Origin of the sequence: Xanthomonas indica, from assembly GCF_040529045.1 — a bacterium.
Classification (GTDB): domain Bacteria; phylum Pseudomonadota; class Gammaproteobacteria; order Xanthomonadales; family Xanthomonadaceae; genus Xanthomonas_A; species Xanthomonas_A indica.
Genome location: NZ_CP131914.1, coordinates 4,705,118 through 4,762,788, shown reverse-complemented (window position 1 = coordinate 4,762,788; position 57,671 = coordinate 4,705,118). Strand labels below are relative to the sequence as shown.

The following is a 57,671-nucleotide window of genomic DNA, read 5'->3' as shown; positions in this document are numbered from 1 at the left end:
GTCAAGGTCGTTCAGCACCAGTGGATCCAGTTCGCTGCGCTGCCGCGCCGGCGGCTCGCCACCGCGGTTGGCGCTGGTCGACACCAGGGCGCCGCCCCAGGCCCGGCACAGGGCGGCGACCAGGGGATGGGCGCTGATCCGCACGGCGATGCCCTGGTGCGCGCCGGTCACCCAGGGCGGCGCATGCGCGGAGGCGGGCAGGATCCAGGTGTGCGGTCCCGGCCAACTGGCCAGCACCGCGGCCAGCCGGTCCGCCGGCAGCGCCGACAGGTCGAGCAGCGGGCGCAACGGATCCAGTTCGGCGGCGACCACGATCAGGCCCTTGTCCACCGGCCGCTGCTTGATCCGCAGCAGGCGGGTCACGGCGGTCTCGTCGTGCGGATCGCAGCCCAGGCCCCACACGGCTTCGGTGGGATAGGCGATCACACCGCCCTGGCGCAGGACGGCGACGGCATGGCTCAGCGACAGGTCGGTCATGCGCGCATCATGCGGCACGTCCTCGTCTAAGGACAATGAGGGTCGGTGCGGGTAGGGCCGGTCGGCGCAGGGCGTGTCGGGCCGGGCGATGCGTCGCGGCCGGTCCTGCAACCAGGGCAGGCACGCGCCGCTGTGCAGCGGCGGGGCGGACGTGGGCGCGCTGTCGCGCCCGATGTGCGCCAGCAAGATCGCGGGCTGGCGATGGCGCAGGTGCAATGCGGCGAGCGGCGGCGGTTCGCGGGTTACTGGCGCGCGCCCGGCGCTGCTGCGCCGCCGCGGCACCCCAGTGAGCGCTGCCGCGACTGCGGCAGCCCAACAAGGGCGGCTCAGCCGCCCTTGGCCACGGTCTTCTTCGCCGCCTTCTTCACCGCTTTCTTGGCGGTCTTCTTCGCGGCCTTCTTGACCGCCTTCTTCGCCGCCGGCTTGGCCGGGGCGTCGGCCGCGGCCTTCTTCGCCGCGCTCTTCTTCGGCGCAGCTTCCTTCTTGGCCGCGGCCTTCTTGGCGCCGAAGCCCTTGCGCACCGGCTTGCCGGTTTCCTCCAGCAGCTTCTGCACTTCGTCCAGGCTCAGCGTGGCCGGCTCGCGATCCTTGGGGATCTTGCCGTTGAGCTTGCCGTCGCTGATGTACGGGCCGAAGCGGCCATTGAGCACCTGGATGTCGCTGCCGGGGAATTCCTTGATGATGCGGTTGCGCGCGATCTCTTCCTTCTCCTCGATCAGGAACACCGCACGGGCCAGATCGATGGTGTAGGGATCGTCTTCCTTCTTCAGCGAGGCGTAGACGCTGCCGCGCTTGGCGAACGGGCCGAAGCGGCCGATGCCGACGCTGACTTCCTCGCCCTTGTCCTGGCCGAGGCTGCGTGGCATCAAGAACAGCTCCAGCGCCTCCTCCAGGGTGATGGTGTGCATGCTCTGGCCGGGACGCAGCGAGGCGAACTTGGGCTTGTCCTCGGCATCCTCGGCGGTGCTGCCGATCGCCGCATACGGCCCGAAGCGGCCCAGGCGCACGCTCACCGGCTTGCCGGTCTTGGGATCGGTGCCGAGCTCGCGCGCACCGCTGGCTTCGGCACGGTCGACCGATTCCTTCTTGTCCTCGACCAGCTCCTTGAACGGTTCCCAGAAGCGCGACATCAGCGGGATCCAGTCCTCCTCGCCGCGCGAGACCGCGTCCAGTTCGTCCTCGAGCTTGGCGGTGAAGTCGTAGTCCACGTACTGGGTGAAATGGCTGGACAGGAACTTGGACACCGCACGACCGACATCGGACGGGCGGAAGCTGCGGCCTTCCATCTCCACGTACTTGCGGAACAGCAGGGTCTGGATGATCGAGGCGTAGGTCGAGGGACGGCCGATGCCGTACTCTTCCAGCGCCTTCACCAGCGCCGCTTCGGTGTAGCGCGGCGGCGGCTGGGTGAAGTGCTGCTCGGCCAGGATGCGCTCCAGCGGCACGCGGTCGCCGGGCTTCATCGCCGGCAGCTTGCGGCCTTCGTCCTCGTCCTCGGCGCTCTTGTTGTCCTTGCCTTCCTCGTACACGGCCAGGAAGCCGGGCACCACCACGGTGGTGCCGCTGGCGCGGAACACGTGCTCGCTGCCGGCCGACAGGTCCACGCTGACGGTGTTGAGCGTGGCCGGGATCATCTGGCAGGCCACCGCGCGCTTCCAGATCAGCTCGTACAGCTTGCGCTCGTCGTCGGTGAGGAAGCGGGCGACCTGGGCCGGGGTGCGCAGCGCCGAGGTCGGACGCACGGCTTCGTGCGCTTCCTGGGCGTTCTTGGACTTGGTTTGGTAGGTGTTGGGCTGGTCCGGCAGCGAGGCGATGCCGTAGTCGCGCGCGATCACGTCGCGGATCTCGGCCAGCGCGTCCTGCGACAGGTTGACCGAGTCGGTACGCATGTACGAGATCAGGCCGACCGTGCCCTCGTCGCCGATCGCCACGCCTTCGTACAGCTTCTGCGCCACCTGCATGGTCTTGCGGGTGGTGAAGCCGAGCTTGCGCGAGGCTTCCTGCTGCAGGGTGGAGGTGGTGAACGGCGGCGCCGGGCGGCGCTTGCGCTCCTTGCTGGCGACGTCGGTGACGTGCAGCGCGCCCTGCGCGGCCTGCTGGATGCGCAGGCGCGCGGCCTCGGCGGTATCGCCGTCGGTGATGGTGAACTGCTCGAACTTCTGCCCGTCGAGCTTGATCAGCTTGGCGTTGAAGTGCTGCGAGGGATGCGCGCAGTCGGCGGCGATGGACCAGTACTCGCGGGCGACGAAGGCTTCGATCTCCTCCTCGCGCTCGACGATCATGCGCAGCGCCGGCGACTGCACGCGGCCGGCGGACAGGCCGCGCTGCACCTTGCGCCACAGCACCGGCGACAGGTTGAAGCCGACCAGGTAGTCCAGCGCGCGGCGCGCCTGCTGCGCATCGACCAGGTCGCCGGCGATCTGCCGCGGCTGCGCCATCGCTTCCTTGATCGCGCGCGGGGTGATTTCGGTGAACACCACCCGGTGCAGCGGCTTGCCCTTGAGCAGCCCGCGCTCCTGCAGGATCTCGGCGATGTGCCAGCTGATCGCCTCGCCCTCGCGGTCCGGGTCGGTCGCCAGGTAGATGTCTTCGGCCGCCTTGGCCGCCTTGGCGATGGCCTCCACGTGCTTCTCGTTCTTGTCGATCAGCGCGTAGCGCATCGCGAAGCCGTCGTCCGGATCCACCGCGCCTTCCTTCGGGATCAGGTCGCGCACGTGCCCATACGAGGCCAGGACATGGAAATCCTTGCCGAGGTATTTGTTGATCGTCTTGGCCTTGGCGGGCGATTCGACGATGAGCAGGTGCTTGGACATGGCGGGTCGGGCTTCGATGGGCGTGGGCGGACGCCCTGGGGGCGGTAGGGTGGCGCAATTGCTCCGGTTAGTGAAGCGTTGCGGTCTCGCAGAGAAGCCGACGCCCGGGACGGAACCCCCGGGCGTTCAGCTACGGCGCTTATTTATTAGTGGGCATGTCCGGCGCCCGCTGTCAAGCCGGCGCCGGCCGGGCGGGCCGCCGCGCAGGTGGCAACACGGCTCCGGAGCCTACCGGACTCAGTGCCAGCCGCCCTTGGCGGCCATGCCGATCGCCAGGGCGACCACCAGCATCGCGCCGGCCATCAACAGGCCGAACAGCGACAGGATCACCACGGTGACGGTGCCCAGCTTGCGCTGCTGCCATTCCGGATGGTCGGTGTAGGCCCACTTGTCCACCACCAGGGTGTCGCAGAGCATGTCGTGCAGGGCCTGCTTGCGCTCGGTGAAGGCCGCCATCAGCAGGCCGATGCCCAGGGTCAGGCTGCTCAGCATGAAGCCGAAGTAGCGGCCCACGCCGCGGGCCACGGTGATGCGGCTGCCGTCGGTGCGCACCACCTTGATGCCGACCGCCATCTTGCCCAGCGTGGCCTGCTTGGTGGAGGCGTGGAACAGGCCGTAGTACAGGGCCGAGATCGCCAGCGGCACCAGGTACACCATCAGCAGCATGACGATGCCGGCGGCGGAGGTGAAGTTGGGCTGGTTGCCGACGCCACTGACCCCCATGAAACCGAGCAGCACCACGAACTGGATCACGTTGGCGACCATGCCGACCAGGAACGCGTCGATCAGGTAGGCGGCCACGCGCTTCCAGAAACCGGCCTGCACCACCTCGCCGCCGCCGACCACCCGCGCACCGCCGTCGAGCACGGCGCTGGGGGCCGCGTAGGGCGATGCGACTGCGGGGGGCGCGGGCGCGGCCCAGGCGTCGGGCACGGCCGGCGTCGGAGCGGGGGGCGGCACTTCGCCGCCGACCTCCATCGGTGCCAGCGCGGGAGCCGCGGGGGGCGATTGGGCCAGGCCGAGCTCGTCGACGAACTCGGCCAGGGTGCGCCATTCGCTCAGGCCCTCGCGCCAGACCAGGGTGGACAGCCCGATCTCGCTGCGCTGGAAGCGCTGTTGCAGGTCGGCGGCCGCCAGCGGGCCATGGCGCTGCTGCGCCGCATCGGCGTAGTACCACTCAGTCATTCTGTTCCCCGGGAGTTGCAGTCGAAAACGGTGCGCCGGTCAGCCGCCGCGGCAGTGGACCGGCAGGACGCGATCGTCCAGGTCGGAACTGCAGTTCCAGGCGGACGTGCGCTCATCGTAGTCCAGCCACAGCGCTTTGCCATCCAGACGCTTTTGGTTGGGCACGCGCAGCGTGGCCTCCAGGCCGCAGTGGCCATTGTCGAAGCGGCCGACCCGCACCTGCGCGATGGTGTCGCCGGCATAGCTTTGCGGGGTACCGAAGCCGGTGTCGCCGTTGACCGCGCAACGGTGCTCCTGCGCGGCGAAGGCGGCGACCTGGTCTTTCAGCGGCGCCAGCGTGCCGAGCGCCTGCGCGACCTTCGCACGTGCCAGATAGTCCTGGTAGGCGGGCAGGGCGATCGCGGCGGCGATGCCCAGGAACGCCAGCAGCAGCACGCCGACGATGGTGCCGACGATGGCCGTGATCGCGCAGCCGGACAGGCCGCTGCGTGGCGCGGCAGCGGCAGCGGGGCCCGCAGGGGCGGTGGCATGCAGCGGTGGCGGCAACGGCGGCGGGGTGGGCGCGTCGGGCAGGCCCAGCTCGGCGGCGAGCGCGTGCAGCGGCCGCCACTCCGGCAGGCCCTCGCGCCAGACCAGGGTCTCGCGCTGCAGGCGGCCGTCGTGCAGGCGTTCCAGCAGGGCCGACGCCGGCAACGGGCCGTGCCGCTGGCGTGCGGCATCGACGTAGTACCAGAGCGCGGGGGAGGAAGTGTCTTCGTGCATCCGTGCGCGACCGTCAGCGGCTCAGTGGACCGGCTCCGGCTCGTCGACGAACATCTGCGTTTCCATCCACGCGTACGCCGCCTCGGCACCGGGCTGGTTGAACAGCACCATCAGCACCACCCACTTCAGGTCGTCCAGGTCCAGCTCGTCCTGGTCCAGGGCCATGGCCCGGTCCAGCACCAGCTCGCGCTGGTCGCTGTCGAGAATGCCGTGCTGTTCCAGGAACAGCAGGAAGCCGCGGCATTCCACGTCGAGCTTGTCCAGTTCCGGACCGTGGTAGATGCGGATCGGGCCATCGATGCGCGGCTGCGCCACGGCCGGGCGCTGGTCGGCCAGGGCGTCGAGCCAGTCGAACGCCTTGCTGATCTCGGTGGGGCTGAAGCCGGCCTGGATCAGGCCATTCTGGAGGGAGTCGCGATCGCGGACCGGGTCCGCGTCTTCGCTGAAATAGTGTTCGAACAGGTACAGCAGTACATCCAGAATGCTCTCTTTCATTGCCCCTCGGCCTGCGTCGCGAGACGCTGTGGAGGTGAAGAAACTAGGGTTTGCGGGTGTAACGACCGCGTTCGACCGCCACGTAGCCATCCAGTTCCATGGCCAGCAGCATGGAGGACGCCGCTGCGGCCGTCAATCCGCTGCGTGCGATGACTGAATCCATACAGATGGGGTCGTGGCCCAGCGCCTGCCACAAGCGCTGGTAGTCGGGATGGGGGAAGACCGGCGTGGCGCCGCGCGCGGTGCTGGTTCCCTGTGTGGGGGCGTTCAGGCGTCCGCGCAAGGCGTCGGCGAGTTCGGCGGCCAGCGGCGCGACGCCGGCCAACACTTCCTCTGCGCTTTCCACCAGCCCGGCGCCGTCGCGGATCAGCCGATGGCAGCCGCGCGCCAGCGGGTTGTGGATCGAGCCGGGCAGGGCGAACACCTCGCGCCCGGCCTCGGCGGCCAGCCGCGCGGTGATCAGCGCGCCGGAGCGGGTGGCCGCCTCGATCACCAGGGTCGCCAGGCTCAGCCCGGCGATGATCCGGTTGCGCGCCGGGAAGTGGCCCGCCCGCGCCGGCGTGCCGGGCGGATGCTCGCTGACCACCGCGCCGCGTGCGGCGATCTGGCTGCGCAGGGCGGCGTGCTGGCGCGGATAGGCCAGGTCCGGGCCGGTGCCGACCACCGCCACGGTCAGCCCGTCCGCGCGCGACAGTGCGGCCCGGTGCGCGGCGGCATCGACGCCGCTGGCCATGCCGCTGGTCACCGCGAAGCCGGCGGCGGCCAGGGCCAGGGCGAAACCGTAGGCGTTGTCGCGGCCGCCGGCGCTGGGCGCGCGACTGCCGACCACCGCCACGGCCGGGTGCCACAGCGCCGTCGGGTCGCCGTCCACATACAGCGCCAGGGGCGGGTTGGGCGTGCGTCGCAGCAGGGCGGGGTAGTCGGCATCGTGGCAGCCGAGCAGGTGCCGGCCTGGCTGCGCCAGCCAGCGTTCGGCGGTGTCCAGCGCGGCGCGGTCGGGCCGCTGCAGCGCGGCGATCTGCGCCGCGTCCAGGCCGGCGGCATGCCAGCCGGCGGGACCGGCAGCCAGCGCCGCGGTCGGGCTGCCCTGCTGCTCCAGCAGCTGCCGGCGCGGGGCGCTGGCGCCGCCGGCCAGTGACAGGACCAGCAGGGCCGGGTCGGCGGGGGCGTCGATGGGAGCGGTGACAGGCGGGGACATGCGCCCAGGCTAGGCCGCAAACGCAGACGGCGCCCTCGGGCGCCGTCTGCAATCGCTGTAGGGGGATGCCCCGGCGGCGGGTCAGCGTGCGTCCGGATGCTTGACGTCGTAGCCGATCCGGGTCGGCTTGATGCCGTCCATCACCAGCGCGTAGCTGACCTTGTCGAAGGTGCGGAACACCATCGCGTGCGCGGCGTACTCGTCCGGCAGCGCCACGGTGGTGCCGCTGCCGCCGGTGAAGCCGTCGTCGGCGCGCGAGGTGTTGGGGTGGCGCACGCGATCGTTGACCCGGGTGCCATGCCGCCACAGCGACACCACGGTGCCGTTGTCGATGCCTTCGCGGCGGCCACCGGAGATGGCGATCACGTCACGCGGGCCGGCCGCGCTGAACGCATCGGCCACCGCCAGCACCCGCAGGCCGGCGGCCAGCGCCTGCTCGGACGGCGGATGCGGCACGAACTGCAGGTCGTAGGGCTGCGCCTCGACCGGGATCAGGCGGTCCCCGGCGCGCACTTCGCGGGCGTTGTCCTGCAGCAGCAGGGCGGTCGCCTGGCGGCCATCGGCGGACACCCGCGCGACGGTGCCGATGTTGACCTGGGCCAGTTCGTAGCCGAGGGTTTCGCGGCGCTTGTCCGGCGGCACGAAGGTCTGCCACAGGTTGCCGCTGCCGGGAATGCTGCGGCCTTCGGCGTTGAGGTCGTCGCTGAGCTTGGGCAGCAGGTAGCGCACGGTCGGACGGACCACGGCGTAGCGCTGCCCGGCCTGGGCCTGGCCGAGGCCGACCGCGTAGACCAGTTGCCCGTCGGTGGCGCGCAGCCGGTTGTCTTCGATGCCGACCACGTAGGGCAGGTTGTCGATGCGGTCGACCACGCGCAGGTTCTTCAGGAACGGCTCCACCTGCGCCAGCGGGATCGCGTCGATCGGCGCGTCCTGGCGCGGACCCGGCTTGACCTCGGCATGCGCCACCCGGTCCAGGTAGGCCAGGCTGAGCACGTCGCCGGGGTAGATCAGGTGCGGGTTGTGCACCTGCGGATTGGCCTGCCAGATCTCCGGCCACAGCCAGGGCTTGCCGAGGAAACGCCCGGCGATGTCCCACAGGGTGTCGCCCTTGCGCACCACGTAGGTGTCGGGGTGTTCGGCGGCCATGCTGGCGGAAGCAGCATAGGTCGCCACGGTGAGCATCGCCACGGCGACGACCGTGCGGAGTCGATTGAACATGAGCGCGGAGCCTGATTCCCCAACAGGTTGGCGCACTATAGTGCAGAACCCTGGTGCGGGCGCAAGCGCCGGGCGCAGAAACGGGTAGAATCCGCAGGTCTTGCCGAATCGTCCGGCGCCCCCATCTTGGGTACCGCTATGGCCCTGCTCCCCATTCTCGAATTCCCCGATCCGCGCCTGCGCACCAAGGCGGTGCCGGTCGACGCCGCCGAGGTCACCTCCGCGGCCTTCCAGCGCCTGCTCGACGACATGTTCGAGACCATGTACGACGCGCCCGGCATCGGCCTGGCGGCCAGCCAGGTGGACGTGCACAAGCGCTTCATGGTCATCGACGTCAGCGAGGAGAAGAACGCCCCGCAGGTGTTCATCAACCCGCAGATCGTGCAGCGCGACGGCGAACAGGTGTACCAGGAGGGCTGCCTCTCGGTCCCCGGCATCTACGCCGACGTGACCCGCGCCGATGCCATCACCGTGCGCTACCTGGACCGCCAGGGCCAGCCGCAGGAACTGAGCACCGACGGCCTGCTGGCGGTGTGCGTGCAGCACGAGATGGACCACCTCGACGGCAAGCTGTTCGTCGACTACCTGTCCCCGCTCAAGCGCGAAATGGTGCGCAAGAAGCTGGCCAAGGCGCGCAAGCACGTGGCTTGACGGCCGGGATTCGGGAATCGGGATTGGGGATTCGCCAGAGCGAATCGCACCCTTCCGGTTGCCGATCCTGCCGTTGCGAATCCCCAATCCCCAATCCCGAATCCCCGCCCAATGAAACTCGTCTTCGCCGGTACGCCGGACTTCGCCGTGCCGTCGTTGCGCGCGGCTGCGCAGCGCCATGAAGTGGTCGCGGTTTACACCCAGCCGGACCGCCCGGCCGGCCGTGGCCGCGGGCTGACCCCGTCGCCGGTCAAGCTGGAGGCGGTGGCGCGCGGCATTCCGGTGCTGCAGCCGCAGACGCTGCGCTCGCCGGAGACGCTGCAGGCGCTGCGCGCGCTGCAGCCGGACCTGATCGTGGTGGTGGCCTACGGGCTGATCCTGCCCAAGGCGGTGCTGGCGATCCCGACCCATGGCTGCTGGAACGTGCACGCCTCGCTGCTGCCGCGCTGGCGCGGCGCCGCGCCGATCCAGCGCGCGATCGAGGCCGGCGACAGCGAGACCGGGGTGTGCCTGATGCAGATGGAAGCGGGGCTGGACACCGGCCCGGTGCTGCTGTCGCAGCGCACGCCGATCGGCGCCGACGAGACCGGCGGGCAGTTGCACGACCGCCTGGCCGCGCTCGGCGCGCAGGTGCTTGCCGACGGCCTGGGCCTGCTGCGTGCCGGTCTGCGTCCGGTGGCGCAGCCGCAGCCAGAGGCCGGCGTCACCTATGCGCAAAAGCTGGACAAGGCGCAGGCGCGGCTGGACTGGCAGCAGCCGGCGGCGCAGCTGGCGCGGCAGGTGCGTGCCTTCGATCCGTGGCCGGTCGCCGAGGCGATGCTGGCCGGCGAGCGGGTGCGGGTGCGCGGTGCGATCGCGCTGGATCTGGCCCACGGGCAGCCGCCGGGCACGGTGCTGACCGCGTCCAAGCAGGGCATCGACATCGCCTGCGGCCAGGGCGCGTTGCGCCTGCGCGTGCTGCAGCGCGAGGGCGGCAAGGCGATCACCGCCGCCGACTACCTCAATGCGCGGCGCGACCTGCCGGTCATGGCGTAAGGCGCCGGGCATGCCTGTGTACCCCGCGTTGGGCCTGGCAGGCGCGGCCGTGCGCGCGTCCTCGCTGAGAGGTTGGCGGGCGTCCACGGCCTTGCGCGGTGCCGCTGCGCACATGCATCACCACAGCACTGCATGCGCGCGGAGGCATGCGACGTCCTGGAGCGCGCGCCGATGACCACGACGCCTGCCGCTGCGTGGCCGCCGGGCGTGGCCCCGCGGGTGGTCGCCGCCCGCGTGCTGACGGCGGTGATCGACCGCGGCCGCTCGCTCAAGGCCGAACTGGCCACCGCGCTGCCGACACTGCCGGATCCGCGCGACCGCGCGCTGGTGGAGGCGATCTGCTTCGCCGTGCTGCGCCACCGCCCGGCCTACGAGGCGGCGCTGCGGATGTGGTTGCAGAAGCAGTTGCCGCAGCGCGACGCCGAACTGCGCGGCCTGCTGCTGGCCGGCTTCGCCCAGCTCGATGCGCTGGGCCTGGCGCCGCACGCGGCGCTGTCGGCAACGGTCGACGCGGCGCGCGCGCTGGATCGGCCGCGCCAGGCCGGGTTGGTCAACGCATTGTTGCGGCGCGCGCTGCGCGACGGGCTGCCGGCGGTGGCTGCCGACGCGGGCTGGCCGCTGTGGCTGCGCGATGCGCTGCGCGCCGACTGGCCACAACAGGCCGAGACGATCTTCGCCGCCAGCCAGCAGCCGGCGCCGCTGTGGCTGCGGGTCAACCGCCAACGCGGCACCCGCGACGCCTACCTGCAGGAACTGGCCGCGGCCGGCATCGCCGCGCAGGGGTCGCCGCTGCTGGCCGATGCGATCCGCCTGGAGACGCCGATGGCGGTGGGGGGCTTGCCCGGCTTCGCCGACGGGCGCGTGTCGGTGCAGGACGGTGCGGCGCAGCAGGTCGCCGACGTGCTGGCGCCGGCGCCGGGCGCGCGTGTGCTCGATGCCTGCGCGGCACCGGGCGGCAAGTCCGCGCATCTGCTTGAACGCGATCCCAGTCTGCGCCTGACCGCACTGGACGTGGATGCGCGGCGGCTGGCGCGGGTCGGCGAGACCTTTGCGCGCACCGGTGCCGGTGCGCAGGCGCAATTGCAGGTCGCCGACGCGGCGCAGCCGCAGGACTGGTGGGGCGGCGAGCCGTTCGACGCGGTGCTGCTCGACGCGCCGTGTTCGGCCACCGGCATCGTGCGCCGCCAGCCGGACGTGCTGCTGCATCGCCGGCGCGAGGACGTGATCGCGTTGCAGGCGGTGCAGGCGCGCCTGCTCGACGCCGCCTGGCAGGTGCTGCGGCCGGGCGGGGTGCTGGTCTACGCCACCTGCTCATTGCTGCAGGACGAGAACGCGCGGCAGGTGCAGGCCTTGCTGGCGCGGCAGCCCGGCGCGGCGCTGGAGGATCCGGGCGCGGCCTGCGGGCATGCCTCCGGCGGCGGGCGCCAGCGCTTTCCCGGCGAACAGGACTGCGACGGCTTCTACTACGCACGGTTCCGCAAGACGGCGTGAACCGGCCCCGGTATCATCGCGTCCCATGCTGAAGACCCGCGCGTCCCGAGAGTTCTGGTTGTTGGCCGTCCTGGCGGTGCTGGTGCTCGGCGCCGGCCTGGGCCTGCGCGATCCGCATCCGGCCGACGAGCCGCGCTTCGCGCTGGTCGCCAAGCAGATGGTGGAGAGCGGCAACTGGCTGTTCCCGCACCGCGGCACCGAGCTGTACTCGGACAAGCCGCCGATGCTGATGTGGCTGCAGGCCAGCGTCTACACGCTGTTCGGCAACTGGCGGGTGGCGTTCCTGCTGCCGTCGCTGCTGGCCGGGCTGGGCACGCTGGCCTGCGTCTACGATCTCGGCCGGCGCCTGTGGACGCGCCGCGTCGGCATGTACGCGGCCTACGCGCTGCTGTTCGCCTTCCACTTCACCTACCAGGCGAAGAAGGCACAGATCGATCCGCTGGTGGTGTTCTTCATCACCCTGGCCAACTACGCGCTGCTGCGCCACCTGTTGCGCGGGCCGGACTGGCGGTTGTGGGCACTGGGCTGGTTCGCCGCGGGCCTGGGTACCATCACCAAGGGCGTGGGCGTGCTGGCGCTGCTGATGCTGCTGCCGGCCGCGGCGGCGTCGCTGGCGCACTGGCGCGGGGTCCGGGTCGGCCTGCGCGATCCGCGCTTCTGGTTGGGGCCGCTGGCGTTCCTGGCGGCGGTGTCGATCTGGCTGGTGCCGATGGTCGTCACCGCGCTGTCGAGCAACGCGCCCGAGTACCGCGCCTACCTCAACGACATCCTGTTCCGGCAGACCGCCGGGCGCTACGCCAAGTCCTGGGACCACGCGCACGGGCCGCTGTACTTCTTCGGGGTGATGCCGAGCATGTGGCTGCCGGTGCTGCTGGCGCTGCCGTGGGCGATCCCCGCCTGGGCGCGGCGCCTGCGCCGGCGCGACGCGCGCTACCTGCTGCCGCTGGCCTGGTGGGCGCTGGTGGTGCTGTTCTTCTCGATCCCGACCGGCAAGCGCGATGTCTACATCCTGCCGGCGCTGCCGATGCTGTGCCTGGCGATGGGGCCGCTGATCCCCGGGCTGTTGCGCAAGCCCGGGGTCAAGCGCCTGCTGCTGGCGTTCACCGCGTTGCTGACGCTGGCGCTGGGCGGCGTGGGTGTGGCGATCCTGCTGGGGCACGGCTTCCGCGCGAAGATGATGGAAGACCGCGGCATCGACCTGGCCACGGTGCAGGTGCTGGCCTGGATCCTGCTGGCGATCGGCCTGTGGGGCGTGGCCAGTCTGGCCGCCTTCGCACGGCGCCGCCCGGAACTGGCGACGGTCTCGACCCTGACCATGGTCTGGGCGATGGCCGGCTTGCTGGTGTACCCGCTGATCAACCTGTCCAGCTCCGCGCGCGGGGTGATGGAGTCGGTGGGGCGCCGCATCGGCCCGGATGCCGAACTCGGCCTGGTCGCCTGGAAGGAACAGAACCTGCTGATGGCCGACCGCCCGGCGACGACCTTCGGCTTCGTGGTGCCCTGGGACGAGCAACTGCGCCGCGGCATCGCCTGGCAGGCGCAGGCGCCGCAGCGGCGCTGGCTGCTGGTGCAGGAGGCGGCGATGCTGGGCTGCGTCGACCGCAGCGCCAGCATCCTGGCCGGCGTGTCCAACCGGCGCGACTGGTGGCTGGTCCCGGCCAGCGCCGTGCACGGCCACTGCGTAGTCACCCAGGACGACCGCGACCGCCTGCGCGAGCAGGACAAGGACCGCTTCGAATGAGCCGCAGCCGCGCGTTGCGGCAGCGTACCGCGGGTGCCGCTGGCGACCCGCGTGCCGCGCGGGCCGGGAGGCGCGCGTGCCGCCGCGCCTGATCCGGGTCATCAGCCGCGACAACGGCGGCGGCCTCAGCCGCGACCTGCAGGTGGTCGCCGACCTGCTGCGCGAGACCGGCCGCTACCGCGTCGAGGTGCTGGGCTTCGGCACCGTGCGCATGGCCAACCGCCTGCGCGAACTGCGCCTGTTCCTGCGCAGCCTGCTGTTCGGGCGCGCCGACCTGCAGATCTTCCTGGAGCGGGTGTATCCGCGCTGCCTCTGCGGCGGCCTGCGCAATGCGCTGATCCCCAACCCGGAGTGGTTCCGGCACAAGTGGCTGCGCTGCCTGCCGCGCTTCGCGCAGGTGCTGTGCAAGACCCGCCAGGCCGAACAGCGGTTTTCCACGATGGCGCCCACCGCCTTCATCGGCTTTTGCAGCGACGATTGCTACCGTCCTGAGGTGCCGCGCGAGCGGGCCTGCCTGCACGTGGCCGGGCGCAGTTCGGCCAAGGGCACGGCGTTGCTGCTGCAGACCTGGGCACGGCACCCCGAGTGGCCACGGCTGACCGTGGTGCAGAGCGCGAAGAAGTCCCACCCGATCGAGGCCGAGAACATCGACTACCTGACCGGCTACCTGGACCAGCAGGAACTGCGGCGGCTGCAGAACGCGCACCGCTTCCACCTGTGCCCGTCCGAGGTGGAGGGCTTCGGCCACTACATCATGGAAGCGCTGAGCGTCGGCGCGGTGGTGATCACCACCAACGGTGCGCCGATGAACGAGCTGGTGAGCCCCGAGCGCGGCGTGCTGATCGACCCGGTCGGCGAGGGCCCGGACAACTTCGGCGTGCGCTACCGGATCGAGGCCGCTGGCCTCGAGCGGGCGATGGCGCAGGCGCTGGCGCTGTCGCCGATGCAGTGCGATGCGCTGGGCACCGCCGCGCGCGGCTTCTTCGAGGCGCGCCGGCGCGAGTTCGGCGAGCGTCTGCGTGCGGCCGTGGCCGACCTGCTCGGGGACGCGCCGCCGCCCGCCGTGCCGGCCAGCCGCGGCGCCGATCGCGAACAGGTCAGGCCGGGTTAGGGAAGCGCCCCGGATCATCGCCGACCACCCACCCCCACGGCCTTCCCTCCTTGATGTCCCAGCCCATCGCGCCACGCCATGCCGTTTCCGCGTCCTCCCGCCAGGCCCTGGCCGAGCGCGGTGCGGCGCTCGCGCTGCTGTGCCTGCCGGCGCTGGTGATCAGCATGCCCAGCGGCCTGCTGCCGTTCGGCCTGCTGCTGCTGGTGACCAGCCTGCTGGCACTGCCGCAGTTGCGCCAGGCGGTGGCGCCGATGCAACCGTCGCTGCGCTGGCTGTGGATCCTGGCGCTGCTGGTGATCGGGTTGTCGCTGTGTTCGGTGCTGTACTTCGGCCAGCCGCTGAAGGACATCGACAACCGGACCCGCTTCCTGGTGCTGCCGTGGGCGGCACTGTGGACCTATGCGCTGCGGCCGCCGCAGCGCCTGCTGTGGTGGGGCGCGCTGCTCGGCATCCTCGCCGCGCTGGTGCTGGCCAGCGTGCAGGTGCTGCAGGGCCAGCCGCGCGCCGAAGGCTGGACCAATGCCATCGTCCTGGCCGATGTGGTGCTGATGCTGATGGTGCTGGCGGTGTTCTGCCGGCCGCGCGGACAGTGGCCGTGGGCCGTGGCCGCGGTGGTGGCCGGCGGCATCGTCATCCTGCTCAGCGGCAGTCGCGGCGTGTGGCTGGGCGTGTTGCTGCTGCTGGTGGTCAGCGCCCTGTGCCTGCGCTGGCGCGACAGCGCGACGCGGCTGATGATCCTGGGCGCTTGCACCGCGCTGGCGGCGGTGCTGGTGCTGAGCGTGCCGGCATTGACCAAGCAGACCCGCCTGGCCGAGTTGCATCACGACGTGCAGCGCTACGAGCGCGGCGACAGCGATTCGTCGGCCGGCGCGCGCATCGAGCGCCTGCAGGTGGCGGCGGCGACCTTCGTCGAACACCCCGTGGTCGGGGTCGGCGTGGGTCGCTTCGACAACGCCATGCTGCGCCTGCCGGATTGCCGCAAGGGCTTCGTCGAGCGCTGCCACCTGGGCCACGCGCACAACGACCTGGCCGAGTGGAGTGCGACCCAGGGCCTGCCCGGCACCGTGTTGATCCTGCTGGTGTACGGCGTGCCGCTGTGGCTGCTGCTGCGCCTGTACCGGCGCCGGCCGCAACCGCATTTCCATGGCGCGGCGGCGGCCGGGATCATGGTAGTGGCCGCCTACATCCTGTGCGGCATGACCCAGTCGATGTTCGCGCACCAGGTCAGCACCGGTTTCTATGTCTCGTTGGTGGGCGTGTTGATCGGCCTGGCCGCGCGCGAGGTGGAGCCGGCACCGGGCGCTGAAGGCGCCGCGCGAAGCCGGTAGACTGCCGGTCCCGCATCGCCGGGCGGCGCGGCGCCTGGCGCCGGCCGCCGGCACCGCGCCTGACTTCCGGATACCGCGCGCCATGGCCGACGCTGCCGCCGCCACCCTGCCGCTGAGCCTGGTGGTGATGACCTACAACGAGGCCGCCAACATCGCGCGCTGCCTGGACAGCGTGCCGTTCGCCGCCGACAAGCTGGTGGTGGACTGCGGCAGCACCGACGACACCGTGGCGATCGCCCGCGCCCACGGCGCGCGCGTGGTCGAGCAGGCCTGGCTGGGCTTCGGCCCGCAGCGCAACTTCGCCTCCACCCAGGCCGCGCACGACTGGATCCTGGTGCTGGACGCGGACGAGTTCCTGTCCGACGCGCTGCGCGCCGAGTGCCTGGCGCGGCTGCCGCAGCTGATCGCCGAGGATCGCGTGGCTGCGGTATGGCTGCGCCGCAGCACCTGGTACATGGGCGCGCCGATGCGCTGGTACAAACCCATGGTCGGCGAGCGCCTGGCGCGGCTGTACCACCGCGGCCGCGCGCGCTGGAGCGATGCGCGGGTGCACGAATCGCTGCGCTTCGACGGCCCCAGCGACGCGTTCGCGCCGCCGTTCAATCATCTGCACAACCCGACCCTGGTGCACAAGCAGCTCAAGGTGCTGCGCTACGCCGAACTCAAGGCGCTCGGCTGGCGCGACAAGCGCAAGCCGGTGAGAATGTGGCAGAGCCCGTTCGTGTTCGCCGGCGCCTTCCTCAAGGACTATCTGCTGCGGCTGGCGTTCCTCGACGGCTGGCGCGGCTTCGTTGTGGCGCAGACCGCGGCCAGCTATGCGCTGTACAAGCGCATGCGCTACTACGAGATGCAGGTCAACCCCGCCTCGGTGGAGCAGGCGCGGGCGCAACTGCAACGGCACGATCTGGAGCACTGATGAGCAAGCACTATCTGCTGTACGGATCCGAGCGCTATGCGCTGGCAATCCTGCGCCCGCTGCAGGCGGCGATCCGCGCGCGCGGCGACGAGGCGGCATGGTTCTTCGACGGCCCCGGCGCCGAGGACCTGACCGCCGACGAGCGCCACCTGGCGACGGTGGAAGAGGTGCTGGCGTGGAATCCGTACGCGGTGATCACCTCCAGCAACGCGGTGCCGCATTTCTTCCCCGGGGTGAAGGTCGAGACCTTCCACGGCTTCGACGCCGGCAAGCCGCGGCACATCTACGTGCGCGGTTTCTTCGACCTGTACTGCACCACCGGTCCGCGCGACACCGCGGCGTTCGGTGCGCTGGCGCGCAAGCTCGGCCACTTCGCGGTCAAGGAGACCGGCTTCCCCAAGATCGATCCGTTCATGCGCGAGATCGGCGCGGAGCTGGCGCCGGTGCGGCAGCCGCCGGTGATCCTGTACCACTCCACGTTCTCGCCGTCGTGGAGCGCGGCCGGCATCCTCTACGACGAGGTGGCGCGGCTCTCGCGCAGCGGCGAATGGCGCTGGATCGTCACCTTCCATCCGAAGATGGATCCGGCGATGGTCGCGCGCTACCGCGCGCTGGAGAGCGAGTACCTGCACTTCGCCGACAACGACAACATCCTGGAGCTGTTCCCGCAGGTGGACATGATGTGCTCGGACACCTCGTCCGCGCTCAACGAGTTCCTGCTCACCTACAAGCCGGTGGTGACGTTCAAGAACCGGCGTCCGGGGCCGCAGCTGATCGATATCGACGATCCGGCGCAGTTCGAGCCGGCGATCCGCCGCGCGCTGCAGCGGCCGCCGGAACTGATGGCGGCGATCCGCGAATTCGCCGATGGCCTGCATCCCTACCGCGACGGCCAGTCCAGCGAGCGCGTGCTGCGCGCGATCGACGAGTTCGTCGCCGAGGGCGCGCGCAATCCGCGGTGCAAACCGCTGAACCTGTGGCGCAAGCTGAAGATCCGCCGCCGCATCGGCTACTGGGGCCGCGGCGCGCGCCGCTGACGCGCCGCACCGCGGCACGTGCTCACCAGCGCAGCCGTCGCTGCGCCAGCGCGTCGCCCAGTTGTCGGTACAGCGCCCGCGCCTGAGCGTCCGGCAGCAGCCGCATGCGCAGCGGCGGTTCGCCGTGGCGGGCGCCGGCGGTGTCCAGCGACAGCGTCGCAGTGCCGCACCAGCGGTCCAGCGGCGAACGGCTCAGGTGCAGCGCCTGCAGCTTGTCCAGTTCGGCCAGCCGCCACCAGCGCCGCCACCAGCCGCCGCGGACCGCCACGTAGCGCGCATCCAGCGCGTAGCCCATGCGCTGCGCCTGCCGCCAGGACTTGAACGCCGACCACGGCAGCCATAACAGGCCCAGCGCGGCCCAGGCACCGAGCGTGGGCCACAGCGCCGCGCACAGCAGCGGCACCAGCAGCAGCGCCGGCAGCGACAGCCGCCACCAGCAGCGCGTGGCGATGCCGTGCCAGCGCGCCGGCGGCCAGGCGATCTGCGGCAGCAGCCGCTGCAGCAGCGCGTCGCAGGCGGCCGGCGTGGCCAGCGGCGCCAGTTCGGTCAGTGCGTGGTCGTGCCCGTGGTGCGACTGGATCACCGCGGTGTCGATGTGCAGGCTGCGCCGCCGCAGCAACCGTTGCAGCACGCTTTCGTGCAGGGTCCACGCCTGGATCCGGCGCCGTGCCACGCTGCTGCGCAGCCGCGTCAGCAGCCCGCGCTCCACGGTCAGCCGACGCTCGCTCTCGCTGAGCCGGAAGCCGTGGTACTGCACCAGCGCCAGCCCCATCGACAAGGCCCGCATCAGCAGCAACAGCGTCGCCAGCATCAGCGCGAAGGTGACCGTGCCGGCCATCCAGCCCAGCTGCAGGTGCGTGGCGTAGCCGAACAGTTGCCGCCCGTAGTGCTCGATCGCGTTGGAGATCATGCGCTCGGGAAACAGGTGGTAGGTGGCGCCGAACGCGGTGAGCAGCACCACCATGCCGCGGTTGGAGATCAGCCCCTGGCGCAGCACCTCGGCGGTAGGCAGGGCCAGCAGCAGTTCGCTGTCCGGCGCGGCAGCGGGCACGGCGCTGGCTTCGGTGGCGGCGGCACTGTCGGCGGCGGGCGCGCGGTGGCGGATCTGCTGTTCCAGCGCCAGCGCCTGGTCCAGCCGCAGCACGCGCATCTGCGCCTCGGGCTTGGTGCCGCCGGCCGACTCCAGGCGCACCTCGGCCACGCCGAACAGCCGGTGCAGCAGCGACTGGTGCACCACCACGTTGTGGATGCGCGCGAACGGGATCTCGCGCAGGCTGCGTTCCAGCCAGCCGCTGCGGATGCTCAGGCTGTCGCGACCGATGCGGTACTGGTAGGTGAGATAGCGCAGCAGCGACACCGCCACCAGCCCGCTGCACACCGCCAGCATCACCAGGTGATCGGCGTGATCGCGGTGGCCGTCGCGGCTGCCGAACACCAGCAGCGCCAGCAACGGCAGCAGGAAATGCCTCAGATGCTGCAGCAGCACGAACAGCCATGACCACGGGTGCAGGCGCCGCACAGGCGTGGTGTGCTCGGCGTCGGCGAGGTCGCTCACAGCGCGTCGTCGTCGTGGTCGAGTTGGTGCGCCAGGCGCTCGCGCAGGTGCTGCGCGTCGGCCTGGTCCAGGCCGGGCACGGCGACCGCGGTATGCCGGGTGCCGGCGGTGTGCACGACCAGGGTGGCCAGGCGAAGGGCGCGTTCCAGCGGGCCGCGGCGCAGGTCCAGGTGCTGCACGCGCGAGATCGGCACATGCGTCTCGCTCTGCCACAGGCGTCCGCGGAACACGTCCAGGCCCTGCGCGGTCAGCCGCCAGCGGATGCGCCGGTGACGGACGAAGCCGATCCAGGCGCCGCACAGGCCGCCCACCGCCGCCGCCACGGCGCCCAGGGCCAGTGCATGCAGGCTGTGCAGGCTGAGGCCGATGATGGCAGCGCCCACCACCAGGCTGAGCCCGAGCATGCAGCCGCCGCCGAGCGCCGCCAGCCAGGCGCCGCGCAATGGCAACGGTTGCCAGTCCGCCGGCGGCCAGTCGGCGGGCGCCTGCGTTGCCGCGGCAGCGCTGGGCGCCGGCGCGGCGGGGGAGTCGTCCATGGGCGGCGGTGCGATCACGTCGGGGTCTCGGGGCGAAACGGCGCGGGGCGCGGCGTGGCCTGCGATCCTAACGCGGCAACGGCGGGCGTGCGCAGCCCGCCTCGCCGCTCCCGGCGTGATCCTTGGGGCGGGCCGTCTCGCGCGGCGGAGTCAGCGCGCCGCGCGCAGCAAGGCGTCCACGTCCAGCGCGTGGCCGGCGCGGGCGGCCTTGGTGCGCAGGTAGCCTTCGTTCTCGGCGGTGATGGTGCCGGTGACCGGGATGCGCTCGGTCACCTCGATGCCGGCCGCACGCAGGCGCTCGGCCTTGTTCGGGTTGTTGGTGAGCAGGCGCACGCGGCGGATGCCGAGCCCGCGCAGCATCGCCACCGCGCTGCCGTAGCGGCGTTCGTCGGCGCCGAACCCCAGTTGCGCGTCGGCGTCGATGGTGTCCAGGCCGTCGTGCTGGTAGCCGTAGGCGCGCATCTTGGTGGCGATGCCGGTGCCGCGGCCTTCCTGGTCCAGGTACAGCAGCACGCCGCCGCCCAGCGCCTTGAGCTTGGCCAGGCCGTGCCGCAGCTGGTCGCCGCAGTCGCACTTGAGCGAGCCGAACAGGTCGCCGGTCAGGCAGGAGGAATGCACGCGCACCGGGACCGGCGCGCTCAGGTCGGGCTGGCCGATCACGATCGCGACCTGATCGCGCTGCGCCACGCCGCCGCGGAACACCACGAATTCGCCCGGCCCCAGGTCGCGCAGCGGTACCTGGGTGCGGGTGACCAGGGTGTAGCTGTCGGAGGCGGCGAGGGCGCAGCCGTGCTCCAGGTCGTCCAATTGCAGCGCCTGGCAGCCCTGGAAGGCGCTGCTGTCGGCGCCCAGTTCCGCGGCGACCATCGCCGGCAGCAGCAGGCCCAGGCGCGCGATCTCGGCGGCGCCGGCATCGAGCGCGTCGCCTGGCTGCCAGTGCGCCGGCACCGGCCCGTCGCGCAGGTAGGCCAGCGCCGCCAGCGCGTCGTAGGACTGCCCGGCCAGGGCGATGCGCGCGCCGTGCGGCGCGTCCAGGCCCAGCACCTGCGCGCGTGCCGGGGTCACGAACAGATAGTGCCGCTGCCCGGTGGCCTGGGCGAAGCTGCGATAGGAGGGCTCGGTGCTGCTGTCCAGCGCCATGACCGCGCGGACGTGGCCGGCACGGTCCTCGAGCAGCACCGGGCGCCCGGCGCGCAACTCCGATGCCGCGCGTTCGCTGCGGATCGCGGCAGGATCGCCGAAGGCGTGCGCGGAAGGGGCGGTGGGGCTGATCATGCACGACTCCAGATGGGGGATCGGCGGCGCCGCTTCAAGGCTGCCGCGTCCGGTCGCGGCGGCCCCGGCGCGGCGCCGGCAGGCGCGTGGCGCCCGGGCGCCATTGTCGCGCGCTTTGCCTGTCCCGCCAGCCTGCAGGCGATGGAACGCACTGTGCCCGGTCGCATTGCGGCGCCGATGCAACCGGATGCGCCGCTCGCGGCACTGCCGCCGGCGCTGGACGGGTGTGCACGCGCCGCCGGTTGCTTGCTACTGTGCGGCATCGCGTCCCCTCCGGCCCCCGCATGCAGCTCGTCGATTGCACCGAACCGCGCCACGCGATGGCGATCCTGGAGATCTTCAACGACGCCATCGTCCATTCCACTGCCCTGTACGACTACCGGCCGCGCCCGCCGGAGAGCATGGCGGCCTGGTTCGCGACCAAGCGCGCCGGCAACTTCCCGGTGCTGGGCCTGGAGGACGCGGACGGTACCCTGATCGGCTTCGCCAGCTACGGTACGTTCCGCGCCTGGCCGGCGTTCAAGTACAGCGTCGAGCACTCGGTCTACGTGCACCGCGACCATCGCGGCCGCGGCGCCGGCCGGCGCCTGCTGCAGGCGCTGATCGACACCGCGCAGGCGCGCGGCGTGCACGTGCTGGTCGGCGGCATCGACGCCAGCAATGCCGGCAGCATCGCCCTGCACGAGCAACTGGGCTTCGTGCACGCCGGCACCGTGCGCGAGGCCGGCTTCAAGTTCGGGCGCTGGCTGGACCTGGCGTTCTACCAGCGCATCCTCGCCGGTCCGGCGCAGCCGCACGACGATTAGCGCCGGCACGGCCCAGGTCGAGCGCCCTAGTGCGGATGGCGCTCGGTGGCGTAGGGATTGGGCTCGGCCGGGTCCGGGCGCAGGGTGTAGCGCTTGTAGGTCCACTGGTACTGCGCCGGGTCGCGCCGCGCCACCCGCTCCACGCCCGCGTTGAGCGCGGTGGCCGCGCGCAGCGGGTCGGCATCGGCGATGTCCGGCGGCGCCGGCTGCACGTGCAGGGCGAACTCCAGGTCGTTGCCGACGCGCTCGCACCAGGCGAACAGCACGGTGGCGCCGGTGCGCTCGGCCAGGCGGTTGACCAGGGTCATGGTCAGTGCCGGCACGCCGAAGAACGGTGCGAACACGCCGTCGCCGGCCTTGGGCTGCTGGTCGGGCAGGATGCCGACCGCGCCGCCGTCCTTGAGCGTCTTGAACAACTGCCGCACCGCCGGGCCCTCGGCGCGCACCTGGCGCACCCGTTCGCCGTCGCGCACCAACTGCAGGAAGGCATCGCCGATCGCCGACTCCGGCGCCTTGTAGACGATGGCGATGTCGCCGCGCGAGGCCAGCCACTGGTTGAGCAGTTCCCAGTTGCCGAAATGCGGTGCGGCCACGATCACCCCGCGGCCGGCGGCCAGCGCCGCGTCGTACAGCTCCTGGCCGTGGCGCAGGCGCAGCCGCGCCAGGTTCTGTTCCGGCGGCCGGGTCCACAGCGCCAGCGTCTCGAACGCCTGCCGTGCGGTGGAACGCAGCACGTCGCGCTGCAGGGCGACGCGCTCGCTGGGCAGCAGCTCCGGATAGGCCAGTTCCAGATTGCGCCGGACCACCCGGCTCTCGCGTGCGTCCAGGCGCAGCCACAGCCCGGCCAGGCCGTCGGCCAGGTGGCGCAGCCACGGCCACGGCAGGCGCGCCACGGCGGCGGCGCAGCGGTACAGCAGGGAAGCGAGCGTGGCGGGTTTCATCGGCCCAGTTTATCCGCTCGGCGTGCCGGGCCCGCCCGATGGACATCGCGGATCCCGTCAGCGGCATGCGATCCGGCTTCCCCAATCCAGGCGGTTCGGCGATGATCCTGCGTGATCGCAGCCGATCGCTTAGCGCGCGGGGCGAACCCGAATCCCGAATCCCCAATCCCGGCCCTATGCTCTCGTTGATCCAACGCGTCACCCAGGCCTCGGTCAGCGTCGACGGCGAGGTCGTGGGCCAGATCGGGCCCGGCCTGCTGGCGCTGGTGGCGGTGGAGCCGGGCGACGACGAGGCCAAGCTGCGGCGCATGGCCGAGCGCCTGCTCGGCTACCGGGTGTTTTCGGACGACAGCGGGCGCATGAACCGCTCGTTGCGCGACACCGGCGGCGGCCTGCTGCTGGTCAGCCAGTTCACCCTGGCTGCCGACACCGGCTCGGGGATGCGGCCCAGTTTCACCACCGCGGCACCGCCGGCCGAGGCTGAACGCGGCTTCAACCGATTGCTGGAGCTGTGCCGCGCGCAGCACCCGCCAGGGGTGGAAAGCGGCCGTTTCGGTGCCCATATGATCGTCAGCCTGGTCAACGACGGCCCGGTCACTTTCCTGCTCCGGCCGTAGACGCCGGCGCGTTCCTGGCGGAGCCGTTCAGGCTCCTCGTCCGGCAAGCGGCGGTCCGGGCTGTTATAATGCTAGGTTCACTCATTCACCTACCTGCCGGTGGCGCGAGCACTCATGGCCAACGAACGTCCTGCCCAGCAATCCGACATCAAGCAACTGATCAGCAAGGGCCTGGAACAGGGCTATCTGACCTACGCGGAAGTCAACGACCACCTTCCCGACGATCTGGTAGATCCCGAACAGATCGAAGACATCATCGGCATGATCAACGGCATGGGCATCGATGTCCATGAAGTTGCGCCCGATGCCGAAACCCTGTTGCTCAACGACGGCAACACCGGCAACCGCGAAGTCGACGACACCGCGGCCGAAGAAGCCGCCGCGGCGCTGACCGCGCTCGACACCGAGGGCGGCCGCACCACCGATCCGGTGCGCATGTACATGCGCGAGATGGGCACAGTAGAACTGCTGACCCGTGAAGGCGAGATCGCCATCGCCAAGCGCATCGAGGAAGGCCTCGGCCAGGTGCAGGCCGCGCTGGGCGCGTTCCCGCTGGCGGTGGAGACCCTGCTCGAGGACTACGAACAGCACAAGGAAGGCAAGAAGCGCCTGGCCGAGATCGTGGTCGGCTTCAACGACCTGATCGAGGAAGAGCCGGCGCCGCCGGTCGCGGTGTCCGACGACGACAGCGCCGCCGATGCCGATGCCGACGAGGATGACGACGACGACGTCGACACCGCCGAAGAGGACGCCGGCCCGACCGGTCCGGACCCGGCCGAGGTCGCGCGGCGCATGGACGTGCTGGCCACCGAGTACGCCAAGTTCAAGAAGGCCCACGCCAAGAATGGCGCCGAGCACAAGCTGGTCACCAAGCTGCGCAACGACATCGCCGAGGTGTTCGTCACCCTGAAGCTGCCGCTGCCGCTGACCGACGTGCTGGTGCGCAAGCTGCGCGACACCATGGCCCAGGTCAAGGACCACGAGCGTCGCGTGCTGCATCTGGCCACCCACGTGGCGCGCATGCCGCGCAAGGACTTCATCCGTTCCTGGGAAGGCAACCAGACCAACGTGGCCTGGGTCGACGACGCGCTCAAGCGCAAGCAGAAATGGTCCTCGGCGCTGCGCGACGTCAAGGACCAGATCATCGCCGAGCAGGAAGCCACCGTCGCGGTGGAGCAGGCCACCTACCTGAGCCTGGCCGAGCTGAAGGAAATCAGCCGCGCCATGGCCTACGGCGAAGCCAAGGCGCGCAAGGCCAAGAAGGAAATGGTCGAGGCCAACCTGCGCCTGGTGATCTCTATCGCCAAGAAGTACACCAACCGCGGCCTGCAGTTCCTCGACCTGATCCAGGAAGGCAACATCGGCCTGATGAAGGCGGTGGACAAGTTCGAGTACCGCCGCGGCTACAAGTTCTCGACCTACGCCACCTGGTGGATCCGCCAGGCGATCACCCGCTCGATCGCCGACCAGGCGCGCACCATCCGCATCCCGGTGCACATGATCGAAACGATCAACAAGTTGAACCGCATTTCCCGGCAGATGCTCCAGCAGTACGGCCGCGAGGCCACGCCGGAGGAGCTGGCCAAGGAAATGGACATGCCGGAGGACAAGATCCGCAAGGTGATGAAGATCGCCAAGGAGCCGATCTCGATGGAAACCCCGATCGGCGACGACGAGGATTCGCATCTGGGCGACTTCATCGAGGACACCAACGTGGAGTCCCCGATCGAGAACACCACCAACATCAACCTGTCCGAGACCGTGCGCGACGTGCTCGCCGGCCTCACCCCGCGGGAAGCCAAGGTGCTGCGCATGCGCTTCGGCATCGACATGAACACCGACCATACCCTCGAGGAAGTCGGCAAGCAGTTCGACGTGACCCGCGAGCGCATCCGCCAGATAGAGGCCAAGGCGCTGCGCAAGCTGCGTCACCCGAGCCGCTCGGAACAGCTGCGCAGCTTCCTCGACATCGACTGATCGAGCGCGGTTCGCGGCAACGAAAAAGCCCCGCCAGATGCGGGGCTTTTTTGTGGGTGGAGGAGTGAGCCGCTACCTTGCGTGTGGATGTTGCCATGTGACGCGGCGCCGCCGCCCGGCCGTTGTAGGAGCGGCTTCAGCCGCGACCGGGCTTTACCGGGAACGCCTGGTCGCGGCTGAAGCCGCTCCTACAACGGGCAACAGGGGCGCAGGATCGCTGCACCTCTGTGCGGGTGGCATTCGCCTACGCGAACGCCTGGCTACCCCGCATCACCGCCAGCACATCATGGCAGGCACCCATGGTGTGGTAGTCGGTCTTGCCGGCCGGGCTCTTCTCGTCGCTGTAGCTGCGGTTGTCGCGGCTGAGGATGCGGAACCAGGCGCCGTAGCGGTGGTCGACCAGGTGCTCCCAGGAGTAGGCCCAGAGTTTGTCGTAGGCGGCGCGATACGTGGCATCGCCAGTGGCGGCCAGCAGCCGCGCCGCGGCGGCGATCGCTTCGGCCTGTACCCAGAAGTACTTGTCGTCGTCGCAGAAGTAGGTCGGCGCCGCGGCCACGTCGGGCACGCCGACCACCGGCGCCTCTTCGGTGCCGGAGGCGAAGCCGTAGACGATGCCGCCATGCTGCGCGTCCCAGCCGTGCGCCAAGGCGGTGTCGAACAGGTGCCGCGCGGTCGGCAGCAGCCAGTCCGCCGCAGTGCCGGTGGCGGCCTGCAGGTGCCCGTGCAGCAACACCAGCAACTTGGACCACTCGACCTGGTGGCCGGGCTGGAAGCCCCACGGCCGGAACAGGTGCTTGGGGTTGTCGCGGTTGTAGTCCCAGTCCACCTGCCAGTTCGCGTCGTAGTGCTCCCACACCAGGCCGCCGGCCAACGCCGCCTGGCGGCGGGTGATGTGGTCGGCCAGCAGCAGCGCGCGCTGCAGGTAGCGCGGCTCGGCGCTGGCCTCGTAGGCGGCGATCAACGCTTCGCACAGGTGCATGTTGGCGTTCTGGCCGCGGTAGCTGGAGAACGTCCACTCCGGCGTCGCCTCGTCGCGGTACAGGCCGGCGGCGGCATCCCAGTAGCGGGTTTCCAGCAGCTGCCAGGTCTCGTCCATCCACGCGTCGGTATCCAGGCCGGCCTTCTTCGCGGTGGCGTAGGCCAGCAGCACGAAGGCGGCGCCGTAGGCGTGCTGGGTGCGGTCCTCGGCCACGCCGTCGCGCAGGGTCCACACGTAGCCGCCGCTGGCGCTATCGCGGTGCACCTCGCGCAGGTAGCGCAGGCCGTGGCGCGCGGCGTCCAGGTACTCGGCGGCCAGCGCCGAGTCGGCGAATTCGATCGCGGCCATCGCGTAGTTGAAGACGAAGCGGGTGCTGCTGACCAGGTGGCGATGGCCGGCGTCGTACACGCTGCCGTCGTCGCGGAAGTAGTGGAAGAAGCCGCCCGCCGGGTCGATCGCGCGCGGGTGGTAGAAGGCCATGGTGTCGGCGATGTGTGCGCGCAGGACGGCGGCGTCGGCGAAGTCGGGCAGGGGCGTGGCGGGCAGGTTCATGCGGTTGGCTGGCGAGCTGGGTGAGAGAGGGGAGGACAGCGGCGCACGGCGGCGGCGTGTGGGCCGCAGCCGTGCCGGGAAAGGATCAGTGCATCACGCGCGCGGTCGGCGCGGTGGCGGGCGCGGCCGCCGCCAGGTCCGGCGACAGGCGCGAGCCGCGCAGGCCGTACCAGACGATGTAGGCGTAGCACAGCAGCGGGATCACGAAGGCGTGCTGGATGCCGATGGCGTCGGCCAGCGCGCCCTGCGCCAGCGGCACGATGGCGCCGCCGACGATGCCCATGATCAGCAGGCTGGAGGCCTTGCTGGTGAGCACGCCCAGGCGCTCGATGGCCACGGTGAAGATGGTCGGGAACATGATCGAGTTGAACAGGCCGATCGCGATCACGCTCCACATCGCCACATGGCCGGTGCTGAGCATGGTGGCGATCAGCAGCAGCGAGGCGATGCCGGCGAAGGTCGCCAGCAGCTTGCGCGCCGGGACGAACTGCAGCAGCGCCGCGCCGGCGAAGCGGCCGACCATCGCGCCGCCCCAGTAGAACGGCAGGTAGCCGCTGGCATCGGCTTCGGTCAGGCCGCCGGTGGTGGGGCCGGAGATGTAGTTGATCAGGAAGCTGCCGATCGACACTTCCGCGCCCACGTACATGAAGATCGCCACCACGCCCCACAGCAGGTGCGGGTGGCGCAGCGCGTCGGCGAAACGGTGCTGCGATTCGGCGCCGGCATCGTTGTCCTCGCGCAGCGACGGCACCCGCATCACCAGCACGAACACCGCCAGCAACAGCAGGCCGCCGGCCAGCATCAGGTAGGGGATTTCCACCGAGCGCGCCTGCTCGATGCGGTAGGCGGACAACTGTGCGGGATTCATCGCCGCCAGCTGGTCGGCGCCGAGCACCGCGCCGGCCAGGATCAGCGGGCCGATCAGCCACGGGAACACGGTGGTGCCCAGCGAGTTCAGCGCCTGCGCGAAGTTGAGCCGGCTCGGCGCCTTCTCCGGCGCGCCGATCAGGCTGATGTACGGGTTGGCCGCCACCTGCAGCAGGGTGATGCCGCTGGCCAGCACGAACAGCGCGGTCAGGAACAGCGGGTAGGAAGGCAGGCGCGCGGCGGGGTAGAACATCGCCGCGCCGATCGCCGCCACCACCAGGCCGATGACGATGCTGGCCTTGTAGCCGACCCGCGACACCACCGCGCCGGCCGGCACCGACATCAGGAAGTAGGCGCCGAAGAAGGTGAACTGGATCAGCATCGACTGCGCGTAGTTCATCTGGAACACGGCTTTCAGATGCGGGATCAACACGTCGTTGAGGCTGGTCAGGCCGCCCCAGGTGAAGAAGATCATGCTGACCACCGCGATGGCGGCGGTGTTGGACAGCGGGCGACGGCTCATGCAGCGACTCCGGGAACGGGCGAGAGGGCGACCCGGCTGCTGGCACGCAGGCACAGCCGGGCGGGGGCGATGGTAAGCGCAGGCAGGGCCTGGCGGTGGCGCAGCGCGTCCAGCACCAGGCGCGCGGCCTGCATGCCGCGCTCGCGCGGGGCGACGGCGACGGTGGACAGCGGCGGGGTGGCGACGGCGGCCTCGGGGATGTCGTCGAAGCCGATCAGCGCGTAGTCGCGGCCGGCCACGCGGCCGCGTTCGGCCAGGCCGCTGGCCAGGCCCAGCGCGACCACGTCGTTGTAGCAGACCAGCGCCGTCGGCAGCGGGTCGCGCGCGCACAGCGCACCGGCCTGGCGCGCGGCTTCCAGCCGGGTCGGCGCGCACTCGATCAGCCACGCCGGGTCGACCGCGATGCCGGCGGCGGCCAGCGCCTCGCGATAGCCGGCGCGGCGCTCGGCGCAGGAACTGGACTGGCGGTGTCCACCGAAGAAGGCGATGGCGCGGTGGCCCTGCGCCAGCAGGTGCTCGGTGGCCAGGCGCGCGCCGCGACGGTTGTCCAGCGCCAGCAGCGGCCAGTCGCCGTCCAGCGCGCGGTTGAACAACAGCACCGGCAGGCGTGGTCCCAGCAACTGGCGCAGCCGCGCCGCGTCGGTGTTCTCGGTGGGCGAGAGGATCATCGCCGCCGGTTGGTGTTCGATCAGCGAGGCCAGCACGGTCTGCTGGCGCGCCGGCGACTCGCCGGTGCTGCCCATCAGCATCACGTAGCCGGCCTCGGCCAGCGCCGCGTCGACGCCGCCGGCGAATTCGGCGAAGAACGGATTGGCCAGGTCGTTGACCACCAGCGCCACCGCATTGGACGCGCGGCCGCGCAGGCTGGCCGCGCCGCGGTGGTAGACGTAGCCCTGGCGGGCGATCTCCGCCGCCACCCGCGCACGCGTGTCCGCGTGCACCAGCGGGCTGTTGCGCAGCACCAGCGACACGGTCGCCCGCGACACGCCGCAGGCGGCGGCGATGTCGGACACGGTGACGCGTTTGTCGGCGGGAGACGGCGCCACGGCGCATTAGACCGGTTCAAAAGGTCGCTCATCCTGCGCTGTCGTCATCGGATGCGCATTTTGCAGTGCAGCAAGGCATTCCCCGGGCTTTGTGCTATCCGTTTGGATCGATTCGATACGGGGAGCCTGCCATGCGCAGCTCGAGGATGCTGGGCGGCGCTGCCGCACTGCTGCTGGCCGCGCTATGGCCGATCGCGTCCGCCGCCGCTGCAATCGGCGCCACCGCCGGCGAGCGTGCGGTCGCGGCGGTGGATCCCTTCATCGGTACCGGCGGCGAGGGCCACACCTATCCCGGCGCCACGGTGCCGTTCGGCATGGTCCAGTTGAGCCCGGACACGCGCATCCAGCCGCGCAAGGAAGCCTACGGCTGGGCGGCGGGCTACCGCTACGACGACCGCAGCCTGGTCGGCTTCTCGCACACGCATTTCTCCGGCACCGGCCACTCCGACCTGGGCGACGTGCTGTTGATGCCGATCAGCGGCGCGGTGCGGCTGGAGCGTGGCGACCCGGACACGCCCGGCAGCGGCTACAGCGCGCGCTTCCGCCACGACGACGAGCGCGCCGAGCCGGGCTACTACGCGGTGACCCTGGACGACTACAAGGTCCGCGCCGAACTCACTGCCAGCGCCCGCGTCGGCGTGCACCGCTACAGCTACCCGGCCGGCCAGCCGGCGCACGTGCTGCTGGACCTGCGTACCAGCCTGTACGACTACCCGGGCAAGATCAGTTGGTCGCGGTTGCGCCTGCGCGCCGACGGCACCGTCACCGGCTTCCGCGAGACCCGCGGCTGGGCGCCGGGGCGGCAGCTGTACTTCGCCCTGCGCTTCTCGCAGCCGCTGCGCGGCCACGCCTTCCACAACACCGAGCAGGACATCCCCTACAAGGGCTTCCCGCCGCCGGGCGACAACGACCCTGCCCAGCGCGCGCAGATCGAAGGCCGGCAACTGGTGGGGTCGTTCGACTTCGGCGACGCCCTGCGCGGGCCGCTGCTGGTCAAGGTGGCGATCTCGCCGGTCAGCGAGGACAGCGCCATCGCCAATCTCGACGCCGAAGTGCCGGGCTGGGATTTCGATGGCGTGCGCCGCGCGGCACGTGCGCAATGGGCGCAGGCGCTGGGCGCGGTGGAGGTGGATGCGCCGCCCACCCAGCGCACCCAGTTCTACACCGCGCTCTACCACAGCCTGCTCGGCCCGACCCTGTTCATGGACAGCGACGGCCGCTACCGCGGGCCGGACAACGCCGTGCACCAGGCGCAGGGCTACACCCACTACTCGACGTTCTCGCTGTGGGACACCTACCGCGCGCTGCATCCGCTGCTGACCATCGTGCAGCCGCCGCAACGCACCAACGACATCGTCAACTCGCTGCTCGCGCACCAGCGCGAAAGTCCCTACGGCGTGCTGCCGGTGTGGGCGTTCCACGGCCTGGAGACCTGGTGCATGATCGGCTACCACGCGGTGCCGGTGATCGCCGACGCGTACATGAAGGGCATCCGCGGCTACGACACCGACGCCGCGCTCGAGGCCATGGTGGCCAGCGCCAACTACGGCCCCTACGACGGCATCGCCCAGTACCGCGACCTGGGCTACGTGCCGATCGACGAGGAAGGCGAGGCCGCCTCCAAGACCCTGGAATACGCCTTCGACGACTGGACCATCGCGCGCATGGCGCAGGACATGGGCCGCACCGAGGTCGCCGCCGCCTTCGCCAAGCGCGCCGGCAACTGGCGCAACGCCTTCGACCCGGGCACCGGCTTCATGCGCGCGCGCAAGCGCGACGGCAGCTTCCGCACCCCGTTCGATCCGGACGCCAGCGGCTACGGTACCGACTACACCGAAGGCAACGCCTGGCAGTACTCCTGGTACGTGCCGCAGGACGTGGCCGGCCTGGCGCGTGCGCACGGCGGCGACGACAAGCTGCTGGCGCGGCTGGACCAGGTGTTCGACGCCAAGGTCGATCCCAAGGTGTTCGCGCACATGGAGGACATCACCGGCCTGATCGGCTGGTATGCGCACGGCAACGAGCCCAGCCACCACGTCGCCTATCTGTATGCCTACGCCGGGCAGCCGTGGCGCACCCAGGCGCGGCTGCAGCAGATCATGCGCAGCCAGTACGCCGCGCGCCCGGACGGCCTGGCCGGCAACGATGACATGGGGCAGATGTCGGCCTGGTACGTGTTCACCGCGCTGGGCTTCTACCCGGTGGCGCCGGCCAGCAACCAGTACATCCTCGGCCGCCCGTTCCTGCCGCGCGCCACCCTGGCGCTGCCCAACGGCAAGCGCTTCACGGTGATCGCCGACGGCCTGGACGATGCGCATCCCTACGTCGGCAACGTCACCCTCAACGGGCGGCCGCTGAACCGCGCGTTCCTGCGCCACGAGGAACTCATGGCCGGCGGCGAACTGCGCTTCACCCTGCAGGCCACGCCCAACACCGCCTGGGCGGCGGCGGGCGCCGAACGCGCCTATTCGATGAGCGAGTGAAGGGCGCTCCACCTGCTCCGGAAGATGTCCTGTAGGAGGGGCTTCAGCCGCGACAGGGCATTCTCGGTCAAGCGCTGTCGCGGCTGGCGCCGCCCCCAGAGGGGCTTACGGCGAGCCTGCCGAGTGCACTGTGGGAGGGACTTCAGTCCCGACGCGTTGCGCCATCGGAAAGCACAGCACTTCGCGCGTCGCGGCAGCATGACAGTTGACTCCAATGGGGCCAGCGGCATCCGGGTGGAGTTTGGTGGCAGCAGGTTCAGAGATGCGTCGAAGCCGCACCGGCATGAGTCTGTGCCTGGATGAGGGCCGAGGCTTCTACGCTGCACTGTGGCTTCGTGCGCGATCCAAGCGCGAGCGTCAGCATCGCGTGAATATTCGGCATGACCTGCATTGCGCATGCAGCCGCGCAACGTGCTTGGCCACACATCGTCACATCGCGTCGCGTCACATGCACGCGTATTTAATGTCATCCACACATTCCATTTGCGGCGTTCGTGGTCTTGTGGCGCGGCTGCATCGCATCGCGCGGACCGGGTGCGCCGGCACCGTTGCGCGTTCTTGAAGCGCACCCGCGTGCAGGCCCATTCCGTTCCGGCGCCGTTGCCATGCGACGGCGCGATCGGCGCTGCCGGCAACGGCGCGCAGAGGCGACGTGTCCTTCTCATTCGTCGAACGGGATCTTCCGAATGCATGTCTGCCTGCTGTCTCCCTTTCCTCTTCACGATGCGACCGCGCTCGACGCGGCCATGGCGGCGGCGCAGGCACAGGGCTGCGATCACATCGTCTTGCCCAGTCCGTTCGCGCAGGACGCGGACGGACGCCTGCACGATCCTGCGGCCGACGACGCCGCAGGTCAGGCGCAGTTGCGCAAGTGGCTCCAGCATGCCGAACGGCACGGCCTGCGGGTGGTGCTGGATCTGCGTATCGACGAAATCGGCGGCGGTAGCCGCCTGCTGCAGGAGCATCCGCATTGGTTCCGCGCGCGCAGCTCGGCGCTGCCGGACCCGCGCGCCGAACGCGCCGCGCCAGACATCGCGGTGGGCCGCTTCGCCTCCGCGGAAGAAGGCGCGGGCCTGGCGCAATGGTGGAGCACGCGCCTGGTCGACTGGCTGCGCAGTGGCGTGGCCGGCTTCCGCGTGCTGCAGCCCGAGCGCATCCCGGCGCCGTTGTGGCGCAGGCTGATCGGCGAGGTCCATGCGCAGGCGCCGCACGCGCGGCTGCTGGCGTGGACGCCCGGCTTGGGCCTGGACGCCTTGCGCGGCCTGGGCGGCGCCGGTTTCGATGCCGCGTTCTCCTCGCTGGCCTGGTGGGACGGCCGTGGCGACTGGTTCTTCGATGAGGACAGCGCCCTGCGCGCGCTGGCGCGCTGCGTGGTCGCCACGGTCGATGCCGGGACGCCGACGGAGACGCCATTGCCCTTGCCGCGCGCGCAGCGGCAGCGCCTGGCGGCCGCCTTCGGCGGGGCTTGGGCGATCGCCGCGCAGGACACACCGACCGAACACGCGCAGTCCGCGCCTGCGCAGCACGGCACGGCCGAGGACGACGCGTCCACGCCGGCCGCATCGCTGCCCGACGCTACCGCATCGCTGCGCCTGCGCCCGCTGTTGCGCGACGGCGCGCTGACCGCAGTCGCAGTGGAACCGCTGGACGCGGCGCCGTGGCTGGTGCTGCTCAACAGCGACCGCGACCACCTGCTGCCGGTGCCGGGGCCGGCGTTGCTGCGCCTGCTCGGCGACAGCGAGGGCCTGCTCAGCGACCACGGCGAGCCGATCCAGGGCGAGCAGGGCGGCACCCTGGAAGCGGGCGAGGTACGCATCTATCGCAGTCTGCCGGCGCGCCCGGTGCTGACCGCGGCACGGGCGCGCACCCCCGCCGAGGTCGCCGCAGGCGAGGCGCGGGTGTGCATCGAGGCGGTGACGCCGTCGGTCGACGACGGGCGCTTCCCGGTCAAGCGCACGGTCGGCGACCGTGTGTGCGTGGAAGCCGATGCGTTCTGCGACGGCCACGACCGCATTGCCGTGGCGCTGCTGTGGCGCGCCGCCGACGCGCGCACCTGGTCGAGCGCGCCGATGCGCGCGCTCGGCAACGACCGCTGGCGTGGCGAGTTCCCGTTGCAGCGCCTGGGCCGCTACGAGTTCCGCATCGAGGCCTGGCGCGACGTCTACGCCACCACCCATGCCGACCTGGAGAAGAAGCGCGCCGCCGGTACCCTGCTGCCGGTGGACGTGCAGGAGGCGCTGGCCCAGGTCGAGGCCGCGCGCGCGCGCAGCCGCGGCGCGCTGGCCACGCGGCTGAAGGCCATCGCCACCCGCATCGCCCGCACCGACGACCTGGCCGAGAAGGCGCAGCTGTTGCTCGAACCGGACACCGCCGAGGCGATGGCGCGCGCCGATGCCAAACCGTTCCGCACCGAGTACCCGATGACCTTCCGGGTCGAGGCCGAACGCCGCGCCGCGCACTTCGCCAGCTGGTACGAACTGTTCCCGCGCTCGCAGAGCGGCGATGCGCAGCGCCACGGCACTTTCGACGACGTGATCGCGCGGCTGCCGCACATCCAGGCGATGGGTTTCGACGTGCTGTACATGCCGCCGATCCATCCCATCGGCGAGAAGAACCGCAAGGGCCGCAACAACGCCGTGACCGCCGAGCCGGGCGAGCCCGGCAGCCCGTATGCGATCGGCTCGGCCGAGGGCGGGCATACCGAGGTGCATCCCGAGCTGGGTGGGCTCGACGGTTTTCGCCGCCTGCGTGCCGCCGCGGCCGAGCACGGCCTCGAACTGGCCCTGGACTTCGCCATCCAGTGCGCGCCGGACCATCCGTGGCTGCGCGACCACCCCGACTGGTTCACCTGGCGCGCCGACGGTTCCATCCCGTACGCGGAGAACCCGCCGAAGAAGTACCAGGACATCGTCAACGTCGATTTCTACGCCAGCGGCGCGGTGCCGGCGCTGTGGAACGCGCTGCGCGATGCCGTGCTGTTCTGGGTCAACGAAGGCGTCACCCTGTTCCGCGTCGACAACCCGCACACCAAGCCGTTCCCGTTCTGGGAATGGTTGATCGCCGAGGTGCGCGGGCGCCATCCGCAGGTGGTGTTCCTGTCCGAGGCCTTCACCCGGCCCAAGCCGATGTACCGGCTTGCTAAGGTCGGCTTCTCGCAGTCCTACACCTACTTCACCTGGCGCCAGCACAAGGCCGAGTTGCAGGCCTATATCGAGGAACTCAACAGCGGCGCGCCCAGCGAGTGCTTCCGCCCGCACTTCTTCGTCAACACGCCGGACATCAATCCGCTGTTCCTGCAGCACAGCGGCCGCAGCGGGCACCTGATCCGCGCCGCGCTGGCGACCACGCTGTCCGGGCTGTGGGGCATGTACCAGGGCTTCGAGCTGTGCGAGGCCACGCCGCTGCCGGGCAAGGAGGAGTACCTGGACTCGGAGAAGTACCAGTTGCGCGTGTGGCCGGAGCGCGCCCCGGGCGACATCGTCGAGGAGATCACCCGCCTCAACCTGCTGCGCCGCCAGCATCCGGAACTGCAGTCGCACCTGGGCACGCGCTTCTACGTGGCGCACAACGAACAGGTGCTGTACTTCGGCAAGTTCCTCGACGCCGCGCACCTGGCACGCGGCCGCAGCCTGGTGCTGGTGGCGGTGAGCCTGGACCCGTATGCGCCGCAGAACGCGGAGATCGAAGTGCCGCTGTGGGAGCTGGGCCTGCCCGACCATGCCAGCGTCGCCGTGCGCGACCTGTGGGACGGCCACGACTTCACCTGGTACGGCAAGACCCAACACATCCGCCTCGACCCGTCGCGGCCGTTCTCCCTGTGGCGCATCCGCGCCGGAGCCCCTGCATGAATGTTGCCGCGCCGTCGTCCCCCCAACTCGAGCCGCGCGCACCGGCCGGCGATGCGCGCTGGTACAAGGACGCGATCATCTACCAGGTGCACGTCAAGTCGTTCTTCGACTCCAACGACGACGGCATCGGCGACTTTCCCGGGCTGATCTCCAAGCTCGACTACATCGCCGACCTGGGCGTGGACACGATCTGGCTGCTGCCGTTCTACCCCAGCCCGCGCCGCGACGACGGCTACGACATCGCCGAGTACATGGCGGTGCATCCTGACTACGGCAGCATCGCCGACTTCCAGCGCTTCGTGGAGCAGGCGCACGCGCGCGGCATCCGCATCGTCACCGAACTGGTGATCAACCACACCTCCGACCAGCATCCGTGGTTCCAGCGGGCGCGCATGGCCCCGGCCGGCTCGCCGGAACGCGCGTTCTACGTGTGGTCGGACAGCGACCAGGACTACGCCGGCACCCGCATCATCTTCTGCGACACCGAGAAGTCCAACTGGACCTGGGATCCGGAGGCCGGCCAATACTTCTGGCACCGCTTCTACTCGCACCAGCCGGACCTGAACTTCGACAACCCGGCGGTGCTGGAAGCGGTGCTGGAAGTGATGCGCTTCTGGCTGGACCTGGGCGTCGACGGCCTGCGCCTGGACGCGGTGCCGTACCTGATCGAACGCGACGGTACTTCCAACGAGAATCTGCCCGAGACCCACGCCATCCTGCGCCGCATCCGCGCTACGCTCGATGCCGAATACCCCGACCGCATGCTGCTGGCCGAGGCCAACATGTGGCCCGAAGACACCCAGCAGTACTTTGGCGAGAACGCCGACGAATGCCACATGGCGTTCCACTTCCCGCTGATGCCGCGCATGTACATGGCGATCGCGCGCGAGGACCGGTTCCCGATCACCGACATCATGCGCCAGACCCCGGAGATCCCGGAGAGCTGCCAGTGGGCGATCTTCCTGCGCAACCACGACGAGCTGACCCTGGAGATGGTCACCGACTCCGAGCGCGACTACCTGTGGCAGACCTATGCCGCCGATCGCCGCGCGCGCATCAACCTCGGCATCCGCCGTCGCCTGGCGCCGCTGCTGGAGCGCGACCGCCGCCGCATCGAACTGATGACCTCGCTGCTGCTGAGCATGCCCGGCACGCCGGTGCTGTACTACGGCGACGAAATCGGCATGGGCGACAACATCCATCTCGGCGATCGCGATGGCGTGCGCACGCCGATGCAGTGGTCGATCGACCGCAATGGCGGCTTCTCGCGTGCCGATCCCGCGGCGCTGGTGTTGCCGCCGATCATGGATCCGCTGTACGGCTTCCAGGCGGTGAACGTGGAGGCGCAGCAGCGCGACCAGTATTCGCTGCTGACCTGGACCCGGCGCATCCTGTCGGTGCGCAAGCGCTACCGCGCGTTCGGTCGCGGCACGCTGCGCTTCCTGTATCCCGGCAATCGCCGCCTGCTCGCCTACCTGCGCTGCCACGAGGACGAGACCGTGCTGTGCGTGGCCAACCTCTCGCACACGCTGCAGGCGGTGGAACTGGACCTGTCCGAATTCGAGGGCCGGGTGCCGGTGGACATCCTCGGTGGCGGCAGCTTCCCGCCGATCGGGCGCCTGACCTATCTGCTTACCGTGCCGGCGTTCGGGTTCTACGCCTTCCAGTTGGTCGGCAATGCGACGTTGCCGGACTGGCACGTGCCGGCGCCGGTGCCGCTGCCGGATTACCAGACCCTGGTGCTGCGCAGCACCGTGGACAGCGCCGGCCTGCAGGCGCATCTGCCGACGCTGGAGCGCGACATCCTGCCGGCGTGGCTCACCACCCGGCGCTGGTTCGCGGCCAAGGATCGCGCGCTGCGCAGCGTGCGCATCGCGCGGCGCACGCCGCTGTCAGGCGGCGACGGCCTGACCCTGCTGGAGATCGAGGCGGAGCTGGACGATGGCGCGCACGAGCGCTACATCCTGCCGCTGGGCATCGTCTGGGAGCGCGAGCAGCCGAGCGTACTGGCCGAACAACTGGCACTGGCGCGCGTGCGCCACGGCCGCGAGGTGGGCTACCTGACCGATGCCTTCGCGCTGAAGCCCTTCACCCTGAGCATGCTCGCCGCGCTGCGCGACAAGGCGGAACTGCGCGTGGACGGCGAGGCCGGCGCCGAGGCGACCGCGGAGCGCATCCGCTTCTGCCCGACGCCGGCGCTGCAGCGCGTGGACATCCCCACCGACCCGGAGATCCGCTGGTTGTCGGCGGAGCAGAGCAACAGCTCGCTGATCGTCGGCGACGCAGCGGTGTTCAAGCTGCTGCGTCGCGTGTCGGCCGGCATCAACCCGGAGATCGAGATCGGCGAGCGCCTCACCGCGCTGGGCTATGCCAACGCGGCGCCGCTGCTGGGCCATGTCGCCCGCGTGGAGGCCGACGGCAGCGAGACCACGCTGGCCCTGCTGCAGGGCTTCGTGCGCAACCAGGGCGATGCCTGGCGCTGGACGCTGGACCACTTGTCACGCGGTGCCGAGGAATACGACGCCGCCCAGGACGATGCCGCGCGGCTGGAGAGTGTGGCCGGCTACGACGCCTTCGCCGCCCTGGTCGGCCGGCGCCTGGCCGAACTGCACGCGGTGCTGGCGCAACCCACCGACGCGCCCGCCTTCGCGCCGCAGCCGGTGGACGCGGCCGCCGCGCAGCAGGTGGTGGACGGCGTGGTGCACGAGGTGCAGGCCATGTGGGACACCTTGCTGGCGCATCGCGACGCCAACGACGACCCGGCCGAACATGCCGCGATGGACAGCCTGCTGGCCGAGCGTGCGCGCCTGGACGCCTGGCTGCAGCAGGCACCGTCGCTGTTGTCCGGTGCGCTGCTGACCCGCGTGCATGGCGATTTCCACCTCGGCCAGATCCTGGTCGCGTTCGACGACGTGGTGCTGATCGACTTCGAAGGCGAGCCGGCCAAGTCGCTGGACGAACGCCGCGCCAAGGCCAGCCCGCTGCATGACGTGGCCGGCTTCCTGCGTTCGCTCGACTACGCCAGCGAAGTGTCCGCGCGCGGCGAGGAGGGCACCGCCGCGCGTGTGGGCGCGGGCCTGGACACCGCGCAGGAGGCGTTCCTGGCCGCGTTCCGCAGTCGCGCCAGCGCCGCGTTCCTGGCCGCCTATCGCGGCGTGCTCGACGCCAGTCCGCACCCATGGGTGGCACCGGCCGCGTTCGAGGCCACCACCTTGCTTTTCCTGATCGAGAAGGCCTGCTACGAAATTCGCTACGAGGCCGCCAACCGCCCGGCATGGATCATGGTGCCCATACAGGGACTGTTGCGCATACTCGACCGCTTTCCCGCGCCCCAGGAGTCGATTCGATGAGTGATGCCGTCCACGTCTGGGACGACGCGACGCAGCGCGCCTTTGCCACCGCCCGCCACGGCGACCCGTTCGCCGTGCTGGGCGCGCACCGCCTCGGCGACGCGCGGGTGCTGCGCAGCTACCAGCCGGGCGCCGATGCGGTGCTGGCAGTGCTGGAGGACGGGAGCGAAGTGCCCCTGCGCCAGGGGCCGGAAGGCTTCTTCCACGCCGAACTTCCGCAGGAGGGCCGCTACCGCCTGCGCATCCGCTGGCCGGGCGGCGAGCAGGACACCGCCGACGCCTACGCCTTCGGCCCGCAGCTCAGCGACTTCGACCTGCACCTGATCGCCGAAGGCCATCATCTGCAGCTGGCCGATGCGCTGGGCGCCAACGTGGTCGAGGTCGACGGCGAGCGCGGCACCCGCTTCGCGGTCTGGGCGCCCAATGCCTCGCGCGTGGCGGTGATCGGCGACTTCAACAGCTGGGACGCGCGCCGCCACCCGATGCGCCTGCGTCACCAGGCCGGCGTGTGGGAACTGTTCGTGCCGGGCGTCGGCCCCGGTGCCCGCTACAAGTTCGCCCTGCGCGGCCCGCGCGGCGAAGAGCTGCCGGCCAAGGCCGACCCGGTCGCGCGCCAGGCCGAGCTGGCCCCCGGCACCGCCTCCATCGTCGCCGACCCCGCGCCGTTCTCCTGGCGCGACGACGCCTGGATGGCCACCCGCGCGCGCCGCCATGCCCCGCAGGCGCCGATCAGCGTGTACGAAGTGCATGCCGGCTCGTGGATGCATGCCGACGACGGCAGCCTGCTCGACTGGGACGCGCTGGCCGAGCGGCTGATTCCCTACGTGGCCGACATGGGCTTCACCCACATCGAACTGCTGCCGGTCACCGAGCATCCGTTCGGCGGCTCCTGGGGCTACCAGCCGCTGGGCCTGTTCGCGCCGACCGCGCGCTTCGGCAGCCCGGAAGGCTTCGCCCGCTTCGTCGATCGCTGCCACCGCGAGGACATCGGCGTCATCGTCGACTGGGTGCCGGCGCATTTCCCCACCGACGCGCACGGCCTGGCCCACTTCGACGGCACCGCCCTGTACGAACACGCCGACCCGCGCGAAGGCTTCCACCGCGACTGGAACACCCTCATCTACAACCACGGCCGTCGTGAAGTCTCCGGCTTCCTGATCGCCAGCGCGCTCGAGTTCCTGCAGCGCTACCACGTCGACGGCCTGCGGGTGGACGCGGTCGCCTCCATGCTCTACCGCGACTACAGCCGCAACGCCGGCGAGTGGGTGCCCAACATCCACGGCGGCCGCGAGAACTATGAGAGCATCGCCTTCCTGCGCCGGCTCAACCAGGTGGTGGCCGACCAGGCGCCCGGCGCCATGACCATTGCCGAAGAATCCACCGCCTGGCCCGGCGTCACCGCCGACCTCGCCCACGGCGGGTTGGGCTTCAACTACAAGTGGAACATGGGCTGGATGCACGACAGCCTGCACTACATCCAGCTGGACCCGATCTACCGCCGCTACCACCACGGCGAGATGACCTTCAGCATGGTCTACGCGTATTCCGAGCGCTTCATGCTGCCCATCTCCCACGACGAAGTGGTGCACGGCAAGCGCTCCCTGCTCGGACGCATGCCCGGCGACGACTGGCAGCGCTTCGCCAACCTGCGCGCCTACCTCGGCTACATGTACACCCACCCCGGACGCAAACTGCTGTTCATGGGCTGCGAAATCGCCCAGCCCACCGAGTGGAACCACGACGCCGCGCTGCCCTGGCACCTGCTCGACCAGCCCAACCACCGCGGCATCCAGCGCCTGGTCCGCGACCTCAACCGCCTCTACGCCGAACACCCCGCATTGCACGCCCGCGACGACGAGCCGGAAGGTTTCGCCTGGGTCATCGGCGACGACGCCGGCAACAGCTTGTTCGCCTACCTGCGCAAGGCCCGCAGCGGCGACACCCCGCTGCTGGTGGTGGCCAACCTCACCCCGCAGGTGCACCACGGCTACCGCATCGGCGTCCCCCGCGCGGGCCGCTGGCGTGAACTGCTCAACTCCGACAGCGAGATCTACGGCGGCAGCAACACCGGCAACGGCGGCAGCGTGCGCGCCGAGAACGTCGGCGCGCATGGCCATCCGGCGTCACTGGTGCTGACCGTGCCGCCGCTAGCGGTGCTGGTGCTGGGGGTCGAGGAGTAGGACGAGAAAGCAGAAGAAACCGCGGTGAGAGGGCGGAAAGAGTTGGCTGTTCGGAGAGAAGCCGGCTGTTGTGGGAGGGACTTCAGTCCCGACGCTTTCCCGACCTGTTGTCGGCACCCTAGCCGCAACCCCACGAGATGCCAAGGATGCGCACCGATCAGGTGCGCATCCTTAGTGCTCAGCTCGCTGCGCCCACAGGCCGAGAGCAATTCTCGGCCCCGTCTACCGCCCCGGGCAGACAGCCCACCACCCCGACCGGTAAACTCACGCCCGTCTCGGCGCCTTCCTCTGCATGCACGCCAGAGGCGCCAAGCCGGCGGCCGACGCATCGCCCGCCCGCTCCGGACGCATCCGGGCCTATAGCTCAACGGTTAGAGCAGAGGACTCATAATCCTTTGGTTCCAGGTTCGAATCCTGGTGGGCCCACCACATTGACGTCCATCGGGGTCCAAGGACGTCTTGCGAAGCCTGGTGTTGGTGGATTTAGGGCGGTTCTGGCGTCCAGCAGTGTTCAGTGGCATCCACTTGCATCCACGAAAAAGTGAGTCAGGCTGTGTGTCAGCGGGCTAGACGCCCCTAGACGACTCACAGGCGCTCGACTCGCATGCTGACCGACACCAAGTTGCGCTCGCTCGAGCCGAAGGCCAGTCCCTTCCGTGTGGCTGACGCCAACGGCTTGTGCATCGAAGTGCGCCCGTCGGGTGCCAAGGTCTGGCGTTACCGCTATCGCTACTTGGGCAAGGCCAGCATCGTCACGCTTGATGACTACCCCTCAATGTCGCTGCAGGCTGCTCGCGTCGAGCGCGACCGCCTGCGCTCATTGCTGCGCGGCGGGGCAAATCCTGCCCATCGAGAAGGATCTGGCCGGGCTGGCGGATCTGCCTATCGGGTACATTACTGCTCCGGTTCTACTGGCCGCGCTCAGGAAGCTGGAACAGCGAGGCGTAGTAGAGACCGCCCATCGCGCAAGGGCCCATGCCGGCCGAATCTTCCGCTATGCCATCGCCACCGGGCGTGCTGATCGGAATCCGGCCCAGGATCTGACCGGGGCGCTCGAGCAGCCGCAGACCAAGCACTTTGCGAGCGTGACCGACCCCGCAGTCATTGGTGATCTGCTCCGCGCGCTGTGGGGCTATCAGGGAGCCTTGGTTACCCAAGCGGCGCTGAAGCTGGCCCCTATGCTGTTCGTGCATCCAGGCGAGCTGCGCCAAGCGAAATGGACCGATATCAATCTGGATGCAGCCGAGTGGCGCTACGTCACCAGCAAGACCAAAACCGCGCACATCGTCCCTTTGTCCGACCAGGCCGTCGAAGTCCTGCAGGAGCTTTGCCCGTATACGAAGCGGAGCGAATTCGTTTTCCCCGGCGTGCGCAGTGCGCTCAAGCCGATGAGCGAGAACACGATGAACGCGGCGCTTCGAAATCTCGGCTTCGACTCTGACACGATGGTCGGCCACGGCTTCCGAGCAATGGCGAGAACGGTGCTGGACGAGGTTCTTGGCTATCGCCCGGACTACATCGAGCATCAGTTGGCGCATGCCGTGAAGGATTCGCTTGGGCGGGCCTACAACCGCGCAACTCACCTGCCGGAACGCCGGAAGATGATGCAGGCCTGGTCTGACTATCTCGACAAGCTGCGCGTTGCAGAACCGAACGTGCTGGCCTTCAAGGCCAAGCGCGCCTAACCACTGGAGAGGCCTCTAAGGAGGGCCATAGCAAAAAGCAGAGCCGCATAAACAAAGCGGCCGAGGAAGGGGCGGCAACCCCTAGCTCGGCCTACCACAACCGACTATTGGAGAGTCGATCATGGACTGCAACATTGTACCTGTTGCGCCTGAACGGGCGCGCTCGGCCGAAAAACGGCCGGCAGTCACCCCGCGAGCTGCTCGCCCCACTACGTTCGTCCGAGTCCACCGCTGGCTCGCCCTCAACGACGACGCAAACACCTACAGGGTCTGCACGGCTCTGTTTGTCGCCGCTCTGGCTTTGGCCGCAGCATCTCCTGCCAGCCTGGGGGTGATCCATGGCTGCTTCTGAAGTGACCATTGAAGCCGCGTATGGCGAGATCCCGGTGCAGGACAACGCGCCCGAGTCGTCGCCCGCTGCCTGCATTAGTCCGGCGTATGCACCGGGGCACCCCTGCACCTATGAGCACCTTCGACGAACCGGGCGCCGGCCACGGGGCCAGCATCGTAAGCAGAGTCCGGTTTCTAACTGACCCAGCTGGGGTCGGGGCGAGGCGGGAGGGGGCGCTCTCGTCAAAGATCTGGCCCATCGCTTGCCAAACCCAAGATCGGAGTTTTCCGGCCAGTACGCGCGCGCGAGCTTTTCCCGGGATCCAAAAGGGGGGCTCAGCGAAGGAAGAAACCGGGCGGCGACGAGCTCCGGCTGACTGTAGGTGGGCCTTTGGCGGACACGGAGCTCCGCCATAGATGCTAGGCTTCATCGCCGCGTAAGTGGCTGCGTACTGAGCAGCTAAGATTGTGGATCTGGGGGGGGGGGAGGGATATGGACATCAATGAGGCAATTTTTGCAGACGATAGCCGCCTGCAGGTAACGATCAACAACCGAACTCCGGTGTCGTTGACTGACCTGACCCTTTCCCTGTTGGCGATAAGCCAGCAGTACGAAAGCTTCATAGAGAACTCGTTCCCGTCCGACGAGCGTCCCAGCACCGAACTGCTGATCAAAGAAGTAAGGTCGGGCTCCATCATCGTGGAGCTGTTCGCCAATGCTATTCCATTCATCCCGCTGCTGTGGTCTGGCGGATCTCTGCTGGAATGGGCTTCGAATGCCAAGGAAATAGCGCTTTGGCTACAGGGGAAGCTCGCGGACAAGCCCCAAGATCTGAGCAAATCCGATTTGAAGCAGTGGAGCTCGATCATTGAGCCAATCGCGAAAGACAGCGGCTCCCAGTTGAACCTATCCGTTACCGGGAACGGGAACACGGTCAACCTTCTGACGGTCAGTTCCAACGAGGCCGTACGGATGCAGAACCGAATCAAGAAAGAGATTGGGAAGATCGAAGAGCCTCAGGAAGCGACTTACAAGAAGCGTGTCATGACCTGGTATCAGGCCAAGTTCGACACCAAGTCAAAGACTGGCAACCGCGCTAAGATCGAGTCAGTCAGCTCCAAGCCGATGCGCGTTCTTTTCGAGAACAGCGCGATCATGGAAGAAATGTTTGCCCAAGGGAACGAGTTCTCTCGCCCATGGCAGCACTTGGCCTATGTCGTGGACGTACACATTCAGACCCTTAACGGAACGCCAAGGGTCGCAACCATCGTCAAGTTCTATCCGGAAGAGACGTTCGACCCGGACGAGCCCTGACCATAGCCCCAGCCATTGGGTACATGAGATACGATGCGCTGGGCCCTGGATTGGCCGGGGCAACCAAGGAGAAGGCCATGAATGCAGGAAACATTCACCCCAATACCGACCCGCAGCTCGTCCGCGAAATCTTCGCCGCAGCAGCTTCGCAATCAATTGCCACGCCAGCGCCGACCACGGGGGCTATTTCACTCCGGGCGAAATGGCCAGACTTTGAGCGCATCCTGCACCATTCAGTAAATGCAGCCTCGACATTTGCAGAGTATCAAGCTGCAAAGGAGAAGGAAGGAACAGACGCTTACCTGAAGAGCTTGAGCGCAGACTGAGCCTAGTCCCTTCCGGGCCAAAGTTCGCACCGGCCGACCTCGCGGCCGGTGCTACTAGCCGCCGATGAGACGCCACGCGCGCACCCTATTGTTATTGCCCCTGCTGAGAGCCTGTCATAATGAGCCGGAGGTGTGGACGGCATTGTGTACCCGCCGGGTAAATCCCTTGCTGCGGAAGACGCTCACAAGGCCATCTTTGGCCGGTACTCCACCTTCGAAGATTGCCAGTCCGCCGCGGTAGCGTCGCGTCGGCAGCACCAGGAGTCGTTGTCGGACGAGCAAGCCGACGACCTCGGCTTCGGCGACTACGAGTGTGGGGTGGGTTGCCGGTATGAGAGTCAGTACGACCTCTACATGTGCAAAGAGACCCGCAAGTAAGTGAACGGGTGTGGGATATCGATCTCTCACAGGGGCGGCATCAGGGTTGGCAGGTTTAAGCCGCCTAGTCTCTACTGCGAAGTGGGATCCGTACTTAGCCTTCTGCATGAGGACGGGACCCTTTGGAGGTCGGTGATGCGTCTGTCTGTGGCTTGGTCGTGGCCTTCGTAGGGTGGTCCGCCATGGTCATGGTGGATAGCCACTACCGGCACAGGGCCGATCCGATCAACTAGTGCGCTGCGTGGGGTCTGGAAGTCTTAGGTGCGCGTTTCACCCTGATAGGATGCAGGCAGGCCCTGGACTGACCAGGACAGCAATGGAGATGTGGATGGCTATGAAGGCAAGCTTCTTCCGGATCGGTAGAGATAGAGACCTCCCTCCTGGATCGTTGATTCTGCAATCGAACAACTGGCTACTTAGGACAACGATCCACAGCCAAGGAGAAGATAGGCCTTCTGCGCTTTGGCTGACCGGAGAACACGTTGGAACATTCCAGCTTCTCGACGATGTAAGCCAATGCGTCACCTTGGACCCGGCGCTGAAGCTGCAGCTGCGAGTCGACGGACCCATCGAAGGTCCTGGTGGTGCACGGATCGGCTCGTTGATATGGTCCGAAAATGAAGCATCACCGGCGATATGCGCAGCAGAACGGTTGTTCATGACGATGGAAGGGGTTTCGATGGCCCGCTCGTCGGGTGCTAAATCCTTCTTTGCTCCGGATTGGAGCATCTGGATCGTGGACGAAGACGGCAAGGACGTGGCTAAAGGCGCACTCGTTACGGTGAAGTCGTAACCGCCCGTAAGGGCCACACGTAAGGCCGGTACTACCCTCAGCCCATCAAGGAGGAAACGTGGGCAGTTCCGATTGGCTATCCGTCCAGGCCGAGCACGAGAAGAACAGGCGGCTCTATGGAGGGAAACCGCCGCGTGGCTCGGTATGGCGTGCACTGCTAACTGCGCTGGCGTGGTCCGTTGGCACTGTTGTCGCCCTTTCCGCGGCTCTCGGCTTGGCCGTATTCCTTCTAGCTCGGTATGGCTCTGATGAGTACGTGCTGGTCTGCGAAGGGACAGTCTCCGCAGATGGTAGGGAGGAAGTGCCCGCGACCATGTACGCCGAGATGCGCGAGTTTGGGGCTTATTCCGGTGGCGTAACTGCTAGGCGCGCCAAGCGAATGCAGCTGAGGCGGCCGTCGGCTCATCCCGCCTTCGCCGCCCACTGCACCGCATCCGCCCCGGCCGGCAGATACAGCGGCGCCGACGGATCGGTGGCCGCGCGCCAGACGGCTTCGGCGACGTCCTGCATGCGCGTGCCCGGGCCGGTGGACTCGGCCATCCGCGCGATGGTGTGGCGCATGAAGTCGCCATAGACCGCGTCGTCCATGCCGCGCAGCCGTGTGCGGGCGGTGTCGCGAAAACGCGTCTCGCCCGAGGATCCGGGCAGCACGAGGCGCACGCGCACGCCAAACGGTTCGACTTCGTTCGCCAGCGATTCGGTGAAGGTATTCACCGCCGCCTTGGCCGCACGGTAGATGCCGACCAGCGGCAGCGGCTTGTAGGTGACGCTGGAGGTGACGTTCACCACGACGCCGCCACCGCGCGCCCGCATCTGCGGCAACACCGCCTGGGTAAGCGCCATCGTGCCGAAGGTGTTGGTGTCGAACAGGGCGCGCACGGTGTCCATGTCCATCAGCTCGAACGGGGCGGGTGCGCCGAAGCCGGCGTTGTTGACCAGCACGTCGATCGGGCCGGCCGCTTCGATGGCCGCGCGGATGCTCTGCGCATCGGTGACGTCCAACGGCAGCACGCGCAGCTGTGCCGATGGCGGTAGCAGGTCCTCGCGCGGGGTGCGCATGGTGGCGAGCACCCGCCATGCGCGGGCGAGGAAGTAGCGGGCGGCAGGCCGAAGCCGGAGGAGCAGCCGGTGATCAGGACGGTCTTCAAGGGAATTCCTTTGCGCGTGGACGAGTCACGACGATAGATTGCCGTCCCCGTACTCGCTACGATCCAAAGTCCTTGATTCGTTTGCGAGCGTCCAGCGATGGTGGATCCCCTTGCCGAGGTGGTGACGCTGCTGCAGCCGGCGGCCCGGTTCTCCAAGCAGGTGGTCGGTGCCGGTGCCTGGCGCATCCGGCGGTCCGACGCCGGGCAACCCTTCTACTGCGCGGTGCTGGAGGGCGGCTGCCACATGGCGCTCGACGGCGGCAAGCCGATCCTGCTGCAGGCCGGCGATTTCGTGCTGGTGCCCGCGGCTTACCGCATCACAATGTCCAGCCTTGCGCCGCACGCGGACGTGGCCGAGACCATGCCGACGGCATTGGGGAACGGCGTGTTCCGGATCGGCATGCAGGAAGGCCCGGCCGACCTGCGCATCCTGGTTGGCCACTGCAGTTTCGGCTCGCCTGACGCGGCGCTGCTGGTCTCGCTGCTGCCGCAGATGGTCTATGTGCACGGCGAGCACCGGCTCGCCACGCTGGTGCACCTGGTGGGAGAGGAGTCGCGCGAGGCACGCCCCGCGCGCGAGGTCGTGCTCTCGCGGTTGCTGGAAGTGCTGCTGATCGAAGCGCTGCGTGCGGCCGCGGGCACGGCGGCGTCGCCGGGCCTGGCGCGTGGGCTGGCCGATGCGCGCCTGGCCGCGGCGATCCGCGCGATGCATGCGCAACCCACACGGGCGTGGACGGTGGCGGCCTTGGCGAAGGAAGCCGCCTTGTCGCGTTCGGCGTTCTTCGAGCGCTTCGGCCGCACGGTGGGCATGGCGCCGATGGAATACCTGCTGGCCTGGCGCATGGCCTTGGCCAAGGACCTGTTGCGCCGCAACGAGTTCGGCATCGCCGCGATCGCCGAGCGCGTCGGCTACAGCTCCGCGAGCACCTTCAGCGTCGCGTTCGCCCGCCATGTCGGACAGCCGCCGACGCAGTACGCGCGTGCAAGCGGCCGCGGCGCGGGGCGCGGTGAACCGTCGTTCTCCGAAGAGGTCGAGGGCGTGCAGTAGGCACCCGGCGCGGCCTACCGCTTCCGGGCCGGCGACGTCGTTGGAGGGGGCGTGGGGTGCGCAAGGATCGCGCCCGTCACGAGTTCGAACAGGCGCTCGGCGCGCTTGCCATGCGACGGCTGCTCCCGCAGCCAGGCCAGCGCCGCGATCAGGTCGAACAGCTCGTCGCCGTCCATGTCGAGGCGGGCCTTGCCGTCCGCCTGCGCGCGCGCGAGCAGGGCGGCGCCTGCGGCGCGTAGCCGTACGCAGGAGGCGTGCAGCGCGGAGGCGTCGTCTTCGATGGCGGACATCATCGGGGCGAGGATGCCGCGCTGGCGGTGGGTGAAGGCGATGATCTCCTCCAGCCAGGCCAGCAACGCCTGGTCCGAGGCCGCGGCCACGCACAGGGCGTCGGCCTTGGTCGCCAGGTCCTCGAAGTCGTTGCGCAGCAGGGCTTCGAGCAGGGCCTCGCGGGTGGGGAAGTGGCGGTACAAGGTGCCCAGGCCGACTTCGGCGCGGCGCGCGATGTCGCGCAGCGAGGTGTCCGCGCCGGCTTCGGCCAGGGCCTCGCGGGCCACGTCCAGCAGGCGTTGGTAGTTTTTTTGGGCGTCGGCGCGCATGCTGTCCTTTACAAGTGGAGCGGTGCTCCGTATATTCGGAGCACTGTTCCGATCAGGATACGTCATGCACAGTTCCAAAGAAACGCCGCTCACCATGAAAGCGGTCCGCCAGCGGGCGTTCGGCGGTCCCGACGTGCTGCAGTACGAGGACGCGCCGGTGCCCGTTCTGCGGCCCGGCGAAGTGCTCATCCGGGTTCATGCCATCGGGCTGAACCCGCCCGACCTGTACCTGCGCGAGGGCTACAGCCGCCTGCCGCCGGAATGGCGCCCGCCGGTGGCGTTCCCGCTGACTCTGGGTACGGACGTGTCGGGCGTGATCGCGGCGGTGGCGGAGGATGTCGACGGGTTTTCGCCAGGCGACGCCGTCTACGCGATGGTGCGCTTTCCGGACGGGTTGGCCGGCGGCAGCCAGGCCTATGCGCAGTACGTCGCCGCACCCGCCAGCGAGGTCGCACTCAAGCCGGTCGGGATCGACCACGTATACGCGGCGGGCGCGCCGATGTCGTTGCTGACGGCGTGGCAGTTCCTGATTGCTCAGGGCCACGACGTGGCCAATCCGCTGCAGCCCATGCCGCATGTGCCGGTGCCGTTGCAGGGCAAGACCGTGGTGATCAACGGGGCGGCCGGCGGCGTCGGCCACTTCGCACTGCAACTGGCCCGGTGGCAGGGTGCGCGCGTGATCGCGGTCGCGTCCGGCAAGCACGAGGCGTTCGTGCGCGGGTTGGGCGCCGAGACCTTCATCGACTACACCAAGACGGCGCCGGAGGATGTGTTGCACAACGTGGACCTGGTGGTGGACGCCGTCGGCGGCGCTGGGGCCGGCAAGTTCCTGCGCACGCTCAAGCGCGGCGGCGCACTGTTCCCGATCTTTCCGCTCGGCTTCGATGGGCACGATGCGGCGGTGGCGCTGGGCGTGACGGTGTCCACCACCCAGGTGCGCTCCAGCGGCGCGCAACTCGGCGAACTTGCGGCACTGCTGGACGCCGGCACGGTGCGCGTGGCCATCGACAGCACCTTCGCGCTGTCGCAGGCGCGGCAGGCGCACGAACGCGCGGAGCAGGGGCACGTCCAGGGCAAGATCGTGATGACGGTCGAGTGAGGTCGTGGATCGCGGCATTGCCGGCGCATCGAACGGCTCCGCGTCTCGGCGATGCGTCGACCGCCGAGCCGGTCATCGCAGCGTGTCTGGGCAAACAGGGGCGGCATGCACTTGCGTGCATTAGTCTCCAGCGGCAGCTTCCAAGACCGATGGAGTGGCAGATGTACTCCGCCCCATGTTTCCCTCAGGTCAGATCCCGGAAGCTTCCGACACGCAACGCACGCCGTCGCAAACCCTCGATAGAAGAAGATGCTCGGCGTAACGGGCCGTTGCGCGGAAGGAGGTTGACGGATCAAGCCGCGCCGCAACGCGGCGTCGGCTTGAATGCAGCGTCAGGCGCTTACCGGCAAGTCTCAACGCGATAGGCATCGGTCGTGCAGCGCGTCATGTTGCCCTTGCCATCGTTGCACGTCTTGACGCCGAACGCGTCCGTGGTGCAGCGCGTCTGGTTGCCCTGGGTGTCGAGGGTCGTGGTCGTGCCGTAGGCGTCTGTCGTGGTGCGCGTCAAGCTTCCGTCGCTGCCCTGGCACGCCTTGGTGCCGTAAGCGTCGGTAGTGCAGCGCGTCTCGTTGCCCTGGTTGTCACGGGTCGTGGTCGTGCCATAGGCGTCTGTCGTAGTGCGCGTCGTGCTTCCGTCGTCGCCGGTGCATGTCTTCACGCCGAACGCGTCGGTTGTGCAGCGTGTCTCGGCGAATGCGCTCGACGTTGCCAGCAGTCCAGTAAAAAGTAAGAGTGCGACCGTCTTCATTTAAAACCCCCTGAGTGTGTGGAGCGATCTAACGCGTTGATAGTTTAGCCATTGATAGACCGGCGAGCAGATCGCTCCATCGTCTTCCACCGTTCCTCAGCGCGGGCCGGTTCAGCGTCATCCCTCTTCGCACGCAACGTAACGCGATCAATGCTGGATCGCGGTCGATCCGCAGAGGAACTGTTGCGCAGCAGCATGCAACTCTGCAGAAGGCGTGGTACTTCTACATCAGTTGGATCGATCCAAAGCCGTTGATGCAGCGCATCCTTGGGGGAGACGGCGGGTAAGGATCGCGTGCGACGAGTTTGTTGACGCCTGCCTCCAGTCCGCATGCATCTGCGGTCGTGAAGCCTGGTTAGCGGCCGACTCGCGCGGCGACCCCCGGGACGATCCGGTCCACGTCGCGCGCCTTCACTGTGCGCCGTTGCCATCGGAGGTGCGTGACGCCACGCGTCGCGGCACAACCGACCGAGAGAGTTGGGGAGCTTGCCATGCCAATCCGTCCGCGCTTCGCGCGCCTGTCTGAATCGTCGTGCAGGTGGGTGGCGTCGCTCGTTGCTTCGGCGTTGCTGTGCGCGGGAACTGGCGCGGCATGCGCAGCCAATACCGGCTTCGCGTCTTCGTTCGAGCGGGGCGACCCCGCGCCTGCATCGGCCACGCAACCCCGCAACACAGGCGTTCAAGTCGCGATCGGCACTGGGCCAGAACAGCCCTACGCGGCCAAGGCCGGCATGGGCTACACCGGGCTGCATGCGCTGCACTATCGCGCCAATGCGGCCGGGCACACACAGCTGTTCGCGGTCGATCTGCCGGTGGAGCCGGACACGACGCTGTCGTGGATGGTGCTGCCGGAGATCGTCGACGGCGAGACGGTGGCGTCGACCGGCGTGGCGGTGGATCTGTTGTTCGACGACGGGCGCCGCTTGTCCGAGTTGGGCGTGGAGGACCAGCACGGAGCGCTGGTCAGCGCGGCGGGGCAGGCGGCGTCGAAGACGCTGTATCCGCAGCAGTGGGCGCTCAAGCAGGTGCGGCTGGGTGAGGTGGCGGCCTTGCGCGGCAAGCGCATCCGCGCGATCGAGCTGCAGGTACAGCCGGGGGCCGGCAAGGTGGCGTCGGGTTGGATCGACGATGTCGCGGTGCGCCGTGAACCGGCGCCGCAGGCGGCGCGGCGGCCCAGCGACGAGGTGGTGACCACGCGCGGCACGCAGTCCAACGGCACGTTTTCGCGCGGCAACAACATCCCGGCCACGGCGATGCCGCACGGCTTCAATTTCTGGGTGCCGGCGACCGATGCGGGGACGCTGAGCTGGCTGTACCGCTGGAACGAGCAGAACGGCGACGACAATCGGCCGCGGCTGCAGGCGCTGTCGATCAGCCATGAACCCAGTCCGTGGATGGGCGATCGCCAGACCTTCCAGGTGATGCCCTCGTCCACGCGCGGGGTGCCGGAGGCGGATCGCATCAAGCGCGCGTTGTCGTTCAGCCACGACCACGAGGAGGCGCGCCCGCATCTGTACCGGGTGGATTTCGACAACGGCATCCGCGCCGAGTTGGCGCCGAGCGAGCGGGCCGCGATCTTCCGCTTCCGCTTCCCCCAGGGCGGCGACGCCAATCTGCTGTTCGACAATGTCGATGCACGTGGTGGGCTGACCCTGGATGCGGCGACGCAGACCCTGCGTGGCTACTCCGATACGCGCAGCGGGCTGTCCAACGGCGCCACGCGCCTGTTCGTGTATGCGCGCTTCGACCGCCCGTGGACCGCCAGTGGCAGGATCGCCACGGGGCGGCCGACCGGCTATGTGAAGTTCGCGCCCGGCACCGACCGCACGGTGGTGATGCGGATCGCCACCTCACTGATCTCGGTGGAGCAGGCGCAGCGCAATCTGCAGCAGGAGATCGGCGACGCCGGGTTCGAGGTGGTGCAGTCGCGCGCGCAGGATGCGTGGGACGCGCTGCTGGGCCGGGTACAGGTGCAAGGCGCCAGCCAAGACCAGCGGGTCACGGTGTACTCCAATCTGTACCGGTTGTTCCTGTATCCCAACATCGCCCACGAGAACGTCGGCGATGCGGCGCATCCGGATTGGCGGCACGCCGACCAGAACAGTTGGTCCAAGGACAACACGGGCGGCGATGCCGAACGCACCGCGGCGCCGATCCTGCCGGGCAAGGTCTACGTCAACAACGGCTTCTGGGACACCTTCCGCACCAGTTGGCCGGCGTATGCGCTGTTCGCGCCGGAGCAGGCCGGGGCGATGATCGACGGCTTCCTGCAGCAGTACCGCGACGGCGGCTGGGTGGCGCGCTGGTCCTCGCCGGGTTATGCGGACCTGATGGTCGGCACCAGTTCCGACGTGGCGTTCGCCGATGCCTGGCTGAAGGGCGTGCGCGGGTTCGATCCGCACGAGGCCTACGCGGCGGCGCTGCGCAATGCCACGGTGGTGCCGCCGGTGTCGAATGTGGGCCGCAAGGGCTTGGCGCGTTCGATGTATCGCGGCTACGCGGCCAACGACGTGCACGAGGGGCTGTCGTGGACGCTGGAGGGCGCGCTCAACGATTTCGGCCTGGCACAGATGGCGCAGGCGCTGGCGGAAGGGGAACAGGAACCGCAGCAGGCGCAGCGCTACCGCGAGGAAGCCGAGTATTTCCAGGCGCGCGCCACCGACTACGTGTATCTGTTCGATCCCGCTACGCGCTTCTTCCGTGGGCGCACGCCGGCCGGCCAGTGGAGCACCCCTGCGTCCACGTTCGACCCGCGCGTGTGGGGCGGCGACTACACCGAGGCCAATGCCTGGACCTTCGCCTTCACCACGCCGCACGACGCGGCTGGCCTGGCGGGGTTGCTGGGCGGCGAGGGCGCCATGGCCGCGCGCTTGGACGAGCTGTTCGCCACGCCGGAGACAGCGGACAAGCGCTTTGCCGGCAGCTACCGCGGCGTCATCCATGAGATGACCGAGGCGCGCGACGTGCGCATGGGCATGTACGCGCACAGCAATCAGCCCTCGCACCATCTGCCGTGGATGTACGTGGCGGCGGGGCAACCGTGGAAGACCCAGCGTCTCACCCGCGAGGTGCTGCGCCGCCTGTACCTGGGCAGCGAGATCGGCCAGGGCTATCCGGGCGATGAGGACAACGGCGAGATGTCGGCGTGGTACCTGTTCGCCATGCTCGGGCTGTATCCGCTGCGGATGGGGGCGCCGGAGTACGTGATCGGCTCGCCAGCGTTCCCCCGCGCCGAGGTCGATCTCGGCAACGGCCGCACGCTGGTGGTGATCGCGCGCAACAACAGTGCGCGCAACGTGTACGTGCAGTCGCTCACGCTCGACGGCAAGCCGTGGACCAAGGCCTGGCTGCGCCACCAGGACATCGCCGACGGCGCCACGCTGGAGTTCGTGATGGGGGCGACGCCCTCGCGTTGGGGCAGTGGTGCCGATGCGCTGCCGCCGTCGCTGACGCCGCCGGGCGCCGCGCCGCGCGGGCTGGAGGATGTGGCGTCTCAGGCCGTGGCGGTGTCGCTGCAAGGACAGCCCAAGGCCGCGACCTTGATCGACGACGATGCGACGACGGCGCTGCCGCTGCCGGCCGGTGCCAGCGTCGATCTTCGCTTCGCGACGCCAAAGCGCGCCACGCACTACACGCTGACCAGCGGCGATGCCGCCTTATCTGGCCTGGCGTGGACGCTGGAAGGGCGCAACGGCGATGCCGCGTGGACCACGCTGGACCAGCGGCACGAACAGCGCTTTGCCTGGGCGCGGCAACTGCGCCCGTTCCGCATCGCCAGGCCCGGCGCCTACAGCGCATACCGGTTGCGCCTGGACGCGGGCAAACCCGTTTCGCTGGCCGACATCGAACTGCTGCAGCCAGTGACACGGAAGGCCGTGCCGTGAGGCGGCCGCAACGCAGCGCGTGCGCACCGCTGCGCGCACGCGGTGGACCACACCCAATGCGCTAGACCTGTTGCGCGGCAGCATGCGTTGCAGGGAAGGCTGTGGTACTTACGTTTTCCGCTGCATTAGAACGATCCAATTCAGTTTGTGCAGGACAGAGGGGGAAGAACCGCAAGACCGGCTCGCCGCAACGGCGCCGGATATTTTCGTGTCACATCGCGCGGAGTTCTTGGCCGATCCTTGGATCCGACGGAAACCCGCCGCAGCCGATCAATCTTTGGGAGAGGATGATTGAAATGAACTGCATGCCATCCGCACGCAATCGCAGCACGCTGTCCGCCTGTATCGCCGTCGCCTTGTTCGCCAGCGCCGCCTCCACCACCGCGTTCGCCCAGCAGGCCGACGGCACGCCGCCCCCCGCGGGTCAGGCCGAGGTACAGGCCACCGACCTGGACGCGGTGACGGTCACCGGCTACCGCTACGCGATCGAGAAGAGCCTGGAGCAGAAACGCAACGCCAACGCCGTGGTCGACGTGATCACCGCCGAGGACGTGGGCAAGTTCCCCGACAAGAACGTGGCCGATGCGCTGCAGCGCGTGCCCGGCGTGGTCATCAGCCGCGACGGCGGCGAAGGCAAGAATGTCAGCGTGCGCGGCCTGTCCTCGGAGCTGGTGCTGACCGAATTGAACGGCAACTACATCGCCACCGCCGAGTCCAACGGCGACCCGACGCGCTCGTTCAATTACACGCTGCTGCCGTCCAACCTGTTGGGCAGCGCGGAGCTGTACAAGACGCCGGAAGCGCGCATCGACGAAGGCGGCATCGGCGGCACGGTGATCCTGCAGACGCGGCGTCCGCTGGAGTTGGAGCCCAATTCGGGCTTCCTTTCAGCCGAGGGCGTGTGGTCGGATACCAGCAAGAAGACCGACGGCCAGTTCTCCGGCTCGTACTCGTGGCACGACCAGGACAACCGCTTCGGCGTGTTCGTCGGCTACACGCAGCAGAAGCGCACGGCGCGCACGCTCAACGCCAGTACCGAGAATTGGCAGTGGTACGGTGCTAACGAGGTCGGCCCGGCGGTCGACGTCAACGGCAGGCCGTCCGACTTCAAGGGCGACTGGTGGGGCGGCACCGGCTTCTGGGACCAGAACGGCCAGTACTACACCGGCTTCATGATGCCGACCGCGGTCAGCCTGGACGTCAAGCAGGAGGAGCGCGAGCGCAAGGGCGGCCAGCTGACCTTCCAGTTCAAGCCCACCGACGACCTGACCCTGACTGCGAACTACTTCCGCTTCGACCTGTCGCAGAACTCGCAAACCAACACCGTCAAGATCCCCGAGTGGAACATCGCCCGCTATTATCGCGACGGCAACTGGCGCGGTGGGCGCCTGCTCGATGGATTGCAGTTCGACCCCAGCGGCACCATCGTCACCGGTGCCAACTACAGTCTGCATCCAGGCAAGGCCTACTACTGCAGCGAGGCGCAGGCCGCCGCGGCTGGTCTGCCGCCCGGCGGCTGGGGTTCGGACGACTGCACGGTGCCGACGCCGCAGATCACCGGCAGCTACAACATCGAGAAGTCGCTGTCGCAGACGGTGGACCTGGGTGGCGAATGGCGTGGCGAGAAGGTGGACGTGTCGTTCAAGGCCGGTCGCACCTGGGCCAAGGGCGGGCCGGAACTGCAGTTCTCGCTGCCGATCAAACCGCGCCGCCAGAACGCCGACGGCAGCTGGACCAACGGCAACTTCGCCAGCGCCTGGGACCTGACCGGCACGCCGTCCATGACCTTCTCGCCGGAACTGATGCAGAACCTGCGCGACGGCATCCTGCAGGTCGACCTGGGCTCGACCGGCTCGTCCTGGACCCGCAACACCAACCAGCAGCAATACGCGCAGATCGACACCACCTGGCACATGGACGGCGAGTTCTTCGACTCGCTGCAGTTCGGCCTCAAGCGCCGCGATGGCGGCATCCACCGCAACACCGGCAACAACTACTGGGTGTGCCCGGGCACCGACCCCAGCGACTACAACAACCGCTACTGGAACGGGCGCTGCAACGCGCTGGCCACGCAGTTCTCGCCGGATCTGCTGTTCCCGCTGGACAACCTGGCCGGCGGAGTCAGATCCAGTGCGTTCCCGGCGATCAACTTCCCGGGCTACATCGGCTACTTGAACAACACCTACGGCGCGATGCAGACCCGCAACGAAGACAACTTCGTCTACAACGTCGACGAGAAGATCTATTCGACCTACCTGCAGCTCAACTTCCATACCGAGCGTTTGCGCGGCAACGTCGGCGTGCGGGTGGCGCGCACCGGCCAGCATGCCGACTCCACCGACAAGGTGACCGCGTACAACGACTACTTCTTCGACGGTGCCGACGGCAACCCGCTGGCCTGCCAGCAGGGCGCCGCCATGCCCGCCGGCGCGCCGGCCGATACCTACTGCGGCACCGAAGGCTATTGGCGGCTGTCGGACACCGAACAGCGCACCGAATCCTTCGTGGTCAGTGCGCTGGACCGCAATTACACCGACGTGCTGCCCAGCTTCAACCTGGCCTACGACCTGACCGAGAACCTGCTGCTGCGCGCGGCGGCGTCGAAGGTGATCGCACGGCCGAGCTACAACGCCATCGCCGCACCCGGCAGCCTGGAGTACTACAGCCCCGAGTACGTCGCCGACCGGCGCCTGACCGGCGGCGCCAGCGAGCAGGGCTGGTACGGCTCGGGCAGCAACAAGAAACTGGAGCCGTACAAGGCCAACCAGTTCGACCTGGGACTGGAGTGGTACTTCCAGCCGGGCTCGGTGGCGGGCGTGGGGCTGTTCCGCAAGAACGTCGAGAATTTCTCGGTCGACGTGATCAGCGACGTGAACATGGTGATCAACGGCCAGGCGATCACGGTGCAGAACTACAGCACCAAGGCCGGCGGCCAGGATGCGGTGTCGCAGGGCGTGGAGCTGTATGCGCAGCACACGCTGCCGTCCGGCCTCGGCGTGCAGTTCAACTACACCTACAACGATGCCAGCAAGGCGGCGGTGCGGCTGGAGGACGGGACCGAGGTCGGCAAGACCTCGATGCCCGGCAGCGCCAAGAACCAGACCAACCTCACCGTGTTCTACGAGACCGACCGCCTGCTGCTGCGCGCCTCGTACAACCGCCGCGGCGAGCTGGTGCAAGGCTTGGTCAATGGGCTGAACGTCTACGAGGAGCCTTACTACCAGATCGATCTGAACGCGGCGTACAACATCACCCCGGCACTCAGCCTCACCGCGTCGGTACTGAACCTGACCAAGCAGGAGTCGCGCCAGCACCTGGGCGACGA

The 57,671-nt window shown here is 69.2% G+C and carries 38 protein-coding genes, 1 tRNA gene and 2 pseudogenes (2 of these 41 running past the window's edge); 24 read left to right on the top strand and 17 right to left on the bottom strand.

Translation table 11 applies throughout. The features are described 5' to 3' along the window. From Q7W82_RS20340 to Q7W82_RS20310, 7 genes are all read right to left on the bottom strand, one after another. Positions 1 to 477 carry the 5' portion of a Sua5/YciO/YrdC/YwlC family protein gene (locus Q7W82_RS20340; RefSeq protein WP_242081888.1) on the bottom strand. Its footprint begins 84 nt before the window's first position, so only the first 477 of its 561 coding nucleotides appear in the window; the start codon lies at positions 475 to 477; its stop codon lies beyond the left edge, outside the window. A 326-nt stretch (positions 478 to 803) separates the two neighbouring features. Further along, positions 804 to 3,290, bottom strand: a complete 2,487-nt coding sequence (locus Q7W82_RS20335) for a DNA topoisomerase I (protein ID WP_242160013.1) — start codon at positions 3,288 to 3,290, stop codon at positions 804 to 806. A gap of 237 nt (positions 3,291 to 3,527) precedes the next feature. Continuing rightward, complete coding sequence (locus tag Q7W82_RS20330) at positions 3,528 to 4,475, bottom strand: RDD family protein (protein ID WP_242160014.1); 948 nt, start codon at positions 4,473 to 4,475, stop codon at positions 3,528 to 3,530. A gap of 39 nt (positions 4,476 to 4,514) precedes the next feature. Continuing rightward, entirely contained in the window at positions 4,515 to 5,237 is a 723-nt protein-coding gene (locus tag Q7W82_RS20325) for a pilin (protein ID WP_242160015.1), read from the bottom strand. 21 nt (positions 5,238 to 5,258) lie between these two features. Then, positions 5,259 to 5,732, bottom strand: a complete 474-nt coding sequence (locus Q7W82_RS20320) for a DUF494 family protein (RefSeq protein WP_010340686.1) — start codon at positions 5,730 to 5,732, stop codon at positions 5,259 to 5,261. 43 nt (positions 5,733 to 5,775) lie between these two features. After that, entirely contained in the window at positions 5,776 to 6,930 is a 1,155-nt protein-coding gene (gene dprA, locus Q7W82_RS20315) for a DNA-processing protein DprA (RefSeq protein WP_242160016.1), read from the bottom strand. Positions 6,931 to 7,011: 81 nt separating this feature from the next. Next, positions 7,012 to 8,148, bottom strand: coding sequence for a LysM peptidoglycan-binding domain-containing protein (locus Q7W82_RS20310; protein ID WP_242160017.1), 1,137 nt, complete (start codon positions 8,146 to 8,148; stop codon positions 7,012 to 7,014). A gap of 138 nt (positions 8,149 to 8,286) precedes the next feature. On the opposite strand from Q7W82_RS20310, the gene def reads away from it, so the two are divergent. From def to Q7W82_RS20270, 8 genes are all read left to right on the top strand, one after another. Further along, entirely contained in the window at positions 8,287 to 8,799 is a 513-nt protein-coding gene (def, locus tag Q7W82_RS20305; protein ID WP_010340689.1) for a peptide deformylase, read from the top strand. A 111-nt stretch (positions 8,800 to 8,910) separates the two neighbouring features. Continuing rightward, a complete protein-coding gene (fmt, locus tag Q7W82_RS20300) occupies positions 8,911 to 9,834 on the top strand; it encodes a methionyl-tRNA formyltransferase (RefSeq protein ID WP_242160018.1) in 924 nt (307 codons plus the stop codon). A gap of 171 nt (positions 9,835 to 10,005) precedes the next feature. Further along, entirely contained in the window at positions 10,006 to 11,325 is a 1,320-nt protein-coding gene (gene rsmB, locus Q7W82_RS20295; protein ID WP_242160019.1) for a 16S rRNA (cytosine(967)-C(5))-methyltransferase RsmB, read from the top strand. A gap of 25 nt (positions 11,326 to 11,350) precedes the next feature. Continuing rightward, positions 11,351 to 13,066 (top strand): glycosyltransferase family 39 protein, encoded by a 1,716-nt coding sequence (locus Q7W82_RS20290; RefSeq protein ID WP_242160020.1) that lies wholly within the window; start codon positions 11,351 to 11,353, stop codon positions 13,064 to 13,066. A gap of 76 nt (positions 13,067 to 13,142) precedes the next feature. Then, on the top strand, positions 13,143 to 14,177 hold the full coding sequence (locus tag Q7W82_RS20285) for a glycosyltransferase (protein WP_242160021.1): 1,035 nt from the start codon (positions 13,143 to 13,145) through the stop codon (positions 14,175 to 14,177). A gap of 53 nt (positions 14,178 to 14,230) precedes the next feature. Next, entirely contained in the window at positions 14,231 to 15,505 is a 1,275-nt protein-coding gene (locus Q7W82_RS20280; RefSeq protein ID WP_242160022.1) for an O-antigen ligase, read from the top strand. Positions 15,506 to 15,587: 82 nt separating this feature from the next. Beyond that, complete coding sequence (locus tag Q7W82_RS20275) at positions 15,588 to 16,421, top strand: glycosyltransferase family 2 protein (protein ID WP_242160023.1); 834 nt, start codon at positions 15,588 to 15,590, stop codon at positions 16,419 to 16,421. Then, on the top strand, positions 16,421 to 17,458 hold the full coding sequence (locus tag Q7W82_RS20270) for a CDP-glycerol glycerophosphotransferase family protein (RefSeq protein WP_242160024.1): 1,038 nt from the start codon (positions 16,421 to 16,423) through the stop codon (positions 17,456 to 17,458). The genes Q7W82_RS20275 and Q7W82_RS20270 overlap by 1 nt, the downstream gene beginning before the upstream one ends. Before the next feature lie 22 nt (positions 17,459 to 17,480). On the opposite strand, the gene Q7W82_RS20265 is transcribed toward Q7W82_RS20270, so the two are convergent. The 3 genes from Q7W82_RS20265 to ribA all read right to left on the bottom strand — a co-directional run bounded on the left by Q7W82_RS20265 (position 17,481) and on the right by ribA (position 20,824). Beyond that, positions 17,481 to 19,013 (bottom strand): PH domain-containing protein, encoded by a 1,533-nt coding sequence (locus Q7W82_RS20265; protein WP_242160025.1) that lies wholly within the window; start codon positions 19,011 to 19,013, stop codon positions 17,481 to 17,483. Next, positions 19,010 to 19,549, bottom strand: a complete 540-nt coding sequence (locus Q7W82_RS20260; RefSeq protein ID WP_242160026.1) for a PH domain-containing protein — start codon at positions 19,547 to 19,549, stop codon at positions 19,010 to 19,012. Before Q7W82_RS20260 ends, Q7W82_RS20265 begins: the two co-directional genes overlap by 4 nt. Before the next feature lie 150 nt (positions 19,550 to 19,699). Next, the gene (gene ribA, locus Q7W82_RS20255; protein ID WP_242160027.1) at positions 19,700 to 20,824 is read right to left on the bottom strand and encodes a GTP cyclohydrolase II RibA; all 1,125 of its coding nucleotides are present in this window, start codon (positions 20,822 to 20,824) and stop codon (positions 19,700 to 19,702) included. A 284-nt stretch (positions 20,825 to 21,108) separates the two neighbouring features. On the opposite strand from ribA, the gene Q7W82_RS20250 reads away from it, so the two are divergent. After that, the gene (locus Q7W82_RS20250) at positions 21,109 to 21,630 is read left to right on the top strand and encodes a GNAT family N-acetyltransferase (RefSeq protein ID WP_242160028.1); all 522 of its coding nucleotides are present in this window, start codon (positions 21,109 to 21,111) and stop codon (positions 21,628 to 21,630) included. Positions 21,631 to 21,656: 26 nt separating this feature from the next. On the opposite strand, the gene Q7W82_RS20245 is transcribed toward Q7W82_RS20250, so the two are convergent. Continuing rightward, positions 21,657 to 22,571 carry a lauroyl acyltransferase gene (locus Q7W82_RS20245; RefSeq protein WP_242160029.1) on the bottom strand — a complete coding sequence of 305 codons (915 nt, stop codon included), beginning with the start codon at positions 22,569 to 22,571 and terminating at the stop codon, positions 21,657 to 21,659. A 176-nt stretch (positions 22,572 to 22,747) separates the two neighbouring features. Between Q7W82_RS20245 and dtd the strand changes: the two genes are divergently transcribed. Next, on the top strand, positions 22,748 to 23,188 hold the full coding sequence (gene dtd / locus Q7W82_RS20240) for a D-aminoacyl-tRNA deacylase (RefSeq protein WP_019797359.1): 441 nt from the start codon (positions 22,748 to 22,750) through the stop codon (positions 23,186 to 23,188). A 114-nt stretch (positions 23,189 to 23,302) separates the two neighbouring features. Beyond that, on the top strand, positions 23,303 to 25,165 hold the full coding sequence (gene rpoD, locus Q7W82_RS20235; protein WP_242160030.1) for an RNA polymerase sigma factor RpoD: 1,863 nt from the start codon (positions 23,303 to 23,305) through the stop codon (positions 25,163 to 25,165). A gap of 244 nt (positions 25,166 to 25,409) precedes the next feature. On the opposite strand, the gene Q7W82_RS20230 is transcribed toward rpoD, so the two are convergent. The 3 genes from Q7W82_RS20230 to Q7W82_RS20220 all read right to left on the bottom strand — a co-directional run bounded on the left by Q7W82_RS20230 (position 25,410) and on the right by Q7W82_RS20220 (position 29,132). Then, positions 25,410 to 26,696 carry an AGE family epimerase/isomerase gene (locus tag Q7W82_RS20230; RefSeq protein WP_242160031.1) on the bottom strand — a complete coding sequence of 429 codons (1,287 nt, stop codon included), beginning with the start codon at positions 26,694 to 26,696 and terminating at the stop codon, positions 25,410 to 25,412. Positions 26,697 to 26,781: 85 nt separating this feature from the next. Beyond that, positions 26,782 to 28,086 carry a sugar MFS transporter gene (locus tag Q7W82_RS20225; protein WP_242160032.1) on the bottom strand — a complete coding sequence of 435 codons (1,305 nt, stop codon included), beginning with the start codon at positions 28,084 to 28,086 and terminating at the stop codon, positions 26,782 to 26,784. Then, positions 28,083 to 29,132: a LacI family DNA-binding transcriptional regulator gene (locus Q7W82_RS20220; RefSeq protein WP_242160033.1), complete on the bottom strand. Its 1,050-nt coding sequence runs from the start codon at positions 29,130 to 29,132 to the stop codon at positions 28,083 to 28,085. Before Q7W82_RS20220 ends, Q7W82_RS20225 begins: the two co-directional genes overlap by 4 nt. Before the next feature lie 131 nt (positions 29,133 to 29,263). Between Q7W82_RS20220 and Q7W82_RS20215 the strand changes: the two genes are divergently transcribed. The 9 genes and pseudogenes from Q7W82_RS20215 (at position 29,264) to Q7W82_RS20175 (ending at position 45,820) form a co-directional block, all read left to right on the top strand. Continuing rightward, positions 29,264 to 31,615: a GH92 family glycosyl hydrolase gene (locus tag Q7W82_RS20215; RefSeq protein WP_242160034.1), complete on the top strand. Its 2,352-nt coding sequence runs from the start codon at positions 29,264 to 29,266 to the stop codon at positions 31,613 to 31,615. Positions 31,616 to 32,301: 686 nt separating this feature from the next. Continuing rightward, positions 32,302 to 35,463, top strand: coding sequence for a maltotransferase domain-containing protein (locus Q7W82_RS20210; RefSeq protein WP_242160035.1), 3,162 nt, complete (start codon positions 32,302 to 32,304; stop codon positions 35,461 to 35,463). Continuing rightward, on the top strand, positions 35,460 to 38,813 hold the full coding sequence (gene treS, locus Q7W82_RS20205) for a maltose alpha-D-glucosyltransferase (protein WP_242160036.1): 3,354 nt from the start codon (positions 35,460 to 35,462) through the stop codon (positions 38,811 to 38,813). The genes Q7W82_RS20210 and treS overlap by 4 nt, the downstream gene beginning before the upstream one ends. Next, a complete protein-coding gene (gene glgB / locus Q7W82_RS20200) occupies positions 38,810 to 40,993 on the top strand; it encodes a 1,4-alpha-glucan branching protein GlgB (RefSeq protein WP_242160037.1) in 2,184 nt (727 codons plus the stop codon). The genes treS and glgB overlap by 4 nt, the downstream gene beginning before the upstream one ends. A 353-nt stretch (positions 40,994 to 41,346) precedes the next feature. After that, a tRNA-Ile gene (locus Q7W82_RS20195) sits at positions 41,347 to 41,422 on the top strand. 175 nt (positions 41,423 to 41,597) lie between these two features. Continuing rightward, positions 41,598 to 42,678 (top strand): annotated as a pseudogene (locus Q7W82_RS20190) (integrase arm-type DNA-binding domain-containing protein). A gap of 823 nt (positions 42,679 to 43,501) precedes the next feature. Then, positions 43,502 to 44,323, top strand: a complete 822-nt coding sequence (locus Q7W82_RS20185; RefSeq protein ID WP_242160039.1) for a hypothetical protein — start codon at positions 43,502 to 43,504, stop codon at positions 44,321 to 44,323. A gap of 77 nt (positions 44,324 to 44,400) precedes the next feature. Next, on the top strand, positions 44,401 to 44,649 hold the full coding sequence (locus tag Q7W82_RS20180; protein WP_242160040.1) for a hypothetical protein: 249 nt from the start codon (positions 44,401 to 44,403) through the stop codon (positions 44,647 to 44,649). Positions 44,650 to 45,355: 706 nt separating this feature from the next. Next, complete coding sequence (locus Q7W82_RS20175) at positions 45,356 to 45,820, top strand: hypothetical protein (protein ID WP_242160041.1); 465 nt, start codon at positions 45,356 to 45,358, stop codon at positions 45,818 to 45,820. Positions 45,821 to 46,222: 402 nt separating this feature from the next. Here the strand turns inward: Q7W82_RS20175 and Q7W82_RS20170 are convergent. Beyond that, positions 46,223 to 46,968: pseudogene (locus tag Q7W82_RS20170) on the bottom strand (SDR family oxidoreductase). 97 nt (positions 46,969 to 47,065) lie between these two features. Between Q7W82_RS20170 and Q7W82_RS20165 the strand changes: the two are divergent. Further along, positions 47,066 to 48,016: an AraC family transcriptional regulator gene (locus Q7W82_RS20165; protein ID WP_242160042.1), complete on the top strand. Its 951-nt coding sequence runs from the start codon at positions 47,066 to 47,068 to the stop codon at positions 48,014 to 48,016. Between the two features lie 14 nt (positions 48,017 to 48,030). Here Q7W82_RS20165 and Q7W82_RS20160 read toward each other — a convergent pair whose 3' ends face one another. Beyond that, positions 48,031 to 48,615, bottom strand: coding sequence for a TetR/AcrR family transcriptional regulator (locus Q7W82_RS20160; protein WP_242160043.1), 585 nt, complete (start codon positions 48,613 to 48,615; stop codon positions 48,031 to 48,033). On the opposite strand from Q7W82_RS20160, the gene Q7W82_RS20155 reads away from it, so the two are divergent. Beyond that, positions 48,614 to 49,714 (top strand): NADP-dependent oxidoreductase, encoded by a 1,101-nt coding sequence (locus Q7W82_RS20155; protein ID WP_242160044.1) that lies wholly within the window; start codon positions 48,614 to 48,616, stop codon positions 49,712 to 49,714. The two genes, Q7W82_RS20160 and Q7W82_RS20155, sit on opposite strands and share 2 nt — an antisense overlap. A 340-nt stretch (positions 49,715 to 50,054) precedes the next feature. On the opposite strand, the gene Q7W82_RS20150 is transcribed toward Q7W82_RS20155, so the two are convergent. Beyond that, on the bottom strand, positions 50,055 to 50,462 hold the full coding sequence (locus Q7W82_RS20150) for a hypothetical protein (protein ID WP_242160045.1): 408 nt from the start codon (positions 50,460 to 50,462) through the stop codon (positions 50,055 to 50,057). 731 nt (positions 50,463 to 51,193) lie between these two features. Between Q7W82_RS20150 and Q7W82_RS20145 the strand changes: the two genes are divergently transcribed. Together Q7W82_RS20145 and Q7W82_RS20140 are read left to right on the top strand one after the other, a co-directional pair. Continuing rightward, a complete protein-coding gene (locus tag Q7W82_RS20145) occupies positions 51,194 to 54,346 on the top strand; it encodes a GH92 family glycosyl hydrolase (protein ID WP_242160046.1) in 3,153 nt (1,050 codons plus the stop codon). Positions 54,347 to 54,642: 296 nt separating this feature from the next. Next, positions 54,643 to 57,671: the 5' portion of a TonB-dependent receptor gene (locus Q7W82_RS20140; protein ID WP_242160047.1), read on the top strand. The gene runs 73 nt beyond the window's last position; only the first 3,029 of its 3,102 coding nucleotides appear in the window; its start codon is at positions 54,643 to 54,645; its stop codon lies off the right edge, out of view.

Coding starts and splice junctions, on each gene's coding strand:
- Q7W82_RS20180 (WP_242160040.1), top strand. CDS start 44,401: ATGAATGCAGGAAACATTCACCCCAATACCGACCCGCAGCTCGTCCGC.
- Q7W82_RS20260 (WP_242160026.1), bottom strand. CDS start 19,549: ATGGACGACTCCCCCGCCGCGCCGGCGCCCAGCGCTGCCGCGGCAACG.
- rpoD (WP_242160030.1), top strand. CDS start 23,303: ATGGCCAACGAACGTCCTGCCCAGCAATCCGACATCAAGCAACTGATC.
- Q7W82_RS20185 (WP_242160039.1), top strand. CDS start 43,502: ATGGACATCAATGAGGCAATTTTTGCAGACGATAGCCGCCTGCAGGTA.
- Q7W82_RS20310 (WP_242160017.1), bottom strand. CDS start 8,148: ATGTTCAATCGACTCCGCACGGTCGTCGCCGTGGCGATGCTCACCGTG.
- fmt (WP_242160018.1), top strand. CDS start 8,911: ATGAAACTCGTCTTCGCCGGTACGCCGGACTTCGCCGTGCCGTCGTTG.
- Q7W82_RS20275 (WP_242160023.1), top strand. CDS start 15,588: ATGGCCGACGCTGCCGCCGCCACCCTGCCGCTGAGCCTGGTGGTGATG.
- Q7W82_RS20280 (WP_242160022.1), top strand. CDS start 14,231: ATGTCCCAGCCCATCGCGCCACGCCATGCCGTTTCCGCGTCCTCCCGC.
- glgB (WP_242160037.1), top strand. CDS start 38,810: ATGAGTGATGCCGTCCACGTCTGGGACGACGCGACGCAGCGCGCCTTT.
- Q7W82_RS20210 (WP_242160035.1), top strand. CDS start 32,302: ATGCATGTCTGCCTGCTGTCTCCCTTTCCTCTTCACGATGCGACCGCG.
- Q7W82_RS20155 (WP_242160044.1), top strand. CDS start 48,614: ATGCTGTCCTTTACAAGTGGAGCGGTGCTCCGTATATTCGGAGCACTG.
- Q7W82_RS20330 (WP_242160014.1), bottom strand. CDS start 4,475: ATGACTGAGTGGTACTACGCCGATGCGGCGCAGCAGCGCCATGGCCCG.
- Q7W82_RS20230 (WP_242160031.1), bottom strand. CDS start 26,696: ATGAACCTGCCCGCCACGCCCCTGCCCGACTTCGCCGACGCCGCCGTC.
- Q7W82_RS20245 (WP_242160029.1), bottom strand. CDS start 22,571: ATGAAACCCGCCACGCTCGCTTCCCTGCTGTACCGCTGCGCCGCCGCC.
- Q7W82_RS20215 (WP_242160034.1), top strand. CDS start 29,264: ATGCGCAGCTCGAGGATGCTGGGCGGCGCTGCCGCACTGCTGCTGGCC.
- Q7W82_RS20325 (WP_242160015.1), bottom strand. CDS start 5,237: ATGCACGAAGACACTTCCTCCCCCGCGCTCTGGTACTACGTCGATGCC.
- ribA (WP_242160027.1), bottom strand. CDS start 20,824: ATGATCAGCCCCACCGCCCCTTCCGCGCACGCCTTCGGCGATCCTGCC.
- rsmB (WP_242160019.1), top strand. CDS start 10,006: ATGACCACGACGCCTGCCGCTGCGTGGCCGCCGGGCGTGGCCCCGCGG.
- treS (WP_242160036.1), top strand. CDS start 35,460: ATGAATGTTGCCGCGCCGTCGTCCCCCCAACTCGAGCCGCGCGCACCG.
- Q7W82_RS20250 (WP_242160028.1), top strand. CDS start 21,109: ATGCAGCTCGTCGATTGCACCGAACCGCGCCACGCGATGGCGATCCTG.
- Q7W82_RS20175 (WP_242160041.1), top strand. CDS start 45,356: ATGGCTATGAAGGCAAGCTTCTTCCGGATCGGTAGAGATAGAGACCTC.
- Q7W82_RS20145 (WP_242160046.1), top strand. CDS start 51,194: ATGGGCTACACCGGGCTGCATGCGCTGCACTATCGCGCCAATGCGGCC.
- dprA (WP_242160016.1), bottom strand. CDS start 6,930: ATGTCCCCGCCTGTCACCGCTCCCATCGACGCCCCCGCCGACCCGGCC.
- Q7W82_RS20270 (WP_242160024.1), top strand. CDS start 16,421: ATGAGCAAGCACTATCTGCTGTACGGATCCGAGCGCTATGCGCTGGCA.
- Q7W82_RS20165 (WP_242160042.1), top strand. CDS start 47,066: ATGGTGGATCCCCTTGCCGAGGTGGTGACGCTGCTGCAGCCGGCGGCC.
- Q7W82_RS20335 (WP_242160013.1), bottom strand. CDS start 3,290: ATGTCCAAGCACCTGCTCATCGTCGAATCGCCCGCCAAGGCCAAGACG.
- Q7W82_RS20160 (WP_242160043.1), bottom strand. CDS start 48,615: ATGCGCGCCGACGCCCAAAAAAACTACCAACGCCTGCTGGACGTGGCC.
- Q7W82_RS20150 (WP_242160045.1), bottom strand. CDS start 50,462: ATGAAGACGGTCGCACTCTTACTTTTTACTGGACTGCTGGCAACGTCG.
- Q7W82_RS20320 (WP_010340686.1), bottom strand. CDS start 5,732: ATGAAAGAGAGCATTCTGGATGTACTGCTGTACCTGTTCGAACACTAT.
- dtd (WP_019797359.1), top strand. CDS start 22,748: ATGCTCTCGTTGATCCAACGCGTCACCCAGGCCTCGGTCAGCGTCGAC.
- Q7W82_RS20225 (WP_242160032.1), bottom strand. CDS start 28,086: ATGAGCCGTCGCCCGCTGTCCAACACCGCCGCCATCGCGGTGGTCAGC.
- def (WP_010340689.1), top strand. CDS start 8,287: ATGGCCCTGCTCCCCATTCTCGAATTCCCCGATCCGCGCCTGCGCACC.
- Q7W82_RS20290 (WP_242160020.1), top strand. CDS start 11,351: ATGCTGAAGACCCGCGCGTCCCGAGAGTTCTGGTTGTTGGCCGTCCTG.